This window comes from Corynebacterium sp. KPL2825, from assembly GCF_037908445.1.
Lineage (GTDB): Bacteria > Actinomycetota > Actinomycetes > Mycobacteriales > Mycobacteriaceae > Corynebacterium > Corynebacterium kefirresidentii.
Map to the genome: position 1 here is coordinate 57,672 of NZ_JBBMGI010000011.1, position 42,718 is coordinate 100,389.

At 58.7% G+C, this 42,718-nt stretch carries 45 protein-coding genes (1 of these 45 running past the window's edge); 17 read left to right on the forward strand and 28 right to left on the reverse strand.

All coding sequences use genetic code 11. From position 1 onward, the window contains the following. The 3 genes in view from WMQ00_RS09460 to WMQ00_RS09470 are tightly spaced (each overlapping or abutting the next) and all read right to left on the reverse strand, a layout consistent with a single transcriptional unit that may run on beyond the window. Nucleotides 1-117, reverse strand: the beginning of a protein-coding gene (locus tag WMQ00_RS09460; protein ID WP_023020079.1) for a decaprenyl-phosphate phosphoribosyltransferase. It extends 864 nt beyond the left edge of the window; only the first 117 of its 981 coding nucleotides appear in the window; it begins with the start codon at nt 115-117; its stop codon lies off the left edge, out of view. After that, nucleotides 110-625 carry a phosphatase PAP2 family protein gene (locus tag WMQ00_RS09465; protein ID WP_023020080.1) on the reverse strand — a complete coding sequence of 172 codons (516 nt, stop codon included), beginning with the start codon at nt 623-625 and terminating at the stop codon, nt 110-112. Before WMQ00_RS09465 ends, WMQ00_RS09460 begins: the two co-directional genes overlap by 8 nt. Next, nucleotides 615-2,567, reverse strand: a complete 1,953-nt coding sequence (locus WMQ00_RS09470; protein WP_340440983.1) for a glycosyltransferase — start codon at nt 2,565-2,567, stop codon at nt 615-617. The genes WMQ00_RS09465 and WMQ00_RS09470 overlap by 11 nt, the downstream gene beginning before the upstream one ends. A gap of 106 nt (nt 2,568-2,673) precedes the next feature. Here WMQ00_RS09470 and WMQ00_RS09475 point away from each other — a divergent pair, with 106 nt between their 5' ends. Then, nucleotides 2,674-3,936 carry a TPM domain-containing protein gene (locus WMQ00_RS09475; protein ID WP_340440984.1) on the forward strand — a complete coding sequence of 421 codons (1,263 nt, stop codon included), beginning with the start codon at nt 2,674-2,676 and terminating at the stop codon, nt 3,934-3,936. Here WMQ00_RS09475 and WMQ00_RS09480 read toward each other — a convergent pair. The 3 genes from WMQ00_RS09480 to glf all read right to left on the reverse strand — a co-directional run bounded on the left by WMQ00_RS09480 (nt 3,933) and on the right by glf (nt 6,016). Then, complete coding sequence (locus WMQ00_RS09480) at nt 3,933-4,520, reverse strand: three-helix bundle dimerization domain-containing protein (RefSeq protein ID WP_248099964.1); 588 nt, start codon at nt 4,518-4,520, stop codon at nt 3,933-3,935. The two genes, WMQ00_RS09475 and WMQ00_RS09480, sit on opposite strands and share 4 nt — an antisense overlap. Nucleotides 4,521-4,585: 65 nt before the next feature. After that, nucleotides 4,586-4,786, reverse strand: coding sequence for a hypothetical protein (locus WMQ00_RS09485; RefSeq protein WP_023020084.1), 201 nt, complete (start codon nt 4,784-4,786; stop codon nt 4,586-4,588). Between the two features lie 33 nt (nt 4,787-4,819). After that, entirely contained in the window at nt 4,820-6,016 is a 1,197-nt protein-coding gene (gene glf / locus WMQ00_RS09490; RefSeq protein WP_023020085.1) for a UDP-galactopyranose mutase, read from the reverse strand. Nucleotides 6,017-6,162: 146 nt separating this feature from the next. On the opposite strand from glf, the gene WMQ00_RS09495 reads away from it, so the two are divergent. Next, the gene (locus WMQ00_RS09495; RefSeq protein WP_023020086.1) at nt 6,163-8,061 is read left to right on the forward strand and encodes an N-acetylmuramoyl-L-alanine amidase; all 1,899 of its coding nucleotides are present in this window, start codon (nt 6,163-6,165) and stop codon (nt 8,059-8,061) included. Here WMQ00_RS09495 and WMQ00_RS09500 read toward each other — a convergent pair. The 6 genes from WMQ00_RS09500 to serS form a co-directional block, all read right to left on the reverse strand. Further along, entirely contained in the window at nt 8,058-8,888 is an 831-nt protein-coding gene (locus WMQ00_RS09500) for a Cof-type HAD-IIB family hydrolase (protein ID WP_023020087.1), read from the reverse strand. The two genes, WMQ00_RS09495 and WMQ00_RS09500, sit on opposite strands and share 4 nt — an antisense overlap. Nucleotides 8,889-8,910: 22 nt before the next feature. Next, the gene (glpK, locus tag WMQ00_RS09505) at nt 8,911-10,458 is read right to left on the reverse strand and encodes a glycerol kinase GlpK (RefSeq protein ID WP_023020088.1); all 1,548 of its coding nucleotides are present in this window, start codon (nt 10,456-10,458) and stop codon (nt 8,911-8,913) included. Nucleotides 10,459-10,486: 28 nt separating this feature from the next. Further along, nucleotides 10,487-11,224 carry an MIP/aquaporin family protein gene (locus WMQ00_RS09510; protein ID WP_023020089.1) on the reverse strand — a complete coding sequence of 246 codons (738 nt, stop codon included), beginning with the start codon at nt 11,222-11,224 and terminating at the stop codon, nt 10,487-10,489. Between the two features lie 3 nt (nt 11,225-11,227). Continuing rightward, on the reverse strand, nt 11,228-12,952 hold the full coding sequence (locus WMQ00_RS09515; RefSeq protein WP_034655573.1) for a glycerol-3-phosphate dehydrogenase/oxidase: 1,725 nt from the start codon (nt 12,950-12,952) through the stop codon (nt 11,228-11,230). Between the two features lie 296 nt (nt 12,953-13,248). Beyond that, complete coding sequence (locus WMQ00_RS09520) at nt 13,249-14,784, reverse strand: lysophospholipid acyltransferase family protein (protein WP_340440985.1); 1,536 nt, start codon at nt 14,782-14,784, stop codon at nt 13,249-13,251. A 101-nt stretch (nt 14,785-14,885) separates the two neighbouring features. Continuing rightward, nucleotides 14,886-16,142: a serine--tRNA ligase gene (serS, locus tag WMQ00_RS09525; protein WP_023020092.1), complete on the reverse strand. Its 1,257-nt coding sequence runs from the start codon at nt 16,140-16,142 to the stop codon at nt 14,886-14,888. 65 nt (nt 16,143-16,207) lie between these two features. Here serS and WMQ00_RS09530 point away from each other — a divergent pair, with 65 nt between their 5' ends. From WMQ00_RS09530 to WMQ00_RS09540, 3 genes are read left to right on the forward strand one after another with little or no spacing between them, the layout of a single operon-like run. Then, nucleotides 16,208-16,957, forward strand: coding sequence for a GntR family transcriptional regulator (locus WMQ00_RS09530; RefSeq protein ID WP_023020093.1), 750 nt, complete (start codon nt 16,208-16,210; stop codon nt 16,955-16,957). Between the two features lie 36 nt (nt 16,958-16,993). Beyond that, entirely contained in the window at nt 16,994-18,067 is a 1,074-nt protein-coding gene (locus WMQ00_RS09535) for a septum formation family protein (protein WP_023020094.1), read from the forward strand. Then, nucleotides 18,067-18,414: a metallopeptidase family protein gene (locus tag WMQ00_RS09540; protein ID WP_023020095.1), complete on the forward strand. Its 348-nt coding sequence runs from the start codon at nt 18,067-18,069 to the stop codon at nt 18,412-18,414. The genes WMQ00_RS09535 and WMQ00_RS09540 overlap by 1 nt, the downstream gene beginning before the upstream one ends. On the opposite strand, the gene WMQ00_RS09545 is transcribed toward WMQ00_RS09540, so the two are convergent. Together WMQ00_RS09545 and pheA are read right to left on the reverse strand one after the other, a co-directional pair. After that, on the reverse strand, nt 18,411-19,064 hold the full coding sequence (locus WMQ00_RS09545) for a histidine phosphatase family protein (RefSeq protein ID WP_023020096.1): 654 nt from the start codon (nt 19,062-19,064) through the stop codon (nt 18,411-18,413). The genes WMQ00_RS09540 and WMQ00_RS09545 overlap by 4 nt on opposite strands. A 9-nt stretch (nt 19,065-19,073) precedes the next feature. Beyond that, nucleotides 19,074-19,970: a prephenate dehydratase gene (gene pheA / locus WMQ00_RS09550; RefSeq protein ID WP_023020097.1), complete on the reverse strand. Its 897-nt coding sequence runs from the start codon at nt 19,968-19,970 to the stop codon at nt 19,074-19,076. Nucleotides 19,971-20,003: 33 nt separating this feature from the next. Between pheA and WMQ00_RS09555 the strand changes: the two genes are divergently transcribed. The 3 genes from WMQ00_RS09555 to WMQ00_RS09565 all read left to right on the forward strand — a co-directional run bounded on the left by WMQ00_RS09555 (nt 20,004) and on the right by WMQ00_RS09565 (nt 23,143). After that, the gene (locus WMQ00_RS09555; protein WP_023020098.1) at nt 20,004-21,140 is read left to right on the forward strand and encodes an amidase; all 1,137 of its coding nucleotides are present in this window, start codon (nt 20,004-20,006) and stop codon (nt 21,138-21,140) included. Next, nucleotides 21,137-21,835, forward strand: a complete 699-nt coding sequence (locus WMQ00_RS09560; RefSeq protein WP_023020099.1) for a CPBP family intramembrane glutamic endopeptidase — start codon at nt 21,137-21,139, stop codon at nt 21,833-21,835. The genes WMQ00_RS09555 and WMQ00_RS09560 overlap by 4 nt, the downstream gene beginning before the upstream one ends. Nucleotides 21,836-21,898: 63 nt before the next feature. Continuing rightward, nucleotides 21,899-23,143, forward strand: coding sequence for an LCP family protein (locus WMQ00_RS09565; RefSeq protein ID WP_023020100.1), 1,245 nt, complete (start codon nt 21,899-21,901; stop codon nt 23,141-23,143). 49 nt (nt 23,144-23,192) lie between these two features. Here WMQ00_RS09565 and WMQ00_RS09570 read toward each other — a convergent pair whose 3' ends face one another. The 3 genes from WMQ00_RS09570 to WMQ00_RS09580 are packed head-to-tail and all read right to left on the reverse strand — an operon-like array spanning nt 23,193 to nt 25,785. Continuing rightward, a complete protein-coding gene (locus WMQ00_RS09570) occupies nt 23,193-24,113 on the reverse strand; it encodes a DUF5926 family protein (RefSeq protein WP_023020101.1) in 921 nt (306 codons plus the stop codon). 20 nt (nt 24,114-24,133) lie between these two features. Continuing rightward, on the reverse strand, nt 24,134-24,838 hold the full coding sequence (locus tag WMQ00_RS09575) for a glycerophosphodiester phosphodiesterase family protein (protein WP_023020102.1): 705 nt from the start codon (nt 24,836-24,838) through the stop codon (nt 24,134-24,136). After that, nucleotides 24,838-25,785 carry an L-lactate dehydrogenase gene (locus tag WMQ00_RS09580; RefSeq protein ID WP_023027783.1) on the reverse strand — a complete coding sequence of 316 codons (948 nt, stop codon included), beginning with the start codon at nt 25,783-25,785 and terminating at the stop codon, nt 24,838-24,840. Before WMQ00_RS09580 ends, WMQ00_RS09575 begins: the two co-directional genes overlap by 1 nt. An 87-nt stretch (nt 25,786-25,872) precedes the next feature. Between WMQ00_RS09580 and WMQ00_RS09585 the strand changes: the two genes are divergently transcribed. After that, complete coding sequence (locus WMQ00_RS09585; RefSeq protein WP_023020104.1) at nt 25,873-27,615, forward strand: alpha/beta-hydrolase family protein; 1,743 nt, start codon at nt 25,873-25,875, stop codon at nt 27,613-27,615. On the opposite strand, the gene msrA is transcribed toward WMQ00_RS09585, so the two are convergent. Then, the gene (gene msrA, locus WMQ00_RS09590) at nt 27,612-28,259 is read right to left on the reverse strand and encodes a peptide-methionine (S)-S-oxide reductase MsrA (RefSeq protein WP_023020105.1); all 648 of its coding nucleotides are present in this window, start codon (nt 28,257-28,259) and stop codon (nt 27,612-27,614) included. The genes WMQ00_RS09585 and msrA overlap by 4 nt on opposite strands. A gap of 164 nt (nt 28,260-28,423) precedes the next feature. Between msrA and WMQ00_RS09595 the strand changes: the two genes are divergently transcribed. Next, on the forward strand, nt 28,424-29,026 hold the full coding sequence (locus WMQ00_RS09595) for a superoxide dismutase (protein WP_005325362.1): 603 nt from the start codon (nt 28,424-28,426) through the stop codon (nt 29,024-29,026). A 43-nt stretch (nt 29,027-29,069) separates the two neighbouring features. On the opposite strand, the gene WMQ00_RS09600 is transcribed toward WMQ00_RS09595, so the two are convergent. Continuing rightward, nucleotides 29,070-29,924, reverse strand: coding sequence for a LysR family transcriptional regulator (locus WMQ00_RS09600; RefSeq protein WP_023020106.1), 855 nt, complete (start codon nt 29,922-29,924; stop codon nt 29,070-29,072). A 71-nt stretch (nt 29,925-29,995) separates the two neighbouring features. Here WMQ00_RS09600 and WMQ00_RS09605 point away from each other — a divergent pair, with 71 nt between their 5' ends. Both WMQ00_RS09605 and WMQ00_RS09610 read left to right on the forward strand, forming a co-directional pair. Beyond that, nucleotides 29,996-31,147, forward strand: coding sequence for an MFS transporter (locus WMQ00_RS09605; protein WP_023020107.1), 1,152 nt, complete (start codon nt 29,996-29,998; stop codon nt 31,145-31,147). A gap of 10 nt (nt 31,148-31,157) precedes the next feature. After that, nucleotides 31,158-32,456: a hypothetical protein gene (locus WMQ00_RS09610; protein WP_023020108.1), complete on the forward strand. Its 1,299-nt coding sequence runs from the start codon at nt 31,158-31,160 to the stop codon at nt 32,454-32,456. Here the strand turns inward: WMQ00_RS09610 and WMQ00_RS09615 are convergent. Continuing rightward, nucleotides 32,443-33,876: a TM0106 family RecB-like putative nuclease gene (locus WMQ00_RS09615; protein WP_023020109.1), complete on the reverse strand. Its 1,434-nt coding sequence runs from the start codon at nt 33,874-33,876 to the stop codon at nt 32,443-32,445. The two genes, WMQ00_RS09610 and WMQ00_RS09615, sit on opposite strands and share 14 nt — an antisense overlap. Before the next feature lie 69 nt (nt 33,877-33,945). Between WMQ00_RS09615 and WMQ00_RS09620 the strand changes: the two genes are divergently transcribed. Together WMQ00_RS09620 and WMQ00_RS09625 are read left to right on the forward strand one after the other, a co-directional pair. After that, the gene (locus tag WMQ00_RS09620; RefSeq protein ID WP_316349557.1) at nt 33,946-34,578 is read left to right on the forward strand and encodes a DUF6474 family protein; all 633 of its coding nucleotides are present in this window, start codon (nt 33,946-33,948) and stop codon (nt 34,576-34,578) included. Nucleotides 34,579-34,765: 187 nt separating this feature from the next. Beyond that, nucleotides 34,766-35,077 (forward strand): histone-like nucleoid-structuring protein Lsr2, encoded by a 312-nt coding sequence (locus tag WMQ00_RS09625; RefSeq protein ID WP_023020111.1) that lies wholly within the window; start codon nt 34,766-34,768, stop codon nt 35,075-35,077. On the opposite strand, the gene WMQ00_RS09630 is transcribed toward WMQ00_RS09625, so the two are convergent. Continuing rightward, complete coding sequence (locus WMQ00_RS09630; RefSeq protein WP_023020112.1) at nt 35,074-35,712, reverse strand: LuxR C-terminal-related transcriptional regulator; 639 nt, start codon at nt 35,710-35,712, stop codon at nt 35,074-35,076. The two genes, WMQ00_RS09625 and WMQ00_RS09630, sit on opposite strands and share 4 nt — an antisense overlap. Before the next feature lie 37 nt (nt 35,713-35,749). Continuing rightward, a complete protein-coding gene (locus WMQ00_RS09635; protein ID WP_316331182.1) occupies nt 35,750-36,913 on the reverse strand; it encodes a sensor histidine kinase in 1,164 nt (387 codons plus the stop codon). Here WMQ00_RS09635 and WMQ00_RS09640 point away from each other — a divergent pair. Beyond that, nucleotides 36,912-37,448 carry a DUF2020 domain-containing protein gene (locus WMQ00_RS09640; protein ID WP_317001809.1) on the forward strand — a complete coding sequence of 179 codons (537 nt, stop codon included), beginning with the start codon at nt 36,912-36,914 and terminating at the stop codon, nt 37,446-37,448. The two genes, WMQ00_RS09635 and WMQ00_RS09640, sit on opposite strands and share 2 nt — an antisense overlap. Here the strand turns inward: WMQ00_RS09640 and WMQ00_RS09645 are convergent. After that, the gene (locus tag WMQ00_RS09645; protein WP_023020115.1) at nt 37,445-37,597 is read right to left on the reverse strand and encodes a hypothetical protein; all 153 of its coding nucleotides are present in this window, start codon (nt 37,595-37,597) and stop codon (nt 37,445-37,447) included. The genes WMQ00_RS09640 and WMQ00_RS09645 overlap by 4 nt on opposite strands. Then, the gene (locus WMQ00_RS09650) at nt 37,597-38,259 is read right to left on the reverse strand and encodes a class E sortase (protein ID WP_200288526.1); all 663 of its coding nucleotides are present in this window, start codon (nt 38,257-38,259) and stop codon (nt 37,597-37,599) included. The genes WMQ00_RS09645 and WMQ00_RS09650 overlap by 1 nt, the downstream gene beginning before the upstream one ends. A gap of 33 nt (nt 38,260-38,292) precedes the next feature. Between WMQ00_RS09650 and yidC the strand changes: the two genes are divergently transcribed. Continuing rightward, on the forward strand, nt 38,293-39,237 hold the full coding sequence (gene yidC / locus WMQ00_RS09655; protein WP_316349603.1) for a membrane protein insertase YidC: 945 nt from the start codon (nt 38,293-38,295) through the stop codon (nt 39,235-39,237). Here yidC and WMQ00_RS09660 read toward each other — a convergent pair. The 4 genes from WMQ00_RS09660 to WMQ00_RS09675 all read right to left on the reverse strand — a co-directional run bounded on the left by WMQ00_RS09660 (nt 39,194) and on the right by WMQ00_RS09675 (nt 41,332). Further along, nucleotides 39,194-39,802 (reverse strand): TetR/AcrR family transcriptional regulator, encoded by a 609-nt coding sequence (locus WMQ00_RS09660; RefSeq protein ID WP_086588579.1) that lies wholly within the window; start codon nt 39,800-39,802, stop codon nt 39,194-39,196. The genes yidC and WMQ00_RS09660 overlap by 44 nt on opposite strands. 78 nt (nt 39,803-39,880) lie before the next feature. Next, a complete protein-coding gene (locus WMQ00_RS09665) occupies nt 39,881-40,129 on the reverse strand; it encodes a GlsB/YeaQ/YmgE family stress response membrane protein (RefSeq protein ID WP_005327014.1) in 249 nt (82 codons plus the stop codon). 118 nt (nt 40,130-40,247) lie between these two features. Then, nucleotides 40,248-41,147: a universal stress protein gene (locus WMQ00_RS09670; RefSeq protein ID WP_200288525.1), complete on the reverse strand. Its 900-nt coding sequence runs from the start codon at nt 41,145-41,147 to the stop codon at nt 40,248-40,250. Nucleotides 41,148-41,188: 41 nt separating this feature from the next. Then, on the reverse strand, nt 41,189-41,332 hold the full coding sequence (locus WMQ00_RS09675; protein WP_023020120.1) for a hypothetical protein: 144 nt from the start codon (nt 41,330-41,332) through the stop codon (nt 41,189-41,191). Here WMQ00_RS09675 and WMQ00_RS09680 point away from each other — a divergent pair. Beyond that, nucleotides 41,313-42,323 (forward strand): pseudouridine synthase, encoded by a 1,011-nt coding sequence (locus tag WMQ00_RS09680; RefSeq protein WP_445293065.1) that lies wholly within the window; start codon nt 41,313-41,315, stop codon nt 42,321-42,323. The genes WMQ00_RS09675 and WMQ00_RS09680 overlap by 20 nt on opposite strands. The last annotated feature ends 395 nt before the right edge of the window (nt 42,324-42,718 follow it).

Below are 42,718 nucleotides of genomic sequence, written 5' to 3' on the forward strand. Positions count from 1 at the left end.
CAGGGCCTTAATCATGCCATCGACAAGATTCTTCGGCGGCTTGCGCTTGCGGCCGGTATCTACGCCAGAGGTGTGCGGTTCCGAATGGAAAAAGTGCTGGTTTCCATCATCACTCATGCTTCATTCCTTTCATCACGACCTCTGCGGTAGCAGCGCCGATGGCCGCACCCACTGCCGTATCTGTTGGGTAGTGCACTCCGAGGACCATACGCGATGCCATCATGACTGGCACGCCGAGAAGCGGCGCCTTGCAGCCGGTAAGGCGGCTCGCCGCCACCAGGAATGCAGTAGTCGAGGTCGCGTGCGAACTGGGAAAAGATAGCTTGGAGGGAGTCTTTACCCCCACGCGCACGTACGGATAATCGGGGCGCTTGCGGCGCACGATGCGCTTGAGCACCACGCTAGCGGCGTGCGCGAGAAAAGCAGCAGCGCCCACCCGGATCCAGCCCTCGCGGCGGCGCTTGTCGACGCCCGCCCCTACCGCAGCGCTGCCCATCCAGCCCAGGGCATGCTCGCCCCAGTGGCTGAGCCCGCGGGCGGTAGGAAGCACGCCGGGCACGTCAAAGGCCGCACCCTGGATGGATTCGAGGACGCGCGATTCTGCTACGGAAAGTTTATTGGGCATCAAAGACCTTCTTCCAGGACTCGCGCGAGGTCAGCTCCGGCTGCGCCGCACGGTATTCAGCGCGCAGGTCATCGAAGTTTTCCTCGATCTCCTTCAGTAGCTCGCGGGTCTGCGATACGAGGTCTTTGGCCAGGTCGCGGTCGCGCTTACGGAAGGCCACACCGGTGCCACCTGCGGTAGAGACGGTGGCAGAGTCCACGCGGGAAAGGGTAAACCACCGGGCCTCGTCCGGAGTGAGGTTAAGCTGAGGCGCCTCGTGGTGCGCAGCGTCTTCCTTGCTCACGAGGTGCTTGAGGCCCTTGATGGCCCACGGGATCTTCTTAATCTTGGCTAGGCGGCCGCCGATATTGCGCGTAGGCACACCCGGCGCGCCGGTGGGAGAGGGCAGCTCATCTGCGGATTCCAAAATGACAGCATCGGAATAGTTCTTGCGGATTTCCGCGACGCGCGGCAGCGAGGACTCCAGGATGTCAAAGAGATGGTCCGGCCCCGCTAGGAAGTCGCGCATAGCTTCAATCTGGATGGCCATGGTGGAGTATTCCATGCACATGGTGTGCTTGAGGGTGGACTTGAAGATGGACTTGGTAATGCCCTTGGCCGGTCCCTCGTGGTACATCGCGGCAACGATGAGGCGGTTGCGCAAGTGGAAATAGGCCTGCCAGTCAATGGCATCATCCTTATCGGCCCAAGCCATGTGCCAGATGGCGGCACCTGGCCAGGTCACCGTGGGGAAGCCATTGCGCGCCGCGCGCAGGGAATACTCGGTATCGTCCCACTTGATAAAGAGCGGCAGCGGCTGGCCGTTGGTTTCTGCCACAATGCGCGGGAAGAGGCACATCCACCAGCCGTTGTACTCCACGTCAACGCGGCGGTGCAGCGCGCGGGAATCGTACTTCTTGGGATCTAGGTGAGTTTCGCGGGTACCGATGGCGCGCAGCGGGTACTTGGCAAAGTCGTGGTCGTAGACGGCGTGCGGTGCCGCACCCCACATGAAATCGGCACGGTTGACGCGCTCGCCGGTAGTGCGCAGCTGGGAGCGCTCCTGCAGGTTAAGCATTTGGCCACCGACGATAATCGGCTTGGCAGCGTAACGGGCCGCTTGCACCGCGCGCAGCACGGAATCCGGTTCGATGGCGATGTCATCGTCCATATAAAGGATGAAGGGCGAATCGGTATTTTCCAGCGCCTCGTACATAATGCGGGAGTAGCCACCGGAGCCGCCTAGGTTGCCCTGGCGGAACTCGCGGAAGCGCTCACCAAAGTGAGCGACTGCCTCGTCATAGCCTGGCTCATCGGCAGGGTGCTGGTTGCCTTGGTCCGGCATGAGGACGAAGTCGATGATCTCATCGACTACTGGGTCCTCGGCCAATGCCTTAAGGGCTGCTACGGCATCGGTCGGGCGGTTGAAAGTGGGAATGCCTACCGCCACGCGCTTGTCTTGGGCCGGCTGCTCGGTGCCGTCCGGCAGCACCTGCGGGCCGGGGGCGTGGGGGGAGCACCAGGCGGCGTCGGCAAGCGTGGTGTCCTGCTCGGCGGTGATATCGAACCACAGCCAGCCGCCGTCTTCGAAGTTTTTGAGTGGCAGCTCGAACTCATGGTGGCCGGTGCTTACCAGGTGGTTGGCCACGGAAATGCGCTGGCCATCCTGCTTGGAGCGGTAGAGGGAAATATTTGCCTGGCCCTCAATGTCCAGGCTGAGGATAACGGAGCGCAGCTGGGACCAGCGGCGCCAATAGGAGGCCGGGAAGGCGTTGAAGTAGGTTTCAAAAGAGGCTTCCTCGCCGGCCGGGATGGTTACGGACGTGCGGTTAAACCAGCTGAGGCGTTCGCGGTTTTGCTCGGCCTCGATGAGGTAGAGCATCCGCACATCAAAGGGCTCGCCGCGCTTAGGCAGCAGAATGCGCTGCAGGGGCTCATGGGCCTGGGTGTTGTTGGCAGTCACGATAACTTCGATTCTCCAAACGGTATAAACAGTAGTCAGCGATTTAGCGTAGTTGCTTTTGCATAAGTACTACGGTTTACACGCGGAGCCCGTAAGATGGAACATCATGAGATGGGTTCCTTGCGCGGCAGTAGTAGGTCTTTTTGCTGCAGCTAGCGCACCCGCCGCCCTCGCGGAGGACAAGCCCGCGGTGGATTTTTTGGACCACGCCCAGATTCTAAGCTCTTCGGACGAAGAGGCCGTGAAATCACAAGCGCAGTCCATGCACCTTCCAGATTCCGTGCACGAGGTTGTCTACGCCACGTATCCGAATTCGGGCGAGGATTTTTCCCGCACCCTGTTGCATGACTTGGCGCGCGAGCACCCACAATTCATCGGCAACGGTGAGCTGCAGAAGAATGTACTCGTTATCGCCGTGGGCTTTGAACCCAATAGCATGGCCGTGCGCTGTGGCGCCCAAGTGTGCCGAGACATCAAGATTTATGACGCCGGCCGCGTGGACGGCATCCTGGATCAGATGCGGCCGGCGCTGGAGGACGATGACTATACCGTCGGCATGATCTTGGCCACGCGCGCCGTCGCGGATCCGACCGTGCGCCGGCAATCTGCGCAGGAGGCGCCCACGTGGTCTATGTTCATTGCCACCACGTCAGTGATCGTGGTCCTCGCCGCGGTGGGGCTCATTACTTACTTGCTCACCCGCCGCGCCCGCCTGCGCAAGCGCTTTGACTATATTGCGGGAGTTCGCGATAGCGCCGAGGAGCTCATCGAGCGCACGGAGGCGCGCATTAATGCCCTGCAATCCCCCTTGGCGGGCGATTCCCTCAGGGTCCAGTGGCGTTTCCTAGTCAATCAGTACACCGATGCGCGGCCGACGCTCAAGGCCTTAGAACACGTCCAGGACTTTTCCTCGCATGCCGCCTCCATCAAGGAGTCCTATAAGGCGCTCAAGCAGATCCATACGGCCGCAGCGCAGATAGATTCCCTGGAAAAATTCTGCGACGGCGATACTGCGGTACGCGCCGGCGAGACGCAATGGCTGCTTAACGACACCCAAACGGCCCTCTCCCGTCAACCCGACAACGCCAGCCTCCGCCAGATAACGCAGCGCATTAATGAGCTGTCCCAGGATCTGTCGCGGGAAGACTTCGACTCCGCCTTCGCTCGCATCCTCGAGGACTACCACCCCATGGTGGGCGCGCTGCCAGAAAGGCTATATCCACAGCGCGACCGCCAGACTCCCCCGCTCTTGGGCACGCCGGAATGGCGCCCCGGCATGGGCACGCACTATATGCCCTATAGGTTTGCGGGCTTCTGGGTGGCCAACAACAATGTCTCCTCCCAGCTACCGAACCCGTATCGCTTTTAGGCGTTAACCGGCTCAGTGACCGGATCAATGCCCAGCTTATTGAGCATGTAGAGCACGCGGGCTTCGAGGTCATCGGCCAATTCGCGCGCCTGCTCTACGGTATCCGCGGTAGGAATATCCCAGATTTTGATGTCTTTACCTGCCTCATCGCGTTCGACCTCACGGCCTAGGAACACGATATAATCCGGCATCGCTACCGTCCGCACCTCATCAAGGTACTTATTTGGAGCCTCACCCATACCGCGCTCGTTCATGACGTGGGCGAGGTGGCCTTCCGCTTCGTTTTCCGGGTGGGCAACGGCGGTATCTACAAAGAGGGCCTCGCCGGCGTGCTTGCGGGTCAGTTCCGCCGCAGCCTGGGCCAGCGCATTATTAGTACCGGCGGCAAAGCGGATATGAAGGCGGTGAGCGCCGAAGTATTCACGCACCTCACGCTCCACCAATAGCGGCACGAATTCTTCGAGCTCAGCCTTCTTGGTGTGCTTGGCAATAACCTCATCGAGCTTGGCATCGATTTCTGCGGCGGTGTACTCGTGGCCGTAGTTTTCGTGCAGATCCTGACGCAGGGTTTCAAACTGGTTCATTGTTATCCCCTTTCTCGGATTATTGTCCCGTTTGCTACGTGTTAACCTGACGTTAACTTTACAGGTTAACGGTGGGTTAAGTCAAACGGTTGGGTTAAACCCAATAGTTTTCTGCGCCGAAAATGCGGGAAGGCCCGCCGGGAGTTCCGGCAGGCCTTCTTGGACTGTTCCTTCTTTTTATCGGGAATGCGCGATGCACGGCTACGCAGTTTTAGATGCTCTTGCAGCCGCTCCGGCGACATTTTCCACATGCGGCGATCAGCCATACCGTCACCTCCTTCCTGTAGAGGTGATCAAGTTTAGTGGCCACGCTCCTGTTCGATAGCCTTGCCCTCGTTCCAGAATGGCGCGAGCTTATTATCAAACATGGACAGCGCAGAACCGATAGCCATGTGCATATCCAGGTACTGGTAGGTGCCCAAGCGGCCGCCAAAAAGAACCCTATTGTCCTTCGACTCCTGGGCGGCGAGCTTGCGATAGGCCTCCAGCTTAGTGCGGTCTTCCGGAGTATTAATCGGGTAATACGGCTCATCGCCTTTATCGGCGAAGCGCGAGTACTCCTTCATGATGACCGTCTTGTCCTTCGGATACTTATCCTTACGCTCCGGGTGGAAGTGGCGGAATTCATGGATGCGGGTGTAGTCCACGTCCGCATCGTTGTAGTTCATCACGGGCGTGCCCTGGAAATCGCCGGTGTCCAGCACCTCCAGATCAAAGTCGAGGGTGCGCCAGCCCAGCTCGCCCTCGGCAAAATCAAAGTAGCGGTCCAATGGGCCCGTGTAGACCACGGGCGCATCCGGAGACTCAGCGCGCAGCTCCTCACGAACCTCGAACCAATCGGTATCCAAACGGACCTCAATATTGTCGTGGTCAGCCATGTTTTCTAGCCATGCCGCGTAGCCGTCAACGGGCAGACCCTCATAGGTGTCATTGAAGTAGCGATTGTTGAAGGTATAGCGCACCGGCAGACGGGTGATATTCGCGGCCGGCAGCTCCTTCGGGTCCGTCTGCCACTGCTTAGCGGTGTAATCGCGAATAAAGGCCTCATACAGCGGGCGACCGATAAGGGAGATGGCCTTTTCCTCTAGGTTTTGCGCTTCTTCCGGTGAGAACTCGCCGGCCTGATCCTTAATGAGCTGGCGGGCCTCATCCGGGGAGTAGTAGCGGCCGAAGAACTGGTTAATAAGACCCAGGCCCATCGGGAATTGGTAGGCGGTGCCATCGTGCATAGCAAAGACGCGGTGCTGGTAATCGGTGAAATCGGTGAACTTATTGCAGTAGTCCCACACGCGCTTATTAGAGGTGTGGAAGAGGTGCGCACCGTACTTGTGCACCTCGATTCCGGTGGTGGGTTCAGCCTCGGAGTAGGCATTGCCGCCGAGGTGGTTGCGGCGCTCCACAATGAGCACCTTCTTATCCAGCTGACTAGCGGCGCGCTCGGCAACCGTGAGGCCAAAAAATCCAGAGCCAACAACGATGAGGTCATAAGAAGTCATGGCCCCCAGTTTATTGCACTTCGGCAACCGACACGGCGCAACGGCGTGTCGCAACAGGTTTCACAGAAGTCACAAACGTACCATCACAATCAATTCTTAACTTTTGGCAACCGTTTTAACAGCTGCACAACCCCAGGGAGATAACAGTGCAACAACGACGTCGACTAGTACCCAACAGGTCCAAGTGGTCCACCCCGGTCATTGCGGCAGTCACCTCTATCGCGCTCGCCGTGACCGCCGCATTCGGCGGCCAGCAGGTACTTAAGACCCAGGACTCCAACAATAGCGGCCCCATTGAGGTCAAAAACGCCTCCACCAGCTTCAGCGATGGCGAATCCATCGTCGTCGATGACCCCGCCGTAGCCGCGCAGGGCGACGGCGAAGGCCGCCGCGCGGTCAAGCAATTCCACCGCGACGAAACCTTCAACATGTTCGCCGTCACGTGGGAGGGCAAGCGCGATATCAACTCCTTCGTGCGCTCCAAGCAGCAGGATGGCTCCTGGAGCGAGTGGTTGCCCATGGATGCGATGAACTACTCCGAGGGCAAGAACGGCACCGAGCTCATCTTCGTAGGCGATACCAACGATGTTCAGGTCTCTATGGCCAACGTTGACCTCGTGACCGGATCCAACCTGGACAAGAAGGAAGACTCCCTCCTGGACAAAGCCGCTAAGGGCGCTGATGCACATCGCCCGGCACCGCTTGCCTACAACGTCGGCGAAATCTCCCCCGTGGCCGATGAGCGCACCCAGGTTGCGGATCTCGACGCCGTGTTTATCGACGGCAATGCCCAAGCCGGCGAAGCTATCGAACCCACCGCGGAAACCGCGGGTATGCCCAAGGTTGTCTCCCGCGCTGGCTGGGGCGCCGACGAGTCCAAACGCTGCCAGCAGCCGACCTACGACGATGGCTTGAAAGCTATGACCCTGCACCACACCGCGGGTACCAATAACTACACCCGCGCGCAGGCAGCGGCACAGGTTCGCGGCGCTTATGAATACCATGCACAGACCCTGGGCTGGTGCGATATCGGCTACAACGTGCTGGTAGATAAGTTCGGCACCATCTATGAGGGCCGCTATGGCGGTTTGGACAAGGCTGTACAGGGTGCCCACGTAGGCGGCTTCAATGCCAATAACTGGGGCATTTCCATGATTGGCAACTACGAGGAAACCGAGCCTTCCCGCGAGATGCTCAACTCCGTGGCCGAGATTGCGGGCTGGAAAGCAGCAATCTCTAACATCGATCCAATGGGCAAGGCTAGCTTGTACTCCGGCGGCTTCTACGGCTCCAAGTTCCCGGCTGGGACCATGGCCACCGTGCCGGCATTCGCGGGTCACAATGATTTCCACAACACCGCCTGCCCGGGTCAGTACACCATGCGCCACTGGGACGAAATCCGTAAGAACACCAAGCGCAAAGCGGATGCCATTAAGTCCGGTAAGAACAGTACGGATCTGAATTGGCAGAAGGCTCCTCAGCCCAATGCCCCCAAGAGCCCGCAGCAGGTGGGTGGGGACATCACCTCCTCGCTAGGCGACGTCGAGGTACCGGTCTCGACTATCTCCGCCCTCGCTGGAATCGCTGCCGCAGTCTTCGGCGTGCTCATCGCCAATGACCGCCTGCAGAAGCCTGATACCGATCAAAAGGTGGCGGGCAACCTGACCACCGGCGATATTCCGGAGATTGTCAATAAGGTCGTACAGGTTTCGAATAACGAAGGCCTCAAGGAGTCCTGGACCTCCGTCCTCAACGCTTTCGGCCCGGTGCTGGGCCTGGCAGTTGGCGGCCCGGATACGACCGATGGCGGCAAGATCCTCTACCAGCTCTTCCAGAATGGCGTGGTGCTCTCCTCTAAGGAGTCCGGTACCAAGGCTCTCACCGGTGAGATTGCCAAAAAGTGGTCCGAGGGCGATAATGCCTCCAAGCTCGGCCTGCCCACGTCCAATGAGGAGAAGAATGGCAAGGAAATCCGCGTGAAATTCCAGGGCGGCGAGATTGTCTACAACACCGAAACGGAAAAGGTAGACATCTTCACCGACTAGAACCAGCGCTCTAGCACCTTTGCCACGCCCGCCTGGTGGTTAGCAACGGTGACCGCATCCGCGGCCGCCTTAACCTCTGGGTGGGCGTTTTCCATGGCCACACCGCAGCCAGCCCAGCGCAGCATCTCAATATCGTTGGGCATATCCCCAAATGCGATCGTCTCCTGCTGGGCGACGCCGGTGTGCTCAGCCAACCATTCCACCCCGCGGCGCTTAGTCACATTGGGCGCGGCAACCTCCAGAATCCCTTCCTGCATGGAATACGTCAGGTGCGCGAGCTCCGGATCGATATGGGGCGCGATGAGCTCATACAGCTTCGGAGCGGAGTAGTCCGTATTGCGGATAAGAAATTTCACGGCAGGCTGCCCCACAAGCTCGCCCATGCTGACCACCCCGAAGCCTTCAAAGAGGGCGTTTTCGGAGTAGTGGCGTTCGACTACGAAGAGGTCCTCGACGGCGTCGCCAAGCGAGCCTCCTGCCCGCTCCGCTCCAAAGCCCACGGTACCCAACACCGTCTGGGCCACATCCACCACTTCTGCCAACGCTGCGGGTGAAAGCTCGTGGGCGGACATCACGCGGTCCTCCGCGGAATCGTAGAGCACCGCCCCATTCGAAGTCACACACACCGGGCGGACGGGAAGCTGCTCCAACACGGGCGCTATCCACCGGAACGGCCGGCCAGTGGAAAGCGCAAAATAGGCACCCTGTTGGACCGCCCGCGCCACAGCGTCACGATTGCGACGCGGGACACGGTGGTTGCGGTCCAGCAGGGTGCCGTCAATATCGCTCGCGATGAGGCGAGGAGCGCGGGCAGGGAAATTCTCCATACCCGCGAGTTTACTTCAGGACTTAGAAGTCCAGATCCTCGTCCTCGTTATCTTCCCAGTCCAAGGAACGCTTAATAGCGCGCTTCCAGTCGCGGTAGAGAGCCTCTACCTCTTCCTTCTCGCGCTTCGGCTTAAACACCTTCATGTCTCCTGTCTGGCTACCCAAAACGCTCAGGTCATCCCAGAAGCCATTGTCCAAACCTGCCGCGAAGGCCGCGCCGGTCGCGGTGGTCTCGATATTCTTCGGACGGTGTACCTCCACGCCGAGCATGTCCGCTTGGAACTGCATCAGAAGTTCGTTCATGGTCATGCCGCCGTCCACGCGCAGCTCGGTGATCTCCACACCGGAGTCTGCCACCATCGCATCGGCCACGTCTCGGGTCTGGTATGCAGTGGACTCGAGCACGGCGCGGGCCAGGTGCTTACGGTTGGCAAAGCGGGTTAGACCCACGATGACGCCACGAGCATCCGGGCGCCAGTACGGAGCGAAGAGGCCAGAGAAGGCAGGCACGATGTAGACGCCGCCGTTGTCTTTAACTTCCCGCGCCAGGTTCTCGATGGATGCAGCATTCGGGATAATCTGCAGGTTATCGCGCAGCCACTGCACTAGGGAACCGCCCATGGATACGGAGCCCTCCAACGCGTAGACAGGGCGTTCGCCCTCACGCTGGAAGCACACGGTGGTCAGTAGGCCATTCTCAGAGAACTTCGGGGTGGTGCCCGTGTTCAGCAGGAGGAACAGTCCGGTTCCGTAGGTATTCTTTGCAGAGCCGGCCCGGAAGCATCCTTGGCCAAACATCGCAGACTGCTGGTCACCCAGGATGGCGCGGATAGGAACACCGGAGAGCGAACCGCGCTCACGCACGGTACGGAAATCACCGAGGGATGGGCGAATCTCCGGCAGCATGGACATTGGGATGCCCATTTCCTTGCACAGTTCCTCATCCCACTCCAGCTTTTCGATGTCCATGAGCAGGGTGCGGGAGGCGTTGGTGACGTCGGTAGCGTGCAGAGCCTCACGGCCAGCATCGCCCTCGGCTCCGCCGGTGAGGTTCCACAATAGCCAGCTGTCAATGGTGCCGAAGAGCAGATCGCCGGCCTCGGCGCGCTCGCGTGCGCCCTCGACGTTATCGAGGATCCACTTCACCTTCGGACCGGCCGGGTAGGAGTTAATGAAAAGACCGGTGCGGCGGCGCCACTTTTCCGGGCCTTCCTCTCCCGAGAGCTCCTTACAGATGGCGGTAGTGCGGGTATCTTGCCAGACAATAGCGTTGTAGACCGGCTTGCCGGTGTGCTTATCCCACACCACGGTGGTCTCTCGCTGATTGGTGATACCTACCGAGTCAATGTCTTCCACAGTGATATCGCCATTGGCAAGAGCCTCACCGACGGCGCGACGGGTATTGCTCCAGATTTCTTCCGGGTCGTGTTCTACCCAGCCCTTTTCGGGAAAGATCTGCTCGTGTTCGAGCTGACCAACGGCAACCTGCTCGCCATCGTGGTTAAAGATAATGCAGCGCGTCGACGTAGTTCCCTGGTCGATAGCGGCGACGTATTTCTTGTTAGTCATGTGTCTAGTCTCCTATACGAAGATGGAATTAGAGCGCAACGGACAACAGGCCAACGGCTACGGCCGCGACCAATGGGGCCACGATGGGGACCCAAGCATAGCCCCAGTTCGCGCTGCCTTTGTCCTGGATGGGCAAGATGAATGCATAAGCAATTCGCGGGCCCAGATCACGGACCGGATTGATGGCATAACCCGTAGGGGTACCCAGGGACAGGCCGATCGCCACCACAACGAAAGCAACGGCAAAGTAGCTCATTGGGCCAAGCTCGCCGCCGGTGGGGCCGAAGGCAATGAACATCAACAGCACGCAGGTGGCGATGAACTCCGTCACCGCATTCCAGCCGTTCTTAGGATGTGCCGGCTTGGTAAAGAAGATACCGTTCGTGTCCTTATTGGCGCCGGTGACGTTTCCGGCGTCGTCGTAATTATTGGCGTCGAAAAGCTGCTTGAAGGCAGCCCATGCCAGGATGGCACCGAGGATAGCGCCGAGGATCTGGCCCAGGAAGTAGTACGGCACCAGAGACCACTCGAGCGAGCCATTGACGGCCAACATTACGGTGACGGCGGGGTTAAGGTGCCCGCCCGTGGGATCGGCCACACTGGCACCGACGAAGACACCCATACCCCAACCCAGGGCGATAACGACCCAATCGGAGCCGCGCGCGCCAGAGGTGCGCAGGTTTACCAGCGCACATACGCCGTTTCCTAGAAGGAGCAGCAACGCAGTGCCGATAAACTCCCACAGGAATGCATCAAATCCGGTCATAACTTATACCTCGTTTTGGGTGGGTCGGGCGGATCCTGCGCGTACCAAAATGTCATTGGCCTCACGGTCAGTTACCGCAGCTTCTGCTTCAAGTTCGGCCTGGGTGTGGGCCTTGAATTGGGATACCTCGCGCTCCTTGTCGGCGTCGCTCCAGCCCAGCAGCGGTGCTACAAAATCAGCAACGGCCGGGGCGGCATTTACGCCGCGGTCACCAAACTCGATGGCGATACGCAGACGGCGGGACAGGATGTCCTCCAAGTGCAATGCACCCTCGTGGGTGACGGCGTAGCGGACCTCGGCCCACAGGTAGGACTCTGCACCTGGCACTGGCTCGAGCAGGGAGGCGTCCTCAGTAGCTGGCGCTAGGACCTCGCCCAGCAAAGAGCCATAGCGGCCGAGCAGGTGCTCAATGAACTTCTCGCTCAGGTTGTAGCGACGGGCCAGAGATGGGACTTGGTTAGCTAGAGCATGGTAGCCAGCGGCACCCAGGATCGGGGTTTGCTCGGTGATGGACTCTGGGACCTTGGTACCCAGTTCCTTCACCGCCAGGTCCACGGCATCCTTACCGATGACGCGGTACGTGGTGTACTTACCGCCGGCGACAGAGACCATGCCTGGGGCCACGCGTGCGACGGCGTGGTTGCGGGAAAGGTTGGTGGTGGAATCGGACTTGCCGGACAGCAGCGGGCGCAGGCCGGAGTAGACACCCACGATGTCATCGCGGGTGATCTGGCGGCGTACGCGCTGGTTTACCTGGTCCAGAATGTAGTCAATATCGGACTTGGTTGGTGCCGGATCTGGCAAGGAGAGACCCTTTTCCCAATCGGTATCGGTGGTACCGATAATCCAGTACTCGCCCCACGGGATAACGAAGAGGACGGACTTTTCGGTGACGAAGCACAGGGCTGCCTCTGCATCGAGCGCATCCTTCGGTACGACGATGTGCACGCCCTTCGAGGCGTGCACGGTGAACTTGCCCTCCACGCCGGCCATCTCTTGAATCTTGTCATTCCACACACCGGTGGCATTGATAAAGACCTTGCCGCGCACGGTGGTCTCGCGGCCGGTGGCGGTATCGCGAACCTTCGCGCCTACGATGCGGCCGCCGCGGTCCTTGTCAAAGCCAATGACCTCGGTATTGGTACGTACATCGGCACCATACTCGGCGGCGGTACGCAGCACGGTCATGGTATGGCGGGCGTCATCCACGAGGGTGTCGTAGTAGCGCACGCCGCCCACAATGGCATCATCCTTCAGGCCCGGGGTCACCTTCAGCACGCCCTTACGGGTCAAGTGCTTCTGCATTGGCACGCTCTTCGATCCGCCCATGAGGTCATAGAGCGTAAATCCACCGAACATCATGACGCGCTCCCATACATGGTGGGTCAGCGGGAAGATGAACTTCAACGGCTTCACCAGGTGAGGTGCCAGGGTAGACATGTTGAGCTCGCGCTCCTTGAGGGACTCTGCCACGAGGCGGAAGTCAAACATTGCCAGGTAGCGCAGGCCACCGTGGAACATCTTGGAGGAGCGGGAAGAGGTACCTGCGGCGAAGTCGCGTGCCTCAATGACGGCGGTCTTCAGACCGCGGGTGGCGGCATCCGCTGCCGCACCGGCGCCTACGGAACCGCCACCAATAATGACTACGTCGTAGTCCTCATCTGCGTACCCGTTCCATAGATTTTCAAAGTATTCAGGGTTAAAGGATTGATTGCTTTGCTGGATCATTACTGACCGCATCTCCTTCCTTGGTGCTTGCATGTGCCTGGGCCATTGGTCCGTGAATGAGATGGCATAAGCACAGCTAAAAGCAGGTAATTATGGGTTCGGTGGAAAGTATCGCACCGGGGCTACAGAGACTTCATCTCCTAAAATATATGTTAGGGGCCACCGACTTGAGTTACACATGTGGTTACTCACACGTAAGTTTCAGGCCCGTAAGCAGTCAGTTTCCTTAAAATACTTAGACTTCCAAAAAGAAAACCACCCCCTCGCGGGGGTGTAAAGCGGACGAAAAACTGTCGCTATTTCTTCGCTAAACGTGCCATCGCCTCGAGTACCTCTGACATTCCGGCCTTTTCTGCCGAGTAGGTTACCGCTTGAGCACCCTTAACCACCTCTATCGGGGCAGTTTCCAAAGCCACCACCGGCATCCACTCAAGGAAGTCCTCATCCCCCGGCTCATTTGCAAAGACTAGAGTCTCTTCCGGCTCATCCTGCAGATCCTCTAGGATGCGCTCCACGCCTTGTGCCGCACTGGCGGCAGTAACGGACATTGCTGCAGCATCGAGGCGTGGCTGTGCAACATCCTCATCAATGACAATGGTCCACACGGCTTGCGGGACATCCACATCGCCCGCGGGCGATACCACTATGAGAACTTCGGCCGCCGGGTAGATATCCGCAAAAGCCTTGCGCAACCGCGGGGTCAGTGCCCCATCCTCCCAATTCAGCGCACTACTGTGCGCTACCACCACACGCGGGATGGAGGAGAATTGAGCCTTCATGCGGTGCGGCAGGCGCGAGACGATAAGCCGGGATTGGGTAGCTGCTGCCAAAAGGCCCTGCTCAGCTTTAGAACCGGTCCAAATCTCTTTGCTGCTGGCGGTAATGGAAGCCTGGGTTTGCGCCACATCAGATTTCAGTTGCGCCATAACATCCGCGACCTTATCGCGGCCTTCATCCAAACCACGTGTTGCCTCTTCCACCACGGCGTTCAGATTGGCTTTGATCCAATCCAAAGTCTCTGGGGCGGTGCGCGCCTTAGTCTTGGGCGCATCCTCTTCATCCCCCTTGGCGGCGGCCATGCGGTTGCGCACTAGGTCAACCGTGGTGACGGATACGCGTTCTTTAAGCCCCACCAGATCATCACGTAGCCGGCGTACGCGGTGGCGCTCAGTTTCTACTTCAGCATCCCGCTCCTCCGCTTCTTCGAGGGTGGGAGCGCCGCCGCCCTTGCGGGCGGGCACCCAATAATCGCCCGCTGGCATGGGGCCAAATTCAGCTTCGTACTGTTCCCATAGCCCTTCCAAAGCCTCTTGCATTCGGCGCCTAATCTCCGCGGTATCGGCTTCCGCATCACCAGTGGGATAGTACGGTTCTAGGGCAGTGATAAAGACTGGAGTCTTCGTCCGTCCCAGATTCTTTTTATGCCCCTTGGTCCACAGGCGCTGGGAGCCGAAGATGACCTGCGGGATTACCGGCACCCCAGCCTCATAGGCGATACGGGAGGCACCACTTTTCATGCTGCGGATTTCGAAGCTGCGGGAAATCGTGCCTTCAGAAAACACCCCGACAAGTTCGCCCTCTTTAGCGAGCCGAACCGCCTGCCGCATTGAGGCATTGCCATCGATGCGATCAACTGGCACATGGTGCATGGCCTTGAGCAAGGGACCCGCTAGTGGGGCTTTAAAGATGCCAGCCTTTGCCAAGAAGCGCACGAGGCGCTTTTTGCGGTAAGCCAAAAAGGCCCCGAAGAGGAAGTCCATGTAGCCGGTGTGGTTACAGACCAACACCGCGCCGCCTTCATCGGGGATATTTTCTTCACCCGAAAGGCGCATTTTTAATCCCTGCGCCAGAGTCACCCCCCTACCAATGTGAGTGATCTGGCGATACAGGAAATTCGTCGCAGCGTTCATAACTCTCCAGGACGACGGCGGACTTACTGCGGGGTGAGGACATCCTTGCCCACGAAGGGGCGCAGGGCCTCAGGGACAACGACAGAGCCGTCGGCCTGCTGGTGGTTTTCCAAGATAGCAACTAGCCAGCGAGTAGTCGCCAGGGTGCCGTTCAAGGTAGCTGCGGTCTGGGTCTTGCCATTCTCGTCACGGTAACGGGTGGACAGGCGGCGAGCCTGGAAGGTGGTGCAGTTCGAGGTGGAAGTCAGCTCGCGGTAGGTGCCTTGGGTAGGAACCCAAGCCTCATTGTCGAACTTGCGGGCCGCCGAAGAACCGAGATCGCCACCGGCAATGTCGATGGTGCGGTAGGGCAGCTCCATGGCTTCAAGCATGTCCTTTTCCATGGATAGAAGGCGCTGGTGCATTTCCTCCGCATCTTCAGGCTTGCAGTAAACGAACATCTCCAGCTTGTCGAATTGGTGGACGCGCAGGATGCCGCGAGTGTCCTTACCGTGGGAGCCGGCCTCGCGGCGGAAGCAGGAGGACCAGCCAGCGTACTGCAGCGGACCGTTAGAAAGGTCGATAATCTCATCCTTGTGGTAGCCGGCAAGGGCCACCTCAGAGGTACCGACTAGGTACATATCATCGGCTGGGAGGTAGTACACCTCATCGGAGTGCTGTCCCAGGAACCCGGTGCCGGACATAATGTCTGGGCGAACTAGAACTGGCGGAATCATTAGCTTGAAACCAGCTTCGCGCGCCTTCTGTGCTGCAAGCATAAGCATTCCCAACTGGAGGAAGGCACCGTCACCAGTGAGGTAGTAGAAGCGAGCTCCACCTACCTTAGCGCCACGCTTGACATCGATAAGGCCCAGGGACTCGCCCAGCTCAAGGTGATCTTTCGGTTCGAAGTCGAACTCAGGAATCTGGCCGACCTCTTCCATCACCACGAAGTCATCTTCGCCGCCGGCTGGGGCGCCTTCAACCACGTTATCCAGCTTGTACTGCAGCTCTTCCACCTTGGCCTCAGCGGCAGACTGTGCCTCTTCCGCTTCCTTGACCTTGGCCTTCAGCTCATTGGAGCCCTCTAGCAAAGCCGGGCGCTCTTCCGGGGAGGCCTGGCCGATCTTCTTGCCAAAAGCCTTCTGCTCGGAGCGCAGTTCGTCGGCCTTTTGAATAGCAGCACGGCGCTGCTCATCAGCTTCCAAGAGCTGGTCTACGAGGGAGGGATCCTCACCTCGATTCACCTGGGAAGCACGGACAACGTCAGGGTTTTCGCGGAGTAGCTTGAGATCAATCACGAATGTAAGTTTAGCGTATTGACAACACCTTGCGGTGGTAATAACCAGCGAATTACCATGGAGTTATGTCCGCCGTTCAGCTCCCCGCCCGCACTATTACGGACGGCCCCGTTCCAAAACACGCCCAATTGCACGATATCCTCGAAGAATTGTGCCGCACGACCCTCAAACCCGGCGATACCCTCCCCGGCGAAAGGCTCCTTGAAGAGACCTACGGGGTGTCACGTATCACAGTACGCCGCGCCATCGGTGATCTCGTCGCGGCCGGAAAATTGCGCCGCATCCGCGGTAAGGGCACCTTCGTGGCCCCCAATCCCCTAGTCTCCCGGCTCCACCTGGCCTCATTTTCAGATGAGATGGGCGCCCAAGACGTCACCGCCTCTTCTAAAATCCTTACTAGCGGCCGCAGTAGCGCCCCAGAGGATGCCGCCATCTTTTTTGATACGCCCGCTAACGCCGAACATATTCACCTGCGCCGCCTGCGCTTGGGCGATGGCGAACCGTACTCCATCGACGATGGCTGGTATAACTCCACGTTCGCGCCCAGCCTTTTGGAAAATGACATCTACAACTCGGTCTACGCCATCCTCGATTCTGTCTTTGATGTCCCCATCACCGATGCGGATCAGACGGTCTCTGCAATATCGGCCGATGCGGACACTGCCCCGCTTCTCGACGTCCCCGTGGGCACCCCGCTGCTCCACATTGTGCGCTACTCCCGCTCGGGCGATAGGCCGGTGGAGTGGTGCTCCTCAGTTTATCGCACCGACCGCTATCGCCTGACTACCCGGGTGGCTAGGGAGAACAGTCTCTAGCCAGCATCCAGGTTAAAAGGTAAGATTAGGGGCCTTATGAAGAAATCACCTGCGTGGCGTTCCGCTGTGGCCGTCCAGATTGTCTTGATTGCGGCAATCGCGGCGGCCGTTTTCATGGGCATCTACGGCGTTATCAGCTCCCAGAAATCGGGCAGCGATGAGACCACCGCTGCCCAGCAGCACGATAGCGGGGATAATTCAGAAACCGCTGCCCCTAAACCGGAACCTTTCACCGCCGCGGCCGCTGGTGCCTGCTTGACGTGGGATATCGCGAAAGATGGCTCCGCCACAGGGTTCAAGGAAGTACCTTGTTCCGAACAGCACCGCTTCGAGGTCTCCAAGACCGAAGACTTAAGTGTGTACCCCACCAGCGAATTCGGACCAGATGCTACTCGCCCGGCACTTACCCGCCAACACCAATTGCGCGATGAGCTGTGCGAATCCGCCACCGTGAACTACCTGCACGGCAAGTGGGATCCCAACGGCAAGTACGACGTAGCATCCATTCTCCCGCCGCAGTCTGCCTGGGATCGCGGCGACCGCACCCTACTCTGTGGCCTGCAAACCACCGATGACCACGGCGTACCGCAGCTTAATCACGGCAACGTAGAAGCCTCCGAGCAGGCCAACCTCACCAAGCCGGGCGAATGCTTGGCCATCGATGACAAGCAGGTTCCACACGTCGTTGAATGCGCTAAGCCGCACCAGATGGAAACCGTATCCGTCATTGATGTGGGCAAGCAGTTCCCTGATGGCTACCCGGATGGCAAGGATATGGACAAATTCCTTTCCGATACCTGCACCGCCGCTACCGAGGACTACCTCGGCGGCGAAGAACAGCTCTATCAATCCACGCTGCAACCGTTCTGGGGTTCTATCACCGAGGCCTCATGGAATGGTGGCACCAAGTCCGTCAATTGCTTCCTCGTGCATGCCCGCGCAGGCGGCGGCTTCTCTGCCATCACCGGTTCCGCTACCGGTGGCCGTCAGGCCCTGACTATCGATGGCAAGCCGCCGGAGGAGCGACCTGAGCGCAATCCGCTGCGCGAGGATAAGGACAATAAGCCAGCGCCCGAATCCGCCGCCCCTGCACCAGCCCCAGCACCCTAATGGTGGAGGTTTCGGAAGAGCGCTTCGATGAAATGGTCAACGAGGCGCTGGATCAGGTCCCCGAGGAATTTGTACGTCGCATGCGCAACCTCGTCATCTTGGTCGAAGATGAAAACCCCGATAACCCGATGCTGCTCGGGCTCTATGAAGGCGTGGCACTGCCCCGCCGCACCTTCGACCACACCGGTTTCTTGCCCGATGCGATCTTCATTTACCGGAAGACGCTGCAGCGCTGGTCCGGCAGCGAGGAAGACCTAGCAGAGCAGGTCAAGGTGACGGTATTTCACGAGCTCGGCCACTATTTTGGCCTCGAGGAAGAGGAGCTGCACCGCCTAGGCTGGGGTTAGAGCTCCGTATCTGCCCAACGGGTCAATGCCCACTGCCCAAAATCCTTGCCGCAGGGCTCCATCACCATGAAGCGGCAATTGGGCAGATAGCCGGTATAGGCAAAGTCGGCATCAACCCCCGTGGCATGCTTGGTGACCACGCGGATGGCCGCGCCGTGGCTGACAAGGATGACATCGTGGTCGTCGGCAAGCTGGCCTGCAATGCCCTCCAGCACCGGCTGGTAGCGCGCCAGCACATCCTCCAGGGTCTCGCCGCCTTCCATGCCGGCGTCCTGCTCGCCATCGCACCAGCCGCGCAGGGCCACCATGTGCGAACGGTGGGCATCCTCGCTGCCGTCCATTTCCCAATCGCCGGCAGAAATCTCGTGCACTCCGGAGATCACGTCCACACGCTGAGAAAACTCGGGCATACCGCGCTCTTGTTCAAAGGCGCGTGCCGCCAGCATCGCAGTCTGCTGAGCGCGCAGGGCAATGGAACATTTAAATTCCACCTCGCGCTCGCCCACCAACTGCGCTAGCTCACGGCCAACCTCCGTGGCTTGGTCGCGCCCGTGCTCAGTAAGCTCGGCCCCAGGCGGGCGGGTATCAAGAAGACGAGAAATATTGGAATAGGTCTGACCATGGCGCAGCAGGATGATTCTTCCGGGCATGCCTCTAGATTATTGGCCCCTGCGTGCCCGCGCTACCCATTCATCCGCCGCGGCAAGATCGCGCGGCGGCCTGCCTGCGGGGGTTGCCGCCGGCCAAGAACCAAGGAAGAGCACGTTCTGCGCCCGCAACCACAATGCCCGGAGCGCCTCTGCCACCGGTTGGTCTTCAATATGCCCAATGAGGTCTACATAGAAACGGTATTCCCCAAAGGCCTCCCGCTTAGGACGCGACTCGATCCGGGAAAGGTCCACCCCACGGTGCGCAAAGTCCTGCAGTGCCCCCACCAGGCTGCCCGGCTCATTAGGCAGGGTGAAGATAACACTCGTGCGATCCTGTCCGGTACGCGCGGTTGGTTTTCCCGGGCGCCCCACCAAAACAAACCGTGTTGCCGCGCCCTTTATATCCGCCACCCCCTGGGCGATGGTCTCCAAGCCAAAGATCTCGGCCGCACGCGCTGGCGCCGCCGCGGCATCAGCGTCCCCACGGGCCACAGCCTCGGCCGCAGCCGCATTGGAGCTAGCCGGCACGAACTCAACCTCCGGCAGGTGTTCTTTTACCCACCCGCGGATTTGTTGGAAAGCCACCGGGTGGGTACTGAGCCGTTTAATATCCTCCGCATCCGGCCGGGTCATGATGCTAAAGGCCACGGGGATATCCACCTCGCGGTAAATCTGCACCGGTTCTCCCTCTACAAGGGCATCAAAGGTGGTGGTTACCGCGCCATCGACGGAATTTTCAATAGCTACGCAGGCATACTCGGCCTGCTCGGCGCGCACCGCGGCCACCGCTTCCGATGGAGAGCCAACCGGCATGGTCTCTACTTCCGGCATATGCGCGGCAAACTTGTGCACGGCCGCTTCCGTAAACGTTCCGGCCGGTCCAAGGAAGGCGATGGTGGTAGTCATGCTCGTCACCTTAGCCCACTAGACTGGTGCCCCATGGACTTTTCCGTAGAACAGCTCCGCGCGGACCTGCGCGGCCTTGCCCCAGAGGAGCATGGTTTTACCTACGTGGATCTGGACCGCAAGCCTTCCGCCTACGGCCGGCTAAGCGGCTGGGTCCTGTCCGCTAAGGATCTCTGCGATGTCCGCGGCATGCCCACTACCTTGGGAAACATCGATCGTACCTACTACCCTGAGCGTAGCGATTCCTTCATAGAGGGCTTGGAAAAGCAGGGTGCGCGCATCATCGGCAAGTCCTCCGCTCCGGAACTTGGCCTGCGTGTAGATACGGAACCGGTGGGCCTGCCCCACCCCGATAATCCCCTCTACCCCGGCTGCACCCCGGGTGGTTCTTCGGGTGGCGCGGCGGTGCAAGTCAGACGAGGATTGCTGCGAGCAGCCCACGCCAGCGATGGCGGCGGATCCATCCGCGTGCCGGCCGCGGCCTGCGGCGTCGTGGGTTTCAAACCGGCGGGTGCGGAGCTGGGCGTGCAGGGCTTTATTACCCGGACCGTGGCAGATAATGCGTTTTTGCATGGGCACCGCATGATCACCCCGCGCGCCCGCATCGGTCTGCTACTGGAGCCGTTGTTCTGCGATGCCAGCGTCGCTGCGCACCACCTCCGCGCCGCCCGCGAGGCCGCCCAGCGCCTACAGGCAGCCGGCTTTCAGGTAGTGCCCATTTCCCCCTACCCTCAGGCTCGGGCTACCTTTGCGCATTTCCGGAATATTTTTACCTCCCGCCTAGCGGAGCTTCACCCAGCAGAAGGCTACGCCGAGTGGATTGCCCAGCAGGGGCGGCGCGTCAGCTCTGCTGAGGTGGCCGCGGCGCGGGCACACGTTCGGCAGCTGCCGGACCTACTGGCCCAAGAGTGGGGCGTAGATGCCATCCTCACCCCGATGCTGACCACGGATCCACCGCGCACCGGATATTTCCTGTCTCTGTCCCATGAGGAGAATTTCGCAGCCCAGACCCAGTGGTCCCCGTGGGGTTCGCTGTTTAATATGGCCCAACTTCCCGCCATTTCCGTGCCGTGGACCATTCCCAATCACCCACCGGTGGGAGTACACCTAGGGGGCATTACGCTTTCCGACGCCTCCCTGCTCGGCCTCGCCCACATCCTGCACCCATGACCAAGTCTCTACGCGCCGAACTGCTCATCGTCCTCACCCTCACCTTTGGTATTTCCGGGGTGCGGGCGGTGTTGAACCTCATCAATTCCTTCGCCTCACCGCAGCGGCTCAATGAGCAATCGGTCACGCTCAACTCCAGCCAGTCCTCTTTAGCCTGGGTGGATATGGGCCTGCAGCTGTGCTCGGCCGCTGTACTCTGCTCCTATGGTGCCTTAGCGCTCTTCCTGCTGGCTAAGGACCATATTTTCCCGCGCGCCTACCGCGCCCGCGACTGGCTGGAGGGGGCAGGGCTTGCCGCACTTATTGGAATTCCGGGACTCGCCCTATATTTCACGTCAGTCCACTTCGGGTGGAGCAAAGAGGTTATCCCCGGCGATTTTGCCAATGCTTGGGTGCACATTCCCGTTTCCCTTTTTAAGGCAGCGGCTAATGCCTTTGCGGAGGAAACCGTGGTGGTGATGTGGTTTATGACGCGCTTGCGCCAGGCCCGTTGGTCCCTGCTGACAATACTTGCCGCGAGCTCTGTCTTGCGCGGTTCTTACCACCTCTACCAAGGAGTTTCTGCTGGATGTGGCAATATCATCATGGGGTTCGTTTATGGCTACTACTACCACCGCACGGGGCGAGTATGGCCGTTAGTCATAGCGCATTTTCTTATCGACGCCGTCGCTTTCGTGGGTTATTCCTTCCTGTGAAAATGCCCTTAGGGGGACGTCGCGAAGCGGGCGAAACTCCCCGCACCTTGTAAGGTATAGCGCATGACTGAATCAGGACGAGATCCGCATAGGGAGGCCCGCCGCGCCGGCGACGGTTCCTCCACTGAATTCGTCCTTGGGGCCGATGGGCGTCCCCTCAAGGATCGATACGGCCGCCCCATTCGACGCCGTTCCTCCGCCCGCCCGACGCCGCGGCGCGTCGAACCGGAACAGCAATCCTTCCGCGCTCCGCAGCCACAGCGGCAGCAACAGCCACCGCGCCGCACCCCACCCCCAACGCCGAGCCGCTACCCGAGTCAATACCGAGCGCAGCAACGCCCACCCCGTCGGACCGAACCCCGACCTGCGCCCCGCCAGCGCCCGCATAGCCGCCGCAAGAAGGTCAATCCGGCCAAGCGCGCCCTCGGTTGTATTGGTATGGCGCTTGTTGTCCTCTTGGTATTCAACCTCGTCTTCATGTTTTGGACCGATGCTCGCCTCACCCGTGTCGAAGCGCTTCCAGAAGACCAAGTGTCTAATACCGCCGGCACCAATTGGTTGCTCGTCGGTTCCGATTCTCGTCAGGGCCTCAGCGAGGAACAGCAGGCCGAACTGGGCACCGGCGGCGATGTAGGTGAAGGCCGTACCGATACCATCATGCTGCTGCACATTCCCCGCACCGGCAAGGCCAAGCTCGTGTCCATTCCGCGCGATAGCTACGTAGAGGTCCCCGGTTTTGGCATGGACAAAATCAATGCCGCCTTTACCTACGGTGGACCGCAGCTACTCGCCCAAACCGTTGAAGGGACAACCGGTCTGCACATCGACCACTATGCCGAAATCGGCATGGGTGGCCTGGCCAATGTGGTCGATTCTGTCGGCGGTGTGGACGTGTGCGTGAAAGAACCCATCAATGACCCGCTCGCCGGCATCGATCTCCAAGACGGCTGCCAAAAGCTCAAGGGACGCGATGCCTTGGGCTACGTGCGCACCCGTGCTACTGCCATGGGTGACCTAGACCGCGTGCAGCGCCAGCGCGAATTCTTCTCCGCTTTGCTGGATAAGGTGGCTTCTCCTGCCACCATTATCAACCCATTCCGCGCCTACTCCTTGGTCAACCACACCGCTTCCTCGTTCATCGTGGGCAACGGTGACCACGTCTGGCATCTTGCCCGCGTGGCGCTTGCCATGGGCTCCGGTGTGGAAACAGAAACCGTCCCCATCGGTGGGTTCCAAGACACCGAGGTAGGCAACGTAGTCCTCTGGGACGAGGAAGCAGCCTCTGGGTTGTGGGATTCCCTCAAATAGGGATCAAAAAATGGCACCTCCGCCACAGGAGGTGCCATTTTTTATGTCTTTAACGCAAGGTCACCTGGCGAGACTTGATGTTTTCGAGCTGCTTGCGCTCATCGGCGCTGAGCTGAGCATCATTAGAAATTTCCTCCTCCAGGGCCTTATCCACGCGGGTGAGGTGGTCCTCATAGGAAGCGTGGTCAACCTCTGGATCCAAGTCAAAGACTGGGGCAATAAGGCCGTGGGTGCGGAAGACACCGGCAAACTTGGTATCTTCACCGAGGTTCAGCTCACCGCGGGCGGCTACGCGTGCCAGCGCATTCAAGAATGCGGATTCATCGTCACTCGGGCGGACCCAACGAATATGGGCCTTGCCACCGCCGGCATTTGCCCAGAAAGCAGCGCCGGTGATGTTCTCGCCCACTTCGTGGGATTCGATGACGGAATCATTAGCTGCGCGTAGGGACTGCGCAATCTGCGGGGTGACCTGTGCACCCTCCGGGATCCACCATTCGAAGTCTTGGTGCACCTGCACGTCGAGGGCTGCGGAGGCGTCGATAAGCTCTTCCAGCTTCGGCTCCGAGCCATCAGCCGCAGTGGATTCCAGGGTGGCGCCAGGCTCATTATTCTTCACCCAGTTGAGGGCAAAGGCGAGGTCGCGGCCCGGGTTATGGGTATGCGACTGTACCTGCAAGCCCACGAAGGCATCGCCGCCAAATTCGGCATCACGAATTAGCGCAGCAGAAGCACCCGGCAAGACGGTGGCTACATATACGTTCTTGTCGCAGCCCTTGACCTCAAGCTTGGCAAAAGCGGAGGGGACGAACTCCTGCATGGCGACCAGGCTGGCCTCTGCAGCAAGTCCACCGTAGGGGCGGGGATCCTTTTCTAGGGCAGCGCGCTCCTTGGCGCGGGCGGCGAGCTTTGCCTGGCGGCGGGACATGCCATCAGGCAGCTGTTCCTTGTTCTTTTTCTTCTTGGCCATGCTTCCAAGATACCTGGTTACTAGAGCTCAATGGCATGCAGGGCCACTTCGGGTTGGTTGGTAGCGAGCATATCCACCCCATTGGCCCACGCCCACTTCATATCCTCCGGCTTATCTACGGTCCACAGGTAAGTAGGCAATCCCTGGGCACCGATAATTGCTGGCTGTAGCTTCGCACGCAGCAAGGATACGCCCAGAGCGGTGGGCTTGGACAACATCACATCGGGCCGGTTGACGTGGCGTTCCCAATCGCGGCGGAGATAAATCCGGTCCATATGCGGCGCCAAGTTTTGCATCCGCCGAATGGCATGGTGGGAAAAGGAAATGATGTGGATCCGGGGATCGTCGAAAAGCCCTGCATAACGCAGGCGCAGCACCGTTTGCTCCTCCAGGATGTCGCCCTGCCCGGAGGGGTGCTTGGTCTCGATGTATAGGTGGTGCGGTTTGCCCTCGAGTAGCTCCAAGAGTTCATCGAGAAGCATCATGCGTTGGCCCGAACCGATGTCCACGCCGCGCAATTCTTCCCAGTCCAGCTTGGAAATGCGGCCGGGGCGCCCCGCAGTGCGGTCCAACGTGGGATCGTGTTGGACCACTACCTTTCCATCGCGCGTCAAGCGCACATCGCACTCGACGCCATGAATTGGCAAATCTAAAGCCTTCTCAAAAGCTAGAGGGGATAGCTCTGGATATTTTCCGGAGTATCCCCTGTGGGCGACAATCTTCACTAGCCGAAGAACTCTTCCTTGATGTCATTCAGGGTCTTCGCAGAAGCATCGAAACGCTCCTTTTCGTGCTCATTGAGCTGCAGCTCAATCGCGCGCACGATGCCGGAACGATTGATAATGGCGGCAGTGCCGATGTAGAGATCTTCTACGCCGTACTCGCCCTGCAGATACGCAGACACTGGCAGAGCCACGTCCTGGTTCTGGATGACGGCGGCGGTAATGCGGGCTAGGCCCATGCCGATGCCGAAAGAGGTAGAACCCTTGGCATCAATGATGGAGTAGGCAGCATCGCGGGTATCTTCGAAGATCTTCTCGATGCGCTCAGCGTACTCCGGATCCGTGTCGAACTTCTTGGACAACGGAACACCAGCGATATTGGCAGTAGAGACGGCCGGCAGCTCGGAATCGCCGTGCTCGCCCACGATGTAGGCGTGAACGGACTTCGGGGCAACGCCTTCTAGCTCACCCAACATGTAGCGGAAGCGAGCGGAGTCCAGCACGGTGCCGGAGCCGATGACTCGCTTGTGGTCCAGGCCGGAGGCCTTCCATACGGCGTAGGTCAGGATGTCCACTGGGTTGGAGGCGACAAGGAAGATGCCGTCAAAGTCATTGGCCATGACATCGGAGACGATGCTGTTCATGATCTTGACGTTTTTGCCCACCAGGTCGAGGCGGGTTTCGCCCGGCTTCTGTGCGGCACCGGCGCAGATGACAACCATATCGGCGTCTGCGCAATCGGCGTAGGTGCCCTTGGTGACGCGAGTGCGGGTGGGGGCCCAAACAACGCCGTGATTGAGGTCCATGACGTTGCCCTCTAGCTTCTTTTCATCGATGTCGATGATTGCCAGGTGGTCAACGATGCTTTGGTTGATGAGAGCGAAGGCGTAGGCGACTCCCACGTCGCCGGCGCCGATGAGAACTACCTTGTTTCCTACATGATTTGCCATGACCCCATTGTGCAACTTTTTGGGGGGTTTTGCACGGGCTAGATCTCACCCTGAAATTCCCACCGAAATCTGGGACAATCGGGCATTATGAAACGCGCTCTCCGCCGCGCTGCACTAATCGCTCTTGGCGTAGCCGCGGATCTCACGCCCATCGTCCGTATGACCAGCCGGCAAACCTTACCGCCCAATATGTCGGCTGGAATTTTGGGTGCGGAATTAGCCACGTGGGCAGCAATTTCACCCTCTCTCCTCCCTCGCCCGTGGTGGGTGACTGCCGCCAATGTAGCCATTGGCCAGGGCATCGGACATTTGGGGGCGGCTTCGACAAGCTTCCTACTCAACAGCATTGGTAAGCGCCCCCAGGACCGCCTGGGGCCACAACATCGACAGATCCTGCACCTTGCTATCGGCGCCGGCACCGCCTTTAATGCCGTACTTTCGTTGCGCAACCAGAAAAAGCAGGCGGAGTTAGTAAATAAACAGCTCGTGCGCGGGCCCGTTACGGCGGCGATCGGCTTGGCCGCTGGCACCGCAGGCTATGGCACACTACTGCTTATCGGGGAAGCCACACAGCTGGCCGTTACTAAATTATCGCGCCAGTTGGGACGCTGGGTTCCGGCGCTTATCGCTTGGCCGGTTGTTACCGCAGGACTGAGCCTAACGGCCTTTGCCCTTTCTGATCGCGTGGTTTTTCGGCGCTGGTTGCGCTCACTTTCGCACCAAGCGCAAAGAATCAATAAGCAAATTTTCCCCGGCACCTCCATGCCTTGGGAGCCGGAGCGGTCCGGTAGCCCGTGGTCGCTCGAGCCGTGGTCGGCGCTGGGGCAGCAGGGGCGCCGCTTTGTTTCTAATGGCCCCCGCGCCCGCGATATCCGCATGGCAACGGGAATCAATGCGAAAGAGCCCATCCGCATCTATGCCGGATACATTCCGGGGCGTTCCTTCCGGCAATCCGCAGAGAAAGTTCGCGCCGAACTCGAGCGCACTGGTGCCCTAAGGCGCGAAACTATTGTTATCCAGATGCCTGCGGGTTCGGGATGGATAAATAATTGGGGCGCGTGCTCCTATGAGTTTTTAACCGGCGGTGATTGCGTCACCGTCACCATGCAATATTCCTATCTGCCTTCGGTCTTTGCTTACCTTGTAGATAAAAACGCCCCGAAGCAGGCAGCCCGCGAATTGATTCGGGTGATACAAGAAGAAATAGATAAGCTACCGGAGGAAAACCGCCCTCGGCTCTATTTTGCAGGTGAATCGCTTGGAGCCTACGCCATTATGGATAACTACCATAATGTGGAGGACCTACTTTCTGCCTGCAATGGCGCCGTCTTTTCCGGCCCTCCACGCATGACGCATTTTACCCAGCGTTTGCGCCGAGACATTGGCTCTTTGGAACGTCTGCCCGTTATCGATGGCGGTAAACATGTGCGCTACGCAGCGGCCCCGGACCACACGCTGCACGACGCCTTTGGCAACGACTTCGCCCATACCTGGCGCCGGCCCCGCATGCTCATTGCCCAACACGCTTCCGACGCCATCGTGTGGTGGGACCTGAATCTCCTTGTGCGCAGGCCCACATGGATCCATGAACCGCAGCCGGAGGCCCTGCACGCGGATACCTTCCGGCAGCTGCACTGGGTGCCATTTATTACCTGGTGGCAAATTGGCTTGGACCAAATCAATTCCCTCAACGTCCCCGGCGGGCACGGACACAACTATTTTGAGGAAATGCTCTGGTATTGGGACGAGGTTTTAGGATCCCAATCGCGCCAATCGCTCACCCCAAAGTTGGCTAAGAAGATTGCCCGCTTCATCCGGCGCGACGCTTAATCGCACTTCACCCCGGTGCTGTGGTGCGGGCAGTATCCATTGGGCACCTTATGTAAATACTGCTGATGCTCGTCCTCAGCTAGGTAGTACTCCCCGGAATCTGTATCGGAGAGAAGTTTAACCTCCGTGGTGGTATCTCCGAATCCGAATTCCTTGAGCTTGTTTGCATAGGAATCCACGATGTCCTGGATTTCTGCCCGCTCATCCTCCGTGCGTGGATAGAAGGCAGAGCGATATTGCGTGCCTACATCATTGCCCTGACGGAAGCCCTGGGTGGGATCATGCGCCTCAAGGGCCTGCACCACAAGATCACGCAGGCTGATGCGTTGCGGGTCATAAACCACCTGAACCACCTCGGCATGGTTGGTCAGTCCGCGGCATACCTCGTAATACGTAGGATTCGGGGTAGTGCCACCCGCATAGCCCACCGAGGTGGACTCCACTCCTTCTGTCTCCCAGAACATCTTCTCCGCACCCCAGAAACATCCCAGTGCAATGAGGATGGAGCGCTGCCCTTCTTTCCACGGTCCGGTAATCGGCGTTCCTAAAACAGCATGCGGGGCAGGGGCCAGAATCGGTTCGGCTCGCCCTGACAGGGCTTGGTCTGCGGCAACGAGCTTGGGCTCTGGTTTAAACATCCACATGAGGCATAGCTCCTTCCTTATTCCTTCTTCCCAACGTTGTACTGCGAAAAGCTATTCCACAGCCAGTTAATTTTCGCGCTGGTTCCACAATTCGAATTAATCATGGCGAAATCTTTCAACCGTGCCTATCATCGGGACACGTACCCGAAGAAAGGATTAAATTAATGGCTGTTTACGAACTTCCTGACCTCCCATACGCATTCGACGCACTGGAGCCACACATCTCCGCAGAGATCATGGAGCTCCACCACGATAAGCACCACGCAACCTACGTTGCTGGCGCTAACGCTGCACTCGAGGCGCTCGAGGAAGAGCGCAACGGCGAGGCTAACCCGGATCGTATCCGTGCCCTGTCCAAGAACTTGGCATTTAACCTGGGTGGCCACACCAACCACTCCATCTTCTGGAAGAACCTATCCCCGAATGGTGGCGGCGAGCCAACCGGCGAGCTGGCAGAAGCTATCAACCGCGACTTCGGCTCCTTTGAGAAGTTCAAGGCTCACTTCTCCGCTGCCGCTACCTCCCTGCAGGGCTCTGGCTGGGCAGTTCTGGGCTACGACCACATTGCTGGCCGCCTGATCATCGAGCAGCTGACTGACCAGCAGGGTAATACCTCCATCAACTTCACCCCGCTGCTGATGCTGGATATGTGGGAGCACGCTTTCTACCTGCAGTACAAGAACGTTAAGGCTGATTACGTAAAGGCCGTATGGAACGTCTTCAACTGGGATGACGTTGCTGAGCGCTTCGCTGCAGCCACCAAGTAACTCCTTTTAGTTACACAGGCCGCCCCCTCTGGGGCGGCCTTTTCTATGCCCGGATAAACTCCCGGAATTGCTGCACCGGAGGCGCATCGTCCCCGGCGCGCCACACCAAACCGAGTTCGCGGTACGCCGGCGGCGTAAGGGGAACTAGGCTTCCCACCTGTAGATAAGGATCATCCAGCGGCAAGAGCGCCACCCCAAGGCCGGCCGCTACCAGCCCCGCAACGGTGGTAAGCTCCATCGATTCGAAAACAAGGTGGGGACTAAAGCCGGCATCTTCCGCCAGGGCATCAAGGAGCATGCGCGTGCCATAGCCGGGAAGCATGCCGATGAACGGCTCGGCCGCACATTCCGCAAGATCTACCTCTTGCCGGTGTGCTGCCCAGTGGCCTTCCGGTACCGCAAGACCTAGGCGCTGCACCTTTATCTGGTGCCAGCCCAATGCGGCATTCGGCCGCGGGCCTACCAGCGCGAGGTCGGATTCGCCATTTTCTACTCTGCTCACCAGCTCTTGCGCCGCCCCTTGGTGCAGGCGAATATCCACGTGGGGGTGCAGCTCGCGATAACTTTTGATCAGATCCGGAACCAGCCAGGTGCCGAGCGAGTGCATGAAATCAAGGCGCACGGTACCTCGTTCGGGGTCCATGAGGCGGGCTACATCGTCCCGGCCTGACTCATAGGCGCGGAGCATTTCCCGTCCTGTCGCAGCGAAGACGGTTCCGCGCGAGTTTACATGCAGGGTGTGCCCAGTGCGCTCAAAAAGACGGGCACCGAGGCTTGCTTCTACGCGCTGTACGCGGCGGGTCAGTGCAGATTGGGAAATCCCCAGCTCATCGGCCGCAGCGCCAACCCGACCGTAATCCACCACGGCGAGGAAGCCGCGGATATCTTCAACATTCATGCATGCTCCGCATCGCTTTTTGTAATTTTCCACATTTTACACATGCAGTGCCACAAGGCAGGCTAAATGACATGACTAGAACGCGGCGTGCAACGGTAGCCATGCTCCTAGTGGGCTTGGCCATCTTCTCCAGCCTTTATTCCACCCAAGCTATTCTTCCCACGCTGGTACAAAACATGGGTCTTTCCTCCACCGAGGCGGCCATGACCGTATCGGCCGCTACGGGCGCGCTGGCCCTGTGCGTCGTCCCCGCTTCCATCCTCTCCGAACGCTTCGGCCGCGGCCGTATCCTGCTTATTTCGGCCGTTTCCGCCACCAGCGTGGGGCTCATTGTGCCGCTCGCTGCCGAAGGATGGCATCTTATTTTGCTGCGCGGCCTGCAGGGCGCTCTCCTCTCCGGTGCACCTGCTACCGCGATGGCATGGCTTTCTGAAGAACTCGATGATAAAGCGCTGCCGCGCGCCATGGGGCTCTACATTGCAGGCACCTCCGTCGGCGGCCTTACCGGCCGTCTCATTCCTACCGGGCTGGTAGAGATTTCCACGTGGCGCTGGGCCCTTTTTGGTTCGGCGCTAGTTTCGCTCGCCTTTGCCATCACGTCGTGGCTCCTGCTTCCCGCGCAACGCAACTTCCGGCCGAAATCCATCCATCTCACCAGCGAAAGTCGGGCGCTTTTCGGCCACTGGGCTAACCGGGATTTGGCATTGCTCTTTCTCACCGCGTTCCTCTCTATGGGCACATTTGTCTCCATGTACAACTTCCTGACCTTCCGGCTCATCGATGATTTTGGGTTGGCCCCTTCACTCGCCGGTTTGGCCTTCCTCTTCTATCTTTCCGGCACGTGGTCCTCTGCGCGGGCGGGCTCTCTCGTGGCACGGATCGGGCATGGGAAAACCCTCTGTGCTTCAGCCGCACTTTTTACCCTTGGCATCGCATTATGCGCCGGTAACCTTCCCATGACGCTCCTGGGCATGATCGCCTTTACCGTGGGCTTTTTCGCCGTCCACTCCACTGCCTCCGGGTGGGTAGGCCAGATTGCCACCCATGACCGTGCGGAGGCGTCCTCGATGTACGTATTCTGCTATTATTTCGGCTCTTCTGTGGTGGGAGCGTGTGCAGGCATGCTTTTCGACGCCCTTTCTTGGCCCCTCTTCATTGCCTTCTTCACCGCGGTGGCCCTTAGCCTTAGCGCACTGACTTGGACCAGGATTAAATCCGACTAATATCGGTTTTATGCCTGAGAATAAGTGGTCGGCGCGGACGTGGCACCGAAGGGCCTCTCGGCCCGTATCTCTGTGGATGATGGTCTTCATCCTCGTGGGTGCCACGCATACCCTGGTGCCGAACTACCGATGGGTGCTCATTCACCTGTTCACCCTCGGACTAGTGAGCAATAGCATCATGGTCTGGTCACAGCACCTGACGGAAAAATTCACCCAACAGCGCCTCCCCGATTCCGCCCGGCCCACCCAATTGGGTCGCATCTATGGCCTCAATGCCGGCATCATCATCACGCTACTCGGCCAAGTCCTTATGGAATTCTGGTCCCATCACTGGATAGTCACCCAGGTGGGAGCCACGCTCATTACTCTCATGATGCTTTGGCATGCGGCATCGCTCTTCCGGCAATGGCGCGGCGCCAAAGAAAAGCGCTTCCGGCCGGTGGTGGGCGCCTATGCACTTTCCGCCCTCTGCCTGCCGGTAGGCGCCATGTTTGGCGCACTGCTAGCGGTCCACCCCGGCCACCCTACGCTGCTGCTCGCCCATATCGCCGCCAATATCGGCGGTTTCATCGGCTTGGCAGCGGCCGGCTCCCTCACCATCCTTTTCCCCTCCATTTGGCGCACCCAAGGTATCAATCGCCACATGCGTTCCTCCTTTGCCCTGCTCGCCGTCGGCGTGGCCGCCACCATCATTGGGGCCTTCCTCGGATTCCCCCAGTTGGGCCTAATCATGTACTGCTGCGGTTGGGTACTGAGTCTGCAGCAGTGGCTCGACAACGTGCTCACAGTGGCTAAAGACCCGCGCGATCGCATTACTTTCGCCTCGGTCTCCGTCCTTATGGCCTCGTTATGGCTGGTGCTGTCTTTGGCGTATTACACCGTCCAGCACTTTTTCACCCCTGAACCGGCACTGCCTTCCCTCGCCTTGCTGGTGGGGTTTGCCGGTCAGCTCCTCATCGGCGTCATGAGTTACCTCTTGCCCACCACCATGGGTGGCGGCCCCTCTGCCGTCCGAGCGGGCCTACAGCAGCTAGACAAACTCGGCTTATTGCGTGCCACATTCGTCAATGGCGGGCTACTCATCTGGATCGGTACCGATGTTTCCCTGCTCAAGGTGGCCGCCTCCCTTCTGTGCATCCTTTCTCTGGCTGTCTACCCCGTGCTCATCGCCCGAGCGGTCAAAGCCCAGAAACAGGTCTTAATGAAAAAGGCGGAGGGCCCAGATCCCAAGCCGGGACCTGAATGGAACCAGGTATATATGGGCATAGCGATCCTCGCGGTCGTGTACGCCCTATTTACAGCGCTTTAACCCCCGGTGCTCCGGCATCCATCCACTCGCGTACCGCGCGGGTGGCCTGTACATCGCCGGAGTTATAGTCCAGCAAACGCTGCCGCGCCACGAGGTCCCCGGCTAGCGCCTCGCGCCGCGCATTCACGGATTCTTCGCCGTCGAAATCCTCTTCTGGCCACGTAAACCCAGCCTCAGGCGCAACAACCTTCAGGCCCAGGCCAAAGGGGCCGGCGAAGGATCTTTTAACGTGGGCAAACATATCCACCCACTCGGGCGAGGAGATGAACTCTTCTACCTCCCGCTCATCCACCTCGTGGAAACGCCGCGCGGACATACGCATCCAGTGATTCTCGCCATGGGCAGAGTAGCAATAAGCAGCAAAGGTTTTACCCTGCGCATGCGCCTGCGCCCGCAGATCCATCAGCCAGCGCCAGAAGGCCGCAAAATTTTCCGCCTCGGCGCGCCCTCCCAACGGCTCCCAGGTCACGAAAGGGACATACTCGCCGTCGTACCACGCTCCCCATAGATACGCGCCCTGGTCCAGGTAGGCTTCCATATCCACGTCTACTTCCACGTCCGCCCGCGGAACGTTCACGTCACCGCGGCGCAACAATACTTCCCCGGCGCGCCAGGCGGCTGCAAGGCGGGAGGGTTCGCCCAGGTCGGCGTCGATAAGCGCCTGCACGGAAGTAATACCTCGCTCGCGGTAAGGCTTAGCGCGGTCGCCGGATAAAAAGAGCGAAATATCATCCGCCGCCACCAACTCTGGTTCACACAAAGACCAGAAGCGGCAGCTAGCGCACTCTTTAACCCGTACCGGCGCAGTAGGCAGCGGCTGATTCCACGCGCGTTCCAGATCAAACCTGGCCGTGTCAGTAAAAAATGCTCGCGTGCGATCCTGTCCAATGGCTCCGCCCCGGCCCGAATCAAGCCCTAGATCCTGCAAAGCACGAGCGGCAAAAGCTAAGCGGTAGCCATCCACCGCATGGTGGCGCAGCTTATACGGGGCTTCGAGCGGCTCGCTCAGCCCCAACCTGTGGGTGGGCACCGCCAGCGTCGTCTTCGTGTCATTCTTGCGGGCCACACGATGATTGGAGACGATGATCGGGGTGTATTTATCGCCCTCACGCAGCAGCACATCCACGTGCACCATCCACTCCTCGGTAGCAAAGACCGCATTGGTGATGTGCGTATATCCGGAAACCACAGCCTCAAGGGTGCGCATGGAGCGCTCCCACTCATCGCCTTCTAAATCGATGCGGCGGAAACGACCGGAACCCCTGCGCGGAAGCATCTGCATGACCGCCTCCACGGCGGCGGCGTGGCGCTCCGCCCGGGCAATCGAGGCATGGGTACGCGGCATCTCGGGGTGCGCACGCCGCTGCACTAAGCGGTAACGGCACCCCACAAGGTCCGAAGCAACAACCACATCCTCCACACCGGGTGAGCTTAATGGAACGGCAAGGTAAAGTTGAATCCAGACTCGATCAAACGTGAGGGAAATTAAATGAGCATTCTGAAGAAAATTAAAAAGGCCCGCCAAGAAGCACGCGCACAGGCAAAGGCTGCCAAGACCCGCGCTAAGGCAGAGGTAAAGGCCCAGTCTAAGGACCGCCGTCGCCAGCAAAAGCTTCTGGCCAAGCAGGAAAAGCACCTCATCAAGTCTGAGGAAAAGGGCCTAAAGAAGCGCCGCAAGCACGAGCAGAAGATGGCCAAGAATGAACTGGCCAAGCTCAAGGCCGGCCGTTTTAATTCCGATAACGTCAAGCGCTACGCCGGCGCACTGCGCACCGCCGCTCCCCTGCTGCTGCCACTTCTCTACCGCGGCTACGTAGGCTTGAAAACCGAAGGCGAAAAGCGAAAGGCCGCCAAAGCCGGCGTAACTTCAGACCAGATGGCTTCCTTTTCCGGCTACGGTGCCCCGCTCAAGGCCCGCACCGCAGGTATCCGCAATTCCCTCGATAACACGGATATCCCGGCCGGATTCAAGCGCGATGTGCGCGACCGCCTCCAGGAAGTAGACTCCGCCATCGACAATGCTGAGTTTATGACTAAGCAGCAGCGCCGCCGCGCACACAAGACCATTAGCTCGGAGATTGACTCCATTACTGCGGAAATCCAGCAGCGTCTGGCCCAGTAAAATCATTTATGCCACCACCGAATAGGGGGCGGTGGTGGCATATATTTATTTTCCATAAAGTTCCGGAATTTTTCGGGGAAAGTCTTTTCAGCCAGAAAAAGATGCGGATAATCTTCTAATCGCCCTATCCCTGAAACACCATTAATGCTCTCTTTGCTTGGTGTGCATTTAGAAAATTGGAGGCAAAATGTCCCGCCGTGAAGTGACCCAATTTTACGACGACTTGGACCACACCCTAATTCCCGAAGACCAGCTAGAAGTCATTCACTTCAGCGTGAACGGTCAAAACTACCTTATCGATCTCTCCACGGATAACGCGCGTCGCTTCCATAATCTTCTCGCCCCCTACGTGGATGCCGCCCGCGTTGCCCCGGACATCAATGCACAGCGCGCCAATCCGAGTCAGATCCGCGCATGGGCACGCACCCAAGGGCTGCCAGTGGCGCACCGGGGCAAGATCCCGCAGGACGTCATCGAGGCCTATAACGCTGCCAACTAGAGCACGCCCTGCTCGCGCGCAGCCGCCACGGCGGAGGTGCGCGAACGCACACCCAACTTGTCATAAATGTGCACAAGGTGGGACTTCACGGTGGCCTCAGACAACATAAGATCTTGTCCAATCTGGCGGTTTGAAGCACCGGCTGCCACCAGCTGCAATACTTCTAACTCGCGCGGTGTAAGGGAAGTACGCGGCGTACGTACGCGAGTCATTAGCCTATCGGCCACGATAGGAGAAAGCGCCGAATCGCCCTCCGCAGTCGAGCGTACCGCCGCGAGCAACTCCTGCGGTGGTGCATCCTTGAGGAGATAGCCCACGGCGCCGGCCTCAATCGCGCCGAGAATATCCGCATCGGTGTCATAGTTAGTGACCACCAGAACCTTGGGCGGGGTGGCCATGGCGGATCGAATCTGCGCGGTAGCCTCCGCACCACCCATAACGCGGGTCCCTTCCACGCCGGCGCCAAAGCGCAGGTCCATCAGGATGACATCGATGCCGCCCGCCTGCGCAGCCGAAACCGCAGCTTCGGCCGTAGCGACCTCCCCTACGACGTCGATATCTTCTGCGCCCTCCAGCACGGAGCGCAAGCCTAGCCGGACGATTTCGTGGTCATCTGCTAATAGGACCCGAATCACGACATTCCTCCTATCGATGTCATTGTCAACCAAAAGTTTAATCTACTCGGCTGTTTAAGGGCATACTAGCTGACACAGCAGTGCCCTCCCCCGGCGCGGATTCAATAATGACCTCCCCGCCTAGCTCCTGCGCGCGGCGCCTGATTGCGGCCAGACCAATATGTCCCAGCCCTGCAGGGGTACTCTCCACCGCGGCCGGATCAAAGCCCTTGCCATTATCCACCACGTCCAGGCGCACCTCATCACCCTCATAGGTCACCGTAATCCGGGCGCGGCTCGCCCCTGCATGCTTGACGACGTTCCCCACAGCCCCCTGCGCAATCCGCAATAACGCCGCCTCTACCTTCATGGGCAACTGTTGTACTTCACCTTCGGATTCCACCTCTACGTGGATGTCTCCAGTAGCACCAAAGTTCTCCGCCATGCGGGTCAACGCCGCCTCAAGGGAAGCCTCATTGAGCGTTGGCGGCTGCAAGGCCGCAATCATCGCCCGAGCCTCATGCAGATTATCCGCGGCCGTCCTTCGGGCCAGTTCGATGCGCTCTCGCGCCTTGTCCGTATCCTGCTTATCCAGATCGCGGTCCGCCGAATGCAAGAGCATCTGAATGGAGGAAAGCCCTTGGGCGAGGGTGTCATGAATTTCATGGGCAATACGCTGACGCTCGGCGACCATGCCCGCATCGCGCTCTGTGGCCGCCAGTTGCGAACGGGTTGCGACCAACTCTTTATTCATCCGGGACAGCGTCCGGAAGGCATAAGTGATCGCTATCGTCACCAGCGCCGAGACTGCCGGCCCCATCACCCCACCAAAGGTCAGCCCCTGCGGAATCTGCACCACCACCGTGATGATTGAGGCGCCAATGACGCACACGATGCCCGCTGCCATATCCAGTACCGTGAGGTATAAGAAGAACATGGCGAAGACCAAATAGATTGCCGCTGGGGCCACGAATAAGTCCGCCACCCACAGCACCGATAGGATGCATAACCACAAGTAGCGCACCGGCCTAGCCCAGTTCTCCCCGTACACCGAGCCCGCGAAATATACCGCCGCAAAACCCACCAAGAGCAGCAGGTTAATAATCGCTTGCGAAAGCGGCATCCGCGCGGAGGTAAAAATGCCTACCACCAGCAGGCCAGCGGTCAAGATGTGGATACCGCTACGCAGCGCATCGGTATCCCGGTCTATTGTGGAGCTCATGCGCAAAAGCCTACTGTCCCTTCTCGCTCTAGCCACCTTTGGGATCGCCGGCTGCGATTCATCGGCACCCACCCCCGCGCCAACCAGCACAGTAGCTCCGGGATCCGCGGAAGCCCCGGAGGTTAACGTCTCTCAGACCGCGGAGGTCAATGACTGGAGCGATTGCCCCTACATCGACCCCGGCTGGCTCGAAGAAACCAATGGCCAGCGCCTGACCAAGCAGGGCGTCGACACGCGCTTTCCTACCCCGGCCTGTGTGTTCTGGTCCTACCAGGACGACCCGCAAGCCACCGTCATCGTGCGGGATATGCCCACGGCCGAAGACGCTCGCGCCGCAGTGGATTGGGCCGCACCTATCGACGCCACCGAACCCGCCTCTTTTGACGGTTGGGAAGGCGGCCGGGGCGTGGTCGATGAACACGCCGTATACGCCGTGCAGAAGGACACGCACGCGGTGCTGGTCTGGAGCAACCAGCAACAAACGGTTAAATCAGAGCAGATCGCCCACGAGGCGATTGCGAACTTAGGCCTTTAGACCGCGACATCGTTATACGGCATCATTGGCGACAGCCACGGGAATACAACCTCCATCAGCAGGAAGAAAACTCCCACCGCAATGGCGATGGCCAAGATGACTTTCACCGGTGTCGGCCCCGGCAAAAAATTCCATAAAGCGCGATACATTATTTCTCCTCTTTTTCTACTTCCATAGCGTGCACAATCATGCGCTCCGCATTGGAAAATTGCGGGTGACACGTGGTCAGGGTAAGGATCTCGCGATTCGGCGCGGCGTCAGACTCTGGTACTGGGTTGGTCACTGAGACATCGCCAGGCGTTGTAATATGCCGGCCAACCACGTGGGAATACTCCGGCGGTATTCCGTTAAAGCAATCCGCCTGCTCTCCATCAATGGGCAGTACGCGATAGGTGATTCGCTCCGTTTGCGTCTCCACCACGATGTCATCGCAGGTCTCCAGCTTGCCTAGATCATTAAAGGGAGCCCCCTTGCCCACGCGGTGGCCGGCAACGGCAAAGTTTCCCATCTCCCCCGGCATCTGGGAATCTACGTAGCGACCAGGACCGCGGAGCAGATCATCTTCATTGGTGCCCTCAATGATGGCGAAGTGATAGTCAGAACCAAAGGTGGGAATGTAGAGCTGGGCGAATGCCTCGCCCAATTCCGGCTCCATCTTCTGGCGTGGGTTCCTCCATTGCTCTTCAAGATCGGCACTCGCCTCTTCTTGCAACTGCCCGGATTCTACATTTGTCCAATAGGCTTCATAGAATGCAAAGAGTAAAAGAACCACGCCAATGGTTAGCATGAGTTCCCCAAGAACTTTAGTCATGCCTTAGACCATACTGCCCATGAAAGGTTAAGTATGTACGAAGTCTTCATGTACCCGGTTTCTGGAATCATGAAATTCTGGCACTGGATCGTCAGCAGCTTCGTCAGTGAATCCACGGCTTGGCTGATCTCGATCATTCTGCTCGTTATCACCGTGCGTGGAGTCGTTGTCCCCCTGAACTGGATTTCCGTACGTTCCGCCCGTATCGGCGCACTCATCCGCCCAGAAAACAACCGCATCAAAAAGCAGATGAACAACGCCACCACTACCGAGGAAATGGTGGAGCTCATGCAAGAGGAAAAGAACCTCATGAAGAGCTACAACTATAACCCTGCAGCGGGCTGTTTTCCCCCACTCATCATGATCCCGGCCTTCATCGGCCTCTACCAGGTGCTCCTGCGCATGTCTAATATCGAGCGCGGCTCCACCACCGTGGGAATGCTGAATGCCTCCGATGTGTCGGCCTTCCGCCAAACTACCTTCTACGGCGCCCCGTTGACGGATTTCGCCCGCGAACACGGCGACCTCATCAACCCCATCTTGATAGCCGCTATTACCTTTACCATGGCTAATTCTGTTATTTCTCTGGTGCGCAGCTTCCGCACCACTCAGTTTGATCAAAAGGTCAACCGTCGCGTCTTCATCATCATGGGCTTTTTGCTCTTAGTCATCCCATTCTTCCTATGGCACTTGGCCCAAACCGGACCAATCCCGGTAGCAATCATTCTCTACTGGGGCTGCGCGTATCTCTTCACGCTGATCCAAACCGCCATGTTTGAGATCATTTTGCACCGCGACTACCCACTTACTGAGGACGTTCATACTATGCGCCGAGACAGCATCCGCCGCTGGCGCAAGCGCGAAAAAGAACCCGCCCTCTCCAAGGAAGAGAAAAAGCGGGTCAACCAGCTACGTATAGAGGCGCGAAAGTATCTTAAATCGAATAGTCAGCAGGGGGAGCAGAAAGCATCTGAGTAGCCAGATCGCGGGCCGTCTGCAGCGGCCCAATCTCCTTGGTCAACCGAGCACCGGCACGCCCGCCATCCAAGAAGATCAACAGCTGGCTCGCCTGCGAGGACGATGGGTACCCATTGCGCTCAGTCAGCAGTGCCGTCAAGGTGGAATGCACCCAGTTGCGGTGTTCGACGCAGGCGGCCACGATGCCATGTTCCGCCTCAGTTTCCGGACGAGGATACTCTCCGGCAGCGTTCAAAAAGTGGGATCCGCGGAAATCCTGCTTGGGTTCTTCCTCAATCGCTTTATCAAAAAAGGCCAGGATCTTTTGATCCGGATCCGTCATCTCCGCAGTGCGCTGCTCCCAATCCTGGCGGAACTTCTCGTCCAAAGCTTCCACATAGGCGATTACAAGCGCATCCTTGGAACCAAATAAGGAGTACAAAGAAGCCTTAGCTACGTCCGCCTCACGCAGGATGCGATCAATTCCGATGACACGAATGCCCTCGGTAGTAAAAAGCTTGGTCGCCGATTCCAGCAGCCGACTACGCGGGCTGGGCCGATTACGGCGCGACTTCTTTTCTGCCATGGTTTCCTCTCTAAAACGACAAAGCCGGTTCATCTATACTTTATAGACAAACCGGTTTGTACGCGAATTAAATGCGGGCTACTTCTTAATGAGCCCCACGATCCACAACAGGATACAAGCACCACCAGTAGCGGCAATCAAGGAGAAGATCCATCCGCCTTCCTCAATGTTCAGGAAGTGGATAATCATTCCGCCGATAATGCCGCCCAGCACACCAACAATAAGGTTGGTCAACAAGCCGTGGTCGCGCTTCATAATCTTTTCTGCCAACCAGCCGGCAATGATACCAATAACAATCGAGCTAATAAGCCCCAAACCCAAATTCATGCAATCCTCCTAAATTAGCGGGTACACCCCAATGTACACGAGCGAACCTACCCAAGGGGGTACGCAACAACAAAGGCGCTCCGCCCATATGAGCGGAGCGCCTTATACTCAGTAGCTTTTAGTTGTCCTCATCCGGGCGAACAACCATCATCGGGCATGGTGCGGACTGCAACAGTGCGCGGGAGGTCGAGCCCAAGAGCATACCCTTAAAGCCGCCGCGGCCATGGGAGCCCACAACCAGAAGCTGCGCACCTTCTGCGGCTTCGGTCAAAGCGCTCACTGGACGATCTCGGGCGATAAGCTGCTTGACCTCTACGTCTGGGTACTCCTCGCGCGGCTCCTTGAGGTTTTCAGCCAGCAGCTCGCTCTGCTCCTTCTCGATATCAGCCCACTCAGACTGGGCGGCCGAAAGACCGGCCAAGGAAGCCTGTACCTGCATATCCATCCAGGTGTGAACCGCAATCAAAGCGGCGCCACGAGCCTGCGCCTCACGGAATGCATAAGCAGTGGCCTTCTGCGAAACCTCAGAGCCATCCACACCGACCACGACAGGACCGTACTTGGTGGAGTCCGTAACGTGATTATCTTCGCGAACGACGACCACTGGGCAAGAAGCGTGGGAGACAACCGAAGCGGAGACAGAGCCCATCACCATGCCAGACAATCCACCCATGCCGCGGGAGCCCATAACGATCATGGTGACATCATGCGACATTTCCAGCAGCATATCGATCGGGGAGCCCTCAGCCACCGTGTGACCAATCTTCAGCTCTGGGGCAACCTCATGAGCGATAGCGCGGGCCTCTTCGATTTTTTCCAGCGTCTCGGCCTGCAAGTCATCGAAAAGTTCCTTCGGCGGTACCATGCCCTCTGCGTACAAGAACTGCGGCATGGTGTAGCTCGATGCAATTCGAAGAGGAATCTCGCGCTTCATAGCCGTATTTGCGGCCCAGCGGACTGCATTCTTGGATGCTTCCGAACCGTCAACGGCAACGACTACAATGTCTTCCTTGGCCATGATGTGTCCTTTCCGTGGTTATACCTTAATTATAGTACGGATTAGGCTTGAGGGTTGATGGTTGCGGCCTCAGAATTCGACGGGAACATAACGGTGTAAACAAATTCCAAGACGGTGCGAATTACGGCGCCGATACCTTCAGAGAAAAAGGCAACAACCGGTTCAATGAGAGAGTTAAAATCCATGGACAAAACCTTAATACATCGCAGAAAGGGTTTCACGCCTTTACCGATTAAAGACGGCCTAAACCCAACCCGCGTGCGCACCCCTGAGGCAAACATAACCGCCTGGGATTTTCTTAGTGCAGTAATCTCGGCACAACGCCACCGGCATCCTCACGATGACGCCGCCGCGCTCCAAGCGCGCTTTGACTCCGGCGAGGTGGTCCTACGCAACCAAACCCAGCTCCGCCCGGAATCCGTCTTGCGCCAAGATGAGGACGTCTTTTTCTACCGCATGCCGGGACCCGAGATACCGGTGCCTTATGACATCCCCGTTCTCTATGAAGATGAACACATTCTCATCGCCGATAAGCCACCGTTCATGGCCACCATGCCACGGGCCCGACATATCGTCCAGACCGCTACAGTCCAGCTGCGGCGAATGACCGGAAACAACGAACTTGCACCAGCACACCGCCTAGACAGACTTACATCCGGAATCTTGCTATTTACCAAACACCGTGAGGTGCGCGGGGCCTACCAAACGCTTTTCGCTGAAAAGAAAGTCTCAAAAACATATCAAGCGATCGCCAAATACCAGCGCTTTCCGACGCCCCTCCAATGGTCCTCGCACCTTACCAAGACCCCCGGCGAAATCCAGGGCCGAATCGGCGACGGTCCCCCTAACGCATTCACCACACTCACTTCAGTCGAGCAAATAGACAACACCCCTTATGAAAAAATCCACGGCTACCTGCCACAATTGGGAACGTACACGCTACAACCAACCACGGGTAAGACCCATCAATTGCGTCTCCATATGTGGCAAGCAGGCGTACCCATCGTGGGCGACCCGGTCTACCCAGAGATTTTTCCCGAAGACGCAGAGGACATGCGTATTCCTATGCACCTAACGGCAACGCGCATCGAATTCACCGATCCCCTTAGTGAAAAGCCGCGCGAGTTTGAGTCCGCCCTGCCCCTATATACACACCGTCTCATCGATTTTCAGTAGCACAAGCCCGGTACGCCGAGCCTCGTGCTACCGGCTTCTCGGTGGCCTTGGTTGAAACCGTTGGCTGCTACAGAATAGGCAGTGCGGTGATAGTAAAAATAGTTCAATAGCCCGCGAATACATAGACAGCTCGGGGCGCCCTTGCCACGTTGGGGCCGGAGACAAGATGTGAGTCCGCCCCGACTCTCCCCTCCGTAGCCTTCAGCCATACTCCTGGCTTTGCAGATGAGGCCTTCCACCGGCCGGGAAGGCTGGTAAAACGCAAAAAGAAGAGGGCGGTGGTATACCGTCCTCTTCTTTGTTGTATTTTGTTGTGTGTTGTTGTTTGGTGTCGGCGGTGACTTACTCTCCCACAACCTCCCGGTTGCAGTACCATCAGCGTGTGCAGGCTTAGC

What these genes read in the sequence shown, in the direction of transcription:
- WMQ00_RS09475 (WP_340440984.1), top strand. Translation starts at nt 2,674, where the DNA reads ATGAGATGGGTTCCTTGCGCGGCAGTAGTAGGTCTTTTTGCTGCAGCT.
- glpK (WP_023020088.1), bottom strand. Translation starts at nt 10,458, where the DNA reads ATGACTAACAAGAAATACGTCGCCGCTATCGACCAGGGAACTACGTCG.
- WMQ00_RS09665 (WP_005327014.1), bottom strand. Translation starts at nt 40,129, where the DNA reads ATGAATTTGGGTTTGGGGCTTATTAGCTCGATTGTTATTGGTATCATT.
- WMQ00_RS09515 (WP_034655573.1), bottom strand. Translation starts at nt 12,952, where the DNA reads ATGATCCAGCAAAGCAATCAATCCTTTAACCCTGAATACTTTGAAAAT.
- msrA (WP_023020105.1), bottom strand. Translation starts at nt 28,259, where the DNA reads ATGTGGATGTTTAAACCAGAGCCCAAGCTCGTTGCCGCAGACCAAGCC.
- WMQ00_RS09660 (WP_086588579.1), bottom strand. Translation starts at nt 39,802, where the DNA reads ATGGCAGAAAAGAAGTCGCGCCGTAATCGGCCCAGCCCGCGTAGTCGG.
- WMQ00_RS09605 (WP_023020107.1), top strand. Translation starts at nt 29,996, where the DNA reads ATGACTAGAACGCGGCGTGCAACGGTAGCCATGCTCCTAGTGGGCTTG.
- WMQ00_RS09600 (WP_023020106.1), bottom strand. Translation starts at nt 29,924, where the DNA reads ATGAATGTTGAAGATATCCGCGGCTTCCTCGCCGTGGTGGATTACGGT.
- WMQ00_RS09635 (WP_316331182.1), bottom strand. Translation starts at nt 36,913, where the DNA reads ATGAGCTCCACAATAGACCGGGATACCGATGCGCTGCGTAGCGGTATC.
- WMQ00_RS09565 (WP_023020100.1), top strand. Translation starts at nt 21,899, where the DNA reads ATGACTGAATCAGGACGAGATCCGCATAGGGAGGCCCGCCGCGCCGGC.
- WMQ00_RS09580 (WP_023027783.1), bottom strand. Translation starts at nt 25,785, where the DNA reads ATGGCAAATCATGTAGGAAACAAGGTAGTTCTCATCGGCGCCGGCGAC.
- WMQ00_RS09625 (WP_023020111.1), top strand. Translation starts at nt 34,766, where the DNA reads ATGTCCCGCCGTGAAGTGACCCAATTTTACGACGACTTGGACCACACC.
- WMQ00_RS09465 (WP_023020080.1), bottom strand. Translation starts at nt 625, where the DNA reads ATGCCCAATAAACTTTCCGTAGCAGAATCGCGCGTCCTCGAATCCATC.
- WMQ00_RS09645 (WP_023020115.1), bottom strand. Translation starts at nt 37,597, where the DNA reads ATGTATCGCGCTTTATGGAATTTTTTGCCGGGGCCGACACCGGTGAAA.
- WMQ00_RS09560 (WP_023020099.1), top strand. Translation starts at nt 21,137, where the DNA reads ATGACCAAGTCTCTACGCGCCGAACTGCTCATCGTCCTCACCCTCACC.
- WMQ00_RS09640 (WP_317001809.1), top strand. Translation starts at nt 36,912, where the DNA reads ATGCGCAAAAGCCTACTGTCCCTTCTCGCTCTAGCCACCTTTGGGATC.
- WMQ00_RS09535 (WP_023020094.1), top strand. Translation starts at nt 16,994, where the DNA reads ATGAAGAAATCACCTGCGTGGCGTTCCGCTGTGGCCGTCCAGATTGTC.
- WMQ00_RS09555 (WP_023020098.1), top strand. Translation starts at nt 20,004, where the DNA reads ATGGACTTTTCCGTAGAACAGCTCCGCGCGGACCTGCGCGGCCTTGCC.
- WMQ00_RS09610 (WP_023020108.1), top strand. Translation starts at nt 31,158, where the DNA reads ATGCCTGAGAATAAGTGGTCGGCGCGGACGTGGCACCGAAGGGCCTCT.
- yidC (WP_316349603.1), top strand. Translation starts at nt 38,293, where the DNA reads ATGTACGAAGTCTTCATGTACCCGGTTTCTGGAATCATGAAATTCTGG.
- WMQ00_RS09650 (WP_200288526.1), bottom strand. Translation starts at nt 38,259, where the DNA reads ATGACTAAAGTTCTTGGGGAACTCATGCTAACCATTGGCGTGGTTCTT.
- WMQ00_RS09545 (WP_023020096.1), bottom strand. Translation starts at nt 19,064, where the DNA reads ATGCCCGGAAGAATCATCCTGCTGCGCCATGGTCAGACCTATTCCAAT.
- WMQ00_RS09570 (WP_023020101.1), bottom strand. Translation starts at nt 24,113, where the DNA reads ATGGCCAAGAAGAAAAAGAACAAGGAACAGCTGCCTGATGGCATGTCC.
- WMQ00_RS09585 (WP_023020104.1), top strand. Translation starts at nt 25,873, where the DNA reads ATGAAACGCGCTCTCCGCCGCGCTGCACTAATCGCTCTTGGCGTAGCC.
- WMQ00_RS09530 (WP_023020093.1), top strand. Translation starts at nt 16,208, where the DNA reads ATGTCCGCCGTTCAGCTCCCCGCCCGCACTATTACGGACGGCCCCGTT.
- WMQ00_RS09480 (WP_248099964.1), bottom strand. Translation starts at nt 4,520, where the DNA reads ATGAACCAGTTTGAAACCCTGCGTCAGGATCTGCACGAAAACTACGGC.
- WMQ00_RS09670 (WP_200288525.1), bottom strand. Translation starts at nt 41,147, where the DNA reads ATGGCCAAGGAAGACATTGTAGTCGTTGCCGTTGACGGTTCGGAAGCA.
- WMQ00_RS09680 (WP_445293065.1), top strand. Translation starts at nt 41,313, where the DNA reads ATGAGAGAGTTAAAATCCATGGACAAAACCTTAATACATCGCAGAAAG.
- WMQ00_RS09500 (WP_023020087.1), bottom strand. Translation starts at nt 8,888, where the DNA reads ATGGAGAATTTCCCTGCCCGCGCTCCTCGCCTCATCGCGAGCGATATT.
- WMQ00_RS09595 (WP_005325362.1), top strand. Translation starts at nt 28,424, where the DNA reads ATGGCTGTTTACGAACTTCCTGACCTCCCATACGCATTCGACGCACTG.
- WMQ00_RS09620 (WP_316349557.1), top strand. Translation starts at nt 33,946, where the DNA reads ATGAGCATTCTGAAGAAAATTAAAAAGGCCCGCCAAGAAGCACGCGCA.
- glf (WP_023020085.1), bottom strand. Translation starts at nt 6,016, where the DNA reads ATGACTTCTTATGACCTCATCGTTGTTGGCTCTGGATTTTTTGGCCTC.
- WMQ00_RS09485 (WP_023020084.1), bottom strand. Translation starts at nt 4,786, where the DNA reads ATGGCTGATCGCCGCATGTGGAAAATGTCGCCGGAGCGGCTGCAAGAG.
- WMQ00_RS09520 (WP_340440985.1), bottom strand. Translation starts at nt 14,784, where the DNA reads ATGCGCCTTTCGGGTGAAGAAAATATCCCCGATGAAGGCGGCGCGGTG.
- WMQ00_RS09510 (WP_023020089.1), bottom strand. Translation starts at nt 11,224, where the DNA reads ATGACCGGATTTGATGCATTCCTGTGGGAGTTTATCGGCACTGCGTTG.
- WMQ00_RS09540 (WP_023020095.1), top strand. Translation starts at nt 18,067, where the DNA reads ATGGTGGAGGTTTCGGAAGAGCGCTTCGATGAAATGGTCAACGAGGCG.
- pheA (WP_023020097.1), bottom strand. Translation starts at nt 19,970, where the DNA reads ATGACTACCACCATCGCCTTCCTTGGACCGGCCGGAACGTTTACGGAA.
- WMQ00_RS09675 (WP_023020120.1), bottom strand. Translation starts at nt 41,332, where the DNA reads ATGGATTTTAACTCTCTCATTGAACCGGTTGTTGCCTTTTTCTCTGAA.